At 61.8% G+C, this 56,769-nt stretch carries 57 protein-coding genes and 3 pseudogenes (1 of these 60 cut by a window edge); 26 read left to right on the top strand and 34 right to left on the bottom strand.

The window, feature by feature from the left end:
* The 6 genes from SO139_RS08240 to SO139_RS08215 all read left to right on the top strand — a co-directional run.
* Nucleotides 1-1,487, top strand: partial view of a glycosyltransferase family 4 protein gene (locus SO139_RS08240; protein ID WP_498539923.1) — the 3' portion only. It extends 133 nt beyond the left edge of the window; the window shows 1,487 of its 1,620 coding nt (coding positions 134-1,620); its start codon lies off the left edge, out of view; it ends in the stop codon at nt 1,485-1,487.
* Nucleotides 1,484-2,362 carry a glycosyltransferase family 2 protein gene (locus SO139_RS08235; RefSeq protein ID WP_498539922.1) on the top strand — a complete coding sequence of 293 codons (879 nt, stop codon included), beginning with the start codon at nt 1,484-1,486 and terminating at the stop codon, nt 2,360-2,362. Before SO139_RS08240 ends, SO139_RS08235 begins: the two co-directional genes overlap by 4 nt.
* Nucleotides 2,363-2,476: 114 nt before the next feature.
* On the top strand, nt 2,477-3,568 hold the full coding sequence (gmd, locus tag SO139_RS08230) for a GDP-mannose 4,6-dehydratase (protein WP_498539921.1): 1,092 nt from the start codon (nt 2,477-2,479) through the stop codon (nt 3,566-3,568).
* Between the two features lie 137 nt (nt 3,569-3,705).
* On the top strand, nt 3,706-4,848 hold the full coding sequence (locus tag SO139_RS08225; protein ID WP_498539920.1) for a glycosyltransferase: 1,143 nt from the start codon (nt 3,706-3,708) through the stop codon (nt 4,846-4,848).
* Between the two features lie 493 nt (nt 4,849-5,341).
* The gene (locus SO139_RS08220; RefSeq protein WP_498539919.1) at nt 5,342-6,193 is read left to right on the top strand and encodes an ABC transporter permease; all 852 of its coding nucleotides are present in this window, start codon (nt 5,342-5,344) and stop codon (nt 6,191-6,193) included.
* Nucleotides 6,194-6,198: 5 nt separating this feature from the next.
* Nucleotides 6,199-6,981, top strand: a complete 783-nt coding sequence (locus SO139_RS08215) for an ABC transporter ATP-binding protein (protein ID WP_498539918.1) — start codon at nt 6,199-6,201, stop codon at nt 6,979-6,981.
* A gap of 33 nt (nt 6,982-7,014) precedes the next feature.
* Here the strand turns inward: SO139_RS08215 and SO139_RS08210 are convergent, their stop codons facing one another.
* A complete protein-coding gene (locus SO139_RS08210; RefSeq protein ID WP_498539917.1) occupies nt 7,015-7,563 on the bottom strand; it encodes an NUDIX hydrolase in 549 nt (182 codons plus the stop codon).
* Nucleotides 7,564-7,646: 83 nt separating this feature from the next.
* The gene (locus tag SO139_RS08205; RefSeq protein ID WP_498539916.1) at nt 7,647-8,489 is read right to left on the bottom strand and encodes an NAD-dependent epimerase/dehydratase family protein; all 843 of its coding nucleotides are present in this window, start codon (nt 8,487-8,489) and stop codon (nt 7,647-7,649) included.
* Nucleotides 8,490-8,917: 428 nt separating this feature from the next.
* On the opposite strand from SO139_RS08205, the gene SO139_RS08200 reads away from it, so the two are divergent.
* The 9 genes and pseudogenes from SO139_RS08200 to SO139_RS08160 all read left to right on the top strand — a co-directional run.
* A complete protein-coding gene (locus SO139_RS08200; protein WP_498539915.1) occupies nt 8,918-9,148 on the top strand; it encodes a hypothetical protein in 231 nt (76 codons plus the stop codon).
* 20 nt (nt 9,149-9,168) lie between these two features.
* Nucleotides 9,169-10,821 carry a hypothetical protein gene (locus SO139_RS08195; RefSeq protein WP_498539914.1) on the top strand — a complete coding sequence of 551 codons (1,653 nt, stop codon included), beginning with the start codon at nt 9,169-9,171 and terminating at the stop codon, nt 10,819-10,821.
* Nucleotides 10,822-11,124: 303 nt separating this feature from the next.
* On the top strand, nt 11,125-11,610 hold the full coding sequence (locus SO139_RS08190; protein WP_498539913.1) for an IS66 family transposase: 486 nt from the start codon (nt 11,125-11,127) through the stop codon (nt 11,608-11,610).
* A 46-nt stretch (nt 11,611-11,656) separates the two neighbouring features.
* Complete coding sequence (tnpA, locus tag SO139_RS08185) at nt 11,657-12,037, top strand: IS66-like element accessory protein TnpA (RefSeq protein WP_498539912.1); 381 nt, start codon at nt 11,657-11,659, stop codon at nt 12,035-12,037.
* Nucleotides 12,034-12,381 (top strand): IS66 family insertion sequence element accessory protein TnpB, encoded by a 348-nt coding sequence (gene tnpB / locus SO139_RS08180; RefSeq protein ID WP_063676405.1) that lies wholly within the window; start codon nt 12,034-12,036, stop codon nt 12,379-12,381. The genes tnpA and tnpB overlap by 4 nt, the downstream gene beginning before the upstream one ends.
* A 68-nt stretch (nt 12,382-12,449) precedes the next feature.
* Nucleotides 12,450-14,099 (top strand): IS66 family transposase, encoded by a 1,650-nt coding sequence (gene tnpC / locus SO139_RS08175; protein ID WP_498539911.1) that lies wholly within the window; start codon nt 12,450-12,452, stop codon nt 14,097-14,099.
* Nucleotides 14,096-14,335: a hypothetical protein gene (locus tag SO139_RS08170; protein ID WP_474797404.1), complete on the top strand. Its 240-nt coding sequence runs from the start codon at nt 14,096-14,098 to the stop codon at nt 14,333-14,335. The genes tnpC and SO139_RS08170 overlap by 4 nt, the downstream gene beginning before the upstream one ends.
* 27 nt (nt 14,336-14,362) lie before the next feature.
* Nucleotides 14,363-14,623: pseudogene (locus SO139_RS08165) on the top strand (IS66 family transposase); the annotation flags it as partial.
* Nucleotides 14,595-14,893: pseudogene (locus SO139_RS08160) on the top strand (CoA transferase); the annotation flags it as partial. The pseudogenes SO139_RS08165 and SO139_RS08160, both read left to right, overlap by 29 nt.
* 34 nt (nt 14,894-14,927) lie before the next feature.
* Here SO139_RS08160 and SO139_RS08155 read toward each other — a convergent pair.
* The 10 genes from SO139_RS08155 to SO139_RS08110 all read right to left on the bottom strand — a co-directional run bounded on the left by SO139_RS08155 (nt 14,928) and on the right by SO139_RS08110 (nt 23,292).
* A complete protein-coding gene (locus SO139_RS08155) occupies nt 14,928-15,452 on the bottom strand; it encodes a hypothetical protein (protein ID WP_498539910.1) in 525 nt (174 codons plus the stop codon).
* A 183-nt stretch (nt 15,453-15,635) separates the two neighbouring features.
* The gene (gene gspM, locus SO139_RS08150) at nt 15,636-16,202 is read right to left on the bottom strand and encodes a type II secretion system protein GspM (RefSeq protein ID WP_498539909.1); all 567 of its coding nucleotides are present in this window, start codon (nt 16,200-16,202) and stop codon (nt 15,636-15,638) included.
* Entirely contained in the window at nt 16,199-17,248 is a 1,050-nt protein-coding gene (locus tag SO139_RS08145) for a PilN domain-containing protein (protein WP_498539908.1), read from the bottom strand. The genes gspM and SO139_RS08145 overlap by 4 nt, the downstream gene beginning before the upstream one ends.
* Nucleotide 17,249: 1 nt before the next feature.
* The gene (locus tag SO139_RS08140; protein WP_498539907.1) at nt 17,250-18,170 is read right to left on the bottom strand and encodes a type II secretion system minor pseudopilin; all 921 of its coding nucleotides are present in this window, start codon (nt 18,168-18,170) and stop codon (nt 17,250-17,252) included.
* Entirely contained in the window at nt 18,167-18,868 is a 702-nt protein-coding gene (locus SO139_RS08135) for a hypothetical protein (RefSeq protein ID WP_498539906.1), read from the bottom strand. Before SO139_RS08135 ends, SO139_RS08140 begins: the two co-directional genes overlap by 4 nt.
* Nucleotides 18,865-19,326: a prepilin-type N-terminal cleavage/methylation domain-containing protein gene (locus SO139_RS08130; RefSeq protein ID WP_498539943.1), complete on the bottom strand. Its 462-nt coding sequence runs from the start codon at nt 19,324-19,326 to the stop codon at nt 18,865-18,867. The genes SO139_RS08135 and SO139_RS08130 overlap by 4 nt, the downstream gene beginning before the upstream one ends.
* Before the next feature lie 16 nt (nt 19,327-19,342).
* A complete protein-coding gene (locus tag SO139_RS08125; protein ID WP_498539905.1) occupies nt 19,343-19,837 on the bottom strand; it encodes a prepilin-type N-terminal cleavage/methylation domain-containing protein in 495 nt (164 codons plus the stop codon).
* A complete protein-coding gene (gspG, locus tag SO139_RS08120) occupies nt 19,800-20,258 on the bottom strand; it encodes a type II secretion system major pseudopilin GspG (protein WP_449379017.1) in 459 nt (152 codons plus the stop codon). Before gspG ends, SO139_RS08125 begins: the two co-directional genes overlap by 38 nt.
* A 129-nt stretch (nt 20,259-20,387) precedes the next feature.
* Nucleotides 20,388-21,599, bottom strand: coding sequence for a type II secretion system F family protein (locus SO139_RS08115; protein WP_498539904.1), 1,212 nt, complete (start codon nt 21,597-21,599; stop codon nt 20,388-20,390).
* A 4-nt stretch (nt 21,600-21,603) separates the two neighbouring features.
* Complete coding sequence (locus SO139_RS08110) at nt 21,604-23,292, bottom strand: GspE/PulE family protein (RefSeq protein ID WP_498539903.1); 1,689 nt, start codon at nt 23,290-23,292, stop codon at nt 21,604-21,606.
* A 234-nt stretch (nt 23,293-23,526) separates the two neighbouring features.
* Between SO139_RS08110 and gspD the strand changes: the two genes are divergently transcribed.
* Both gspD and SO139_RS08100 read left to right on the top strand, forming a co-directional pair.
* Complete coding sequence (gene gspD / locus SO139_RS08105) at nt 23,527-25,812, top strand: type II secretion system secretin GspD (protein ID WP_498539902.1); 2,286 nt, start codon at nt 23,527-23,529, stop codon at nt 25,810-25,812.
* A gap of 5 nt (nt 25,813-25,817) precedes the next feature.
* On the top strand, nt 25,818-26,414 hold the full coding sequence (locus SO139_RS08100) for a prepilin peptidase (protein WP_498539901.1): 597 nt from the start codon (nt 25,818-25,820) through the stop codon (nt 26,412-26,414).
* Here the strand turns inward: SO139_RS08100 and SO139_RS08095 are convergent.
* Nucleotides 26,411-26,881: a tetratricopeptide repeat protein gene (locus tag SO139_RS08095; protein ID WP_498539900.1), complete on the bottom strand. Its 471-nt coding sequence runs from the start codon at nt 26,879-26,881 to the stop codon at nt 26,411-26,413. The two genes, SO139_RS08100 and SO139_RS08095, sit on opposite strands and share 4 nt — an antisense overlap.
* A gap of 665 nt (nt 26,882-27,546) precedes the next feature.
* Between SO139_RS08095 and SO139_RS08090 the strand changes: the two genes are divergently transcribed.
* Both SO139_RS08090 and SO139_RS08085 read left to right on the top strand, forming a co-directional pair.
* Nucleotides 27,547-28,509 (top strand): UDP-glucuronic acid decarboxylase family protein, encoded by a 963-nt coding sequence (locus SO139_RS08090; RefSeq protein WP_498539899.1) that lies wholly within the window; start codon nt 27,547-27,549, stop codon nt 28,507-28,509.
* 111 nt (nt 28,510-28,620) lie between these two features.
* Nucleotides 28,621-29,814 (top strand): CaiB/BaiF CoA transferase family protein, encoded by a 1,194-nt coding sequence (locus SO139_RS08085; RefSeq protein WP_498539898.1) that lies wholly within the window; start codon nt 28,621-28,623, stop codon nt 29,812-29,814.
* A 167-nt stretch (nt 29,815-29,981) separates the two neighbouring features.
* On the opposite strand, the gene SO139_RS08080 is transcribed toward SO139_RS08085, so the two are convergent.
* From SO139_RS08080 to SO139_RS08060, 5 genes are all read right to left on the bottom strand, one after another.
* Nucleotides 29,982-31,499, bottom strand: coding sequence for a tripartite tricarboxylate transporter permease (locus SO139_RS08080; protein WP_449380169.1), 1,518 nt, complete (start codon nt 31,497-31,499; stop codon nt 29,982-29,984).
* 10 nt (nt 31,500-31,509) lie between these two features.
* Nucleotides 31,510-32,052, bottom strand: a complete 543-nt coding sequence (locus tag SO139_RS08075) for a tripartite tricarboxylate transporter TctB family protein (RefSeq protein WP_498539897.1) — start codon at nt 32,050-32,052, stop codon at nt 31,510-31,512.
* Between the two features lie 170 nt (nt 32,053-32,222).
* Nucleotides 32,223-33,209, bottom strand: a complete 987-nt coding sequence (locus tag SO139_RS08070; protein ID WP_498539896.1) for a tripartite tricarboxylate transporter substrate binding protein — start codon at nt 33,207-33,209, stop codon at nt 32,223-32,225.
* A gap of 139 nt (nt 33,210-33,348) precedes the next feature.
* On the bottom strand, nt 33,349-34,146 hold the full coding sequence (locus SO139_RS08065) for an enoyl-CoA hydratase/isomerase family protein (protein WP_449380166.1): 798 nt from the start codon (nt 34,144-34,146) through the stop codon (nt 33,349-33,351).
* Nucleotides 34,147-34,181: 35 nt separating this feature from the next.
* Nucleotides 34,182-35,381, bottom strand: a complete 1,200-nt coding sequence (locus SO139_RS08060) for a pyridoxal-phosphate-dependent aminotransferase family protein (protein ID WP_449380165.1) — start codon at nt 35,379-35,381, stop codon at nt 34,182-34,184.
* 180 nt (nt 35,382-35,561) lie between these two features.
* On the opposite strand from SO139_RS08060, the gene SO139_RS08055 reads away from it, so the two are divergent.
* Together SO139_RS08055 and SO139_RS08050 are read left to right on the top strand one after the other, a co-directional pair.
* Nucleotides 35,562-38,570 (top strand): FAD-binding and (Fe-S)-binding domain-containing protein, encoded by a 3,009-nt coding sequence (locus SO139_RS08055; protein WP_498539895.1) that lies wholly within the window; start codon nt 35,562-35,564, stop codon nt 38,568-38,570.
* Nucleotides 38,563-38,991 carry a GlcG/HbpS family heme-binding protein gene (locus SO139_RS08050; protein ID WP_498539894.1) on the top strand — a complete coding sequence of 143 codons (429 nt, stop codon included), beginning with the start codon at nt 38,563-38,565 and terminating at the stop codon, nt 38,989-38,991. Before SO139_RS08055 ends, SO139_RS08050 begins: the two co-directional genes overlap by 8 nt.
* Before the next feature lie 42 nt (nt 38,992-39,033).
* Here the strand turns inward: SO139_RS08050 and SO139_RS08045 are convergent, their stop codons facing one another.
* From SO139_RS08045 to SO139_RS07990, 12 genes are all read right to left on the bottom strand, one after another.
* A complete protein-coding gene (locus tag SO139_RS08045; protein WP_498539893.1) occupies nt 39,034-39,276 on the bottom strand; it encodes a DUF2274 domain-containing protein in 243 nt (80 codons plus the stop codon).
* Nucleotides 39,277-39,280: 4 nt separating this feature from the next.
* Nucleotides 39,281-40,480 (bottom strand): TraB/TrbI/VirB10 family type IV secretion system protein, encoded by a 1,200-nt coding sequence (locus SO139_RS08040; protein WP_498539892.1) that lies wholly within the window; start codon nt 40,478-40,480, stop codon nt 39,281-39,283.
* Entirely contained in the window at nt 40,477-41,451 is a 975-nt protein-coding gene (trbG, locus tag SO139_RS08035; RefSeq protein ID WP_498539891.1) for a P-type conjugative transfer protein TrbG, read from the bottom strand. Before trbG ends, SO139_RS08040 begins: the two co-directional genes overlap by 4 nt.
* Nucleotides 41,448-42,128, bottom strand: a complete 681-nt coding sequence (trbF, locus tag SO139_RS08030; RefSeq protein ID WP_498539890.1) for a conjugal transfer protein TrbF — start codon at nt 42,126-42,128, stop codon at nt 41,448-41,450. The genes trbG and trbF overlap by 4 nt, the downstream gene beginning before the upstream one ends.
* Nucleotides 42,129-42,177: 49 nt before the next feature.
* The gene (gene trbL, locus SO139_RS08025) at nt 42,178-43,395 is read right to left on the bottom strand and encodes a P-type conjugative transfer protein TrbL (RefSeq protein ID WP_498539889.1); all 1,218 of its coding nucleotides are present in this window, start codon (nt 43,393-43,395) and stop codon (nt 42,178-42,180) included.
* Nucleotides 43,392-43,775, bottom strand: coding sequence for a putative entry exclusion protein TrbK-alt (gene trbK-alt / locus SO139_RS08020; RefSeq protein ID WP_449380157.1), 384 nt, complete (start codon nt 43,773-43,775; stop codon nt 43,392-43,394). The genes trbL and trbK-alt overlap by 4 nt, the downstream gene beginning before the upstream one ends.
* Nucleotides 43,772-44,509, bottom strand: a complete 738-nt coding sequence (trbJ, locus tag SO139_RS08015) for a P-type conjugative transfer protein TrbJ (RefSeq protein ID WP_498539942.1) — start codon at nt 44,507-44,509, stop codon at nt 43,772-43,774. Before trbJ ends, trbK-alt begins: the two co-directional genes overlap by 4 nt.
* The gene (gene trbE, locus SO139_RS08010) at nt 44,506-46,947 is read right to left on the bottom strand and encodes a conjugal transfer protein TrbE (RefSeq protein ID WP_498539888.1); all 2,442 of its coding nucleotides are present in this window, start codon (nt 46,945-46,947) and stop codon (nt 44,506-44,508) included. Before trbE ends, trbJ begins: the two co-directional genes overlap by 4 nt.
* An 8-nt stretch (nt 46,948-46,955) precedes the next feature.
* Nucleotides 46,956-47,219: a VirB3 family type IV secretion system protein gene (locus SO139_RS08005; RefSeq protein WP_498539887.1), complete on the bottom strand. Its 264-nt coding sequence runs from the start codon at nt 47,217-47,219 to the stop codon at nt 46,956-46,958.
* Nucleotides 47,219-47,545, bottom strand: coding sequence for a TrbC/VirB2 family type IV secretion system protein (locus tag SO139_RS08000; RefSeq protein WP_498539886.1), 327 nt, complete (start codon nt 47,543-47,545; stop codon nt 47,219-47,221). The genes SO139_RS08005 and SO139_RS08000 overlap by 1 nt, the downstream gene beginning before the upstream one ends.
* Complete coding sequence (gene trbB, locus SO139_RS07995) at nt 47,542-48,462, bottom strand: P-type conjugative transfer ATPase TrbB (RefSeq protein WP_498539885.1); 921 nt, start codon at nt 48,460-48,462, stop codon at nt 47,542-47,544. Before trbB ends, SO139_RS08000 begins: the two co-directional genes overlap by 4 nt.
* Nucleotides 48,463-48,700: 238 nt before the next feature.
* Entirely contained in the window at nt 48,701-48,913 is a 213-nt protein-coding gene (locus tag SO139_RS07990) for a hypothetical protein (RefSeq protein ID WP_498539884.1), read from the bottom strand.
* A 146-nt stretch (nt 48,914-49,059) separates the two neighbouring features.
* Here SO139_RS07990 and SO139_RS07985 point away from each other — a divergent pair.
* Together SO139_RS07985 and SO139_RS07980 are read left to right on the top strand one after the other, a co-directional pair.
* Nucleotides 49,060-49,326 (top strand): annotated as a pseudogene (locus tag SO139_RS07985) (ribbon-helix-helix domain-containing protein).
* A gap of 7 nt (nt 49,327-49,333) precedes the next feature.
* Nucleotides 49,334-49,681, top strand: a complete 348-nt coding sequence (locus tag SO139_RS07980; RefSeq protein ID WP_498539883.1) for a type II toxin-antitoxin system RelE/ParE family toxin — start codon at nt 49,334-49,336, stop codon at nt 49,679-49,681.
* A gap of 204 nt (nt 49,682-49,885) precedes the next feature.
* Here the strand turns inward: SO139_RS07980 and SO139_RS07975 are convergent, their stop codons facing one another.
* Nucleotides 49,886-50,119 carry a type II toxin-antitoxin system prevent-host-death family antitoxin gene (locus SO139_RS07975; protein WP_498539882.1) on the bottom strand — a complete coding sequence of 78 codons (234 nt, stop codon included), beginning with the start codon at nt 50,117-50,119 and terminating at the stop codon, nt 49,886-49,888.
* Nucleotides 50,120-50,130: 11 nt separating this feature from the next.
* Nucleotides 50,131-50,424 carry a type II toxin-antitoxin system RelE family toxin gene (locus tag SO139_RS07970; RefSeq protein WP_449380150.1) on the bottom strand — a complete coding sequence of 98 codons (294 nt, stop codon included), beginning with the start codon at nt 50,422-50,424 and terminating at the stop codon, nt 50,131-50,133.
* A 312-nt stretch (nt 50,425-50,736) separates the two neighbouring features.
* Between SO139_RS07970 and SO139_RS07965 the strand changes: the two genes are divergently transcribed.
* A complete protein-coding gene (locus tag SO139_RS07965) occupies nt 50,737-51,048 on the top strand; it encodes a type II toxin-antitoxin system HigB family toxin (RefSeq protein WP_498539881.1) in 312 nt (103 codons plus the stop codon).
* Nucleotides 51,033-51,431, top strand: a complete 399-nt coding sequence (locus tag SO139_RS07960) for a helix-turn-helix domain-containing protein (protein WP_449380148.1) — start codon at nt 51,033-51,035, stop codon at nt 51,429-51,431. The genes SO139_RS07965 and SO139_RS07960 overlap by 16 nt, the downstream gene beginning before the upstream one ends.
* Nucleotides 51,432-51,645: 214 nt before the next feature.
* On the opposite strand, the gene SO139_RS07955 is transcribed toward SO139_RS07960, so the two are convergent.
* A complete protein-coding gene (locus SO139_RS07955) occupies nt 51,646-52,635 on the bottom strand; it encodes a threonine dehydratase (RefSeq protein ID WP_498539880.1) in 990 nt (329 codons plus the stop codon).
* A 145-nt stretch (nt 52,636-52,780) separates the two neighbouring features.
* Here SO139_RS07955 and SO139_RS07950 point away from each other — a divergent pair, with 145 nt between their 5' ends.
* Nucleotides 52,781-53,683 carry a helix-turn-helix domain-containing protein gene (locus tag SO139_RS07950; protein WP_498539879.1) on the top strand — a complete coding sequence of 301 codons (903 nt, stop codon included), beginning with the start codon at nt 52,781-52,783 and terminating at the stop codon, nt 53,681-53,683.
* Between the two features lie 188 nt (nt 53,684-53,871).
* Here SO139_RS07950 and SO139_RS07945 read toward each other — a convergent pair.
* Nucleotides 53,872-56,769, bottom strand: a 2,898-nt coding sequence (locus tag SO139_RS07945; RefSeq protein ID WP_498539878.1) for an autotransporter outer membrane beta-barrel domain-containing protein, incomplete at its 5' end; no start/stop codon positions are given.

The raw sequence follows: 56,769 nt of genomic DNA, 5'->3' as shown, positions 1-56,769 counted from the left end.
ACGAAGAACTCGCAACCCTCGATAGCGCGAATGTCCGGCGTTTGATGATTCTCGACGCCGGCACGCCACCGGCTTTGCGGTCCCTCGGGACAAGAATATTTTCCCGCGTTTTGGCTCATTCGCCGGAGCGACTAAGACGCCTGGTTGGTCGACTTGGACATTCCTTGCTGACACTGTCAAAGCGCGGACGTTCGCGGTCCCTGTTGCGGGATCTCAATGTAGATTTGCTGTTTTGCCCGTTTACCGCACCAACCTATTTTGAGCCGAATGTTCCAACGGTCTGCGTCATCTACGATCTGCAGTATAAAGCCTATCCAGAATTCTTTACGGCGGAAGATGTCGCGCACCGTGACCGCACCTTCGCCGAGGCCGCACGCAGGTCCACCACACTGGTCGCCATTTCCGATTTCTCGCGAGATGCGGCAATCGCCGAAGGAAAGCTCGACCCGACCGACATCAAGACTATCCACCTGCACATTTCTCAGCACAGTCTGCGCAATGCGCCGCGGGATGATACAGTCCTAGACCGGCTCCAACTCGTAGCGGCGAAATATCTGATCTACCCTGCGAATTTCTGGAAGCACAAGAATCACGAGATGCTGCTGACGGCGTTCGGACTAGCGCGCCGCGCAGGGCTCGCCGACGATATTCGTCTCGTCTGCACGGGCGCGCCGGGTGCCCGGCAACAATGGCTAAAGCAGGCGGCGCGCCGCCTTGGGTTGGAAAACCATGTTCTGTTTCCGGGTTATCTCGCCAGCGCCGAACTTCTGGCGCTGATTACGAATAGTTGCGGAGTGATCTTTCCGTCACTCTACGAAGGTTTCGGCCTGCCCGTCGTCGAGGCCATGGCGACCGGTGTGCCCGTCGCATGTAGTGACGTCACTTCGCTGCCGGAAGTAGTGGGAGACGCAGCGATCCTGTTCAATCCGCGCGTCCCTGAAGACATCGCCAAAGCGATCCTCTCTCTCGCTCAAGATAAGGAGCTTGCCGCTCGGTTGGTGCAGGTTGGCAACTTACGCGCAACCGAATTCTCAAATTCACGACTAATGGCCCAACAATACTGGGAAATTTTTGAGCAGGCCAAACGTAAGGGAATCCGATCCAACATTCTATTGGGGGCGCATGAGGACGGCTGGGTGGGCCCAAACGTAAAGTTGCAGGTTGTGCCTTCAGAGCATGCGCGTACCCTAAGCGTCGAAATAACTCTTCCTAACTGGGCGCCGATCTCCAGGGTGACTGCGCGCGTCCGGCAAGATAGCAACACAAAGGGTGAGGTCACTGTACTGCGGGGTCACCATGGGGCCGTCTCAATTCAACTTCCTTTAGCGGGTGGATACTTTGACATCGATTTTTCTGTTTGCTTCGTTCCTGCGCTGACTGCGCTTGGCGACGATCAGCGGGAGCTTTCGGCTATGCTAACCAAATGTACGATCGCAAGCTCTGATGGTCAGAGCATGATGCTGTTTCCAGAAAAGATACTCACATGAAAGTTAGCGTCGTGACCCCTTCCTTCAATCAAGGGCAATTCATTCAGCGCACGCTCGAGAGCGTCGCCACACAGTCCGGCGCGGAGATCGAACATGTCGTATTCGATGGCGGAAGCACCGATGACACTATCGATGTGCTGAGGTGTTTCGGCCACGGCGTCAAATGGGTCTCGGAAAAAGACAGAGGACAGACTGACGCGGTCAACAAGGGAATCCGCGCCACCGACGGCGAAATCATCGGATGGCTGAATTCGGACGACGTCTATTACCCGGGCGCGATTGCGCACGTTGTCGCATTCTTCGAAACCCACCCGGACGTCGATGTGGTCTACGGCATGGCTGACCACATCGACCTCAGCGATTACGCCTTCGAGGCCTATCCTACCGAACCCTGGGACTTTCCACGCCTCATGGACACGTGTTTCATTTGTCAACCCGCAACATTCTTTCGTAGGCGCGTTGTCGATCAGCATGGTTTTCTCAATGAAAAGCTCCGTTTTTGTATGGACTATGAGTACTGGCTGAGATTGGCAAAGGTCGGTGTCCACTTCGCCTATGTGGAAGAGAAATTGGCCGGTTCGCGACTGTACGCTGAGAATAAGACGCTAGGATCTCGCGTTAAGGTGCATGCTGAAATCAATGACGTGCACAAAACGCTATTCGGCAAAGTGCCCGATCGCTGGTTATGGAATTATACTCATGCCGTCGTCGAAGAGAAACTCGATCGATCAGGATCACCGCGCAGGTTCGACCTGTACATGATGATCATAGTGATGAAGGCTGCCTTACATTGGAATGGCCGAATTGCGCCCGAGATGAGGACAAATCTTATCAACCTCTGGCGCCGGTTCCGAAACCGGTCTGACCGACATTGATTCGACCGTCGATCTATCCTAAAAGGCCGAAAAACGGACTTCCAGCTTCATCTCCACTTGAGCCACGCTTCCCGCCGGCGAAATGTCCTCGCCTGCAATAAGAGCCCTTCTCTCATGTCAAAAAAGACTGCATTGATCACCGGCACTACCGGTCAAGACGGCGCTTATCTCGCCGAATTGCTACTGACCAAGGGCTATTCGGTTCATGGCATCAAGCGCCGGACGTCGCTGATCAATACCGATCGAATTGATCATCTATACCATGACCCACACGAGAAGGGGTTTGATTTCACCCTGCATCATGGTGACCTTACGGATTCCTCGAGCCTAATTCGTATTGTAGAGGACGTGCAGCCGGATGAGATTTACAATCTGGCGGCCCAGAGCCACGTCGGCGTGTCTTTCGAAGAACCGGAGTACACAGCGAATTCCGACGCGCTTGGTCCGCTGCGCATTCTCGAAGCAATGCGTATTTTGGGAATGGAAAAGAAGGCGCGATTTTATCAAGCGTCCACGTCAGAACTTTACGGTCTCGTCCAAGAAATGCCACAAAAAGAAACCACCCCGTTCTATCCGCGCTCGCCTTACGCAGTCGCCAAGCTTTATGCCTACTGGATCACGGTAAACTATCGCGAGGCCTATGGCATCTATGCCTGCAACGGAATCTTGTTCAATCACGAATCTCCGTTGCGAGGAGAGACATTCGTCACACGCAAGATTACACGTGCTTTGGCACGTATTAAGCTTGGTCTTCAAGAACGCCTGTATCTTGGCAATCTCGGAGCGAAGCGTGATTGGGGCCACGCGCGAGATTACGTCGAGATGCAGTGGCTGATGCTGCAACAGGAAACGCCCGAGGACTACGTGATTGCGACCGGCGAGCAGCACTCGGTGCGCGATTTCATCGATCTTGCTGCCGAGGAGGTCGGCATCAAGATCCGCTGGGAGGGCGGCGGGGCGGACGAAAAAGGCTACAATAGCGAAACCGGCGAATGCATCATCACAATTGATCCGCGCTATTTTCGGCCGACGGAAGTCGAGACGCTGCTTGGGGATGCTTCTAAGGCCAGGCAGAAGCTTGGTTGGGCACCAAAGACCTCATTCCGCGATCTTGTAAGCGAGATGATGCGTGAAGACCTGAAACTTGCTGAACGCGACGAACTTATAAAGCGACACGGCTTTCAATCCTTCAACCGTCACGAATAATCGCAATACACCAAAGCAGAACATACGCTTCAAGAGAGTCGCAGCTCAAGGGCCGAACGAGCAACCTTCGAAATGTATGACCGGCATCCGCCGGCTCAATATTAGCCCACTGCAGAGAACGAATACGACCAACACCCTTGCGTATACTTCACGCCTACAAAGTCTATCGACCAGACATCGAGGGCGGCATACCCGCGGTGATGTCCAGTCTCGCGCATGCGTCGGATCCGAATGTTAGTCATTCAATTCTGACCGCGCGCCGCTTCGGCTTGGGACACCGATACCAACTAGAGGGCATCCCGGTCGAAGCAGTGGCATCGCTTGGCACGCTATTTTCGACGCCGCTCGCACCGAACTATATTCCTATGTTCTTAAGGCGCGTCCGATCGACCGATATTGTCATTCACCATGCCCCCTACCCATTGAACGATATAGCAATCCTGGTTGGCTTACCCAGAAACGTTGCACTTATCGTTTATTGGCACGCCGACATCATTGGCTACCCGTTTCTCAAACGGCTTGTCGCACCGCTTATCGGCCGCGTGCTAGCCCGAGCTGACAGAATAGTAGTATCGGGGCATCCGATGATCGAAAATTCGGAATTTCTAAAGCCTCACGCCGGGAAATGCACCGTTCTTCCATACGGCATGGATCTAGACTTTTGGCACACGTCGAATGCCGGGGAGCGCGCGGCCGTCGATGAGCTTCGGCGACAGCGACCGCGCCATATCGTGGCAGTGGGCCGTCTTGTCGCTTACAAGGGATACGATGTGCTGATCCGCGCAATGCGAACCATTGACGGTCACGCCACTATTGTCGGCGAAGGTCCATCGCTGGCAGAATTGCAGCAGTTGGCTAGCGTACATGGCGTTTCCGATCGAATCCATTTTGCAGGCCGCGTGACCCGCGACGAGATTCGGCAGATTTTCTATTCAGCGCAGGTTTTTGCATTTCCATCTGTCACCGAGGCCGAGGCGTTCGGAATTGTCCAAGTTGAGGCGATGGCCACAGGCTTACCCATTGTCAATACCAATTTAGCCACTACTGTTCCTCTAGTTGCACGACATGAGCTGGAAGCGTTGACTGTCCCTCCAAATGATCCGCAAGCTTTGTCACGGGCGCTAAATCGTATTCTTAACGAGCCCGCGCTGGCGAAAAGACTTGGCGCGGCGGGGCGAGAACGGGCCTTGAACGAATTCGATCAACTCGTTTTCCGGGCACGCATCGCCGATACCTATGAAGCCGCAGCGCGGACGCGAAGAGATCGCGCAGCTCGTTGAGCACAGGCTCCCGCGACATCCGTATGTATCCTTTCGATTCTATCCAGATCCTGCAGTGCCTTCCAGGCGAGCAAGTTCGTCTAGCCCTCGCCATCAGTACCTTGCCGCGATCTTGCAAGCTCGTCGCGGATCGCATCGACACAGGCCAATCGCCAGCGAACCTGTTGCTTGGCCGCGCCATCGGCCTCCCCCGACAACCTCGCTCTGTTTACACGCACGATCGCAGGTGTCGCCCCCTTGCAGCATTAGTTGGGCCCAAACGGAAATTGACACCCTCAAATCTCATTTGTTGCAACGGCAAATGCCGAGTCACTTGCTCAACCCTGTCGCGCCTAAACGTTGCGATGGCCGGTCCGTCGTGTCAAATTTGGTTAGCATCGCGCGATGGCCAGATTCAAAGCGGTTCCGCGGGACTGCAAGAGACGTTTCCTTCACCTCTAAAATAGGCTACCTACTCGCTCGCGAGGACACCACCTGTCGGATTATTCGATATATGACAACGGTTCGAGAAGACCCCCAAGAACGCTTGCGTTACCTTGTAACGCAGGGCGGCACCGGCTTCCCGCTCGCGCCGGCAATTTCAGACTTAAGAAACGGACTGGCTCTTTGGCCACTCTGGCTGCGGCTTGGCTGGAACGATATTCTGCAGCGCTATCGTCGTTCGATGTTGGGGCCATTTTGGCTAACCGCGAGCATGGCCATCATGGTCATATCGCTCGGCGTGCTTTACGCGGAATTGTTCAACACGACGATCCACGATTTCTTGCCCTATTTGTGTGTTGGCTTGCTGGTGTGGAATCTCATGTCCAGCTTTCTCACCGAGGGCGGCGCCCTTTTCACGGGCGCAGAATCCTACATCAAACAAATCAGATTGCCCTACTCTGTCTATGTTTTTCGATCGAGCTGGAGCAAATTGATTATCTTTACTCACAATCTTGTAATCTATTTTGGCATCGTGCTTTTTCTTCACGTTTGGCCAGGCACCGTAGCGCTGCTGGCCATTCCAGGTCTCTTGCTTGTCCTACTAAACGGGGCAGTCGCCACGCTTTTTATCGGCATGGTGTCCGCGCGGTTTCGGGACGTACCCCAGTTGATCAACTCGGTAGTTCAGATCGTGTTCTTCGCGACACCGATCATGTGGAAGCCAGAGTTGCTCCGGAGCCGGACTTTCATTGCCGACTTCAACCCGTTTTACCATTTACTGGAAATTGTGCGCGCGCCATTGCTCGGGAGCTTACCCTCGGCCAAGAACTATATTGCCGTTCTACTGATTACGCTGGTCAACGTCGTCGTCTTCGGCGCATTCTTTGTGCGGTTTCGATCGCGCATTTCCTACTGGGTCTAAGATCGATGGCAACCCGCTCAATCAATCACAAGAGCGAGCTATCGCTCGACAACGTCAGCGTATCCTTTCCAATCTACCATGGGGGCTCACGTTCGCTGAAGAAAAGCTTGCTGTTTCGTGGCTCCGGTGGACAGCTCGCGAGCGACGCCAGTCACCGTATTGTTGTTCAAGCTCTACGAAACGTATCGCTAAAATTTCGTACCGGCGATCGCGTCGCCCTAATCGGCAGCAACGGTGCAGGCAAGACGACGTTGTTACGAACGATGGCCGGCATTTATGAGCCGGTGACCGGGGTGGTAAAAAGTCTCGGTAGAATCTCACCCATGTTCGACATCAGCCTCGGGATCGATGGTGACATCAGCGGCTATGATAATATACGGTTGCGCGGATTGATCCTCGGCCTGTCGGCAAGCGAAATCGAAGACCGGATGAAGGATATCGTCGAATTTACCGAACTCGGTGACTATCTCGATATTCCGGTCCGCACCTATTCGTCGGGAATGATGTCTAGGCTGACGTTCGCAGTTGCCACCTGTTTCGCCCCCGAGATTGTTCTGATGGACGAGTGGATTGTCGCGGGCGATGCGACCTTTTTGGCGAAGGCGCAGCTACGGATCGAGACGTTCGTTAAACAGGCAGGTATCCTGGTCCTTGCATCCCACAGCAGCGAAATTTGCCGAAAATGGTGCAACAAAGCGGTCTGGATGGAACGCGGTGAAGTAAGATTGCACGGAGACATTGAGAGCGTTCTCGATGATTACCACAACGCGCGTGAAGTAACCGCTTGAGCAGATACTCTCATCTCCCATGAGTGCCTTCGCTCAAATACGGTTCAACGCCCTGCACAGCGCGCCGATATGAAGCAATTGACCAAAGTCTCCGGTGTCGATTGCCACCCTCAGTTGATCGAGTGTAATGAACTCAGTTCGAATTTCCTCCGATGCATCCGGCCGCGGAGTTTCAATAGACTGTACCCTACACGCAAATACATGAAAGCGGTTGGTGTGAGTTGCCGGGTTGGGGCTGAAATTCCCGCAGGCGCGCCATTGGCCGCCGCGAATACCGGTTTCCTCGAGCAACTCCCGCTTCGCAGCCTCGAGCGGAGCCTCCCCGGCTGCGACAACACCTCCCGGTAGCTCCATCATCACTCGGGCGGCTCCATGCCGATACTGCCAAACCACGCAAATTCGGTCATCGCGGTCGAAACATATGGAATGGGCCCAGTCCGGATAGCGCAGAACGTAATAGGGCGAGACGCTAACGCCACCAGGCGTCGCACAGTCGTCGGCCCGCAAATCGATCCAGCTGTCCCTGATGATGGTCGATGAACTGTTCACTGTCCAAGATCCGATCTCCGGCGATTTGATCATTCCCATCCTCAAGTTCATAATATCGAGCGCACCGTAGGTTTGTCGTACGTTCCAACGGGCTCCGGTCCGCATACGGACCAAGGTCACTTGAACTTCGGTTGAAACTCCCTCGGGGTCCAGCCGAAATCCTGTATCGCAGGAGTAGGATCAAAAGTCATGTCCTTCGCCATACGACTGCCCATGGCGGTGTTTGTATCGGAGATGAATGGCCCGGCCAGCACAAACGCAGCCCTCCACAATGGCCAAGGCACGGCGACGATGCGCCGCGGTCGGTGCAGTCCATCGAAAATACGGCCGACCATCTCATGATAGGTGATCGTATCTCGTCCTGGAATCGCATAGATCTTGTTGGCCGCGTTAGCACTGCTGGCCGCCGCAATCGCGCCAATCGCAAGATCCTCAGCATGCACCGGCTGACGCAAACCCGACCCGCGACCCGCCAGCGGTATGAAGCCAAGTCTGTCGATAAGCCGCGAAAGCCGTGTGATGTTGGCATCCCGACCCTCGTCATAGATGATGGTTGGACGCAACACTGTCCAATCGACATCAAGCCCCTCACACGCTAAGATTAATTGTTGCTCGCCCTCAGCCCATAACCGGACGCTCTCGCGCTCGGCGAGGATCTCAGAGTCTATTTTCGTGACGATGCTTGTCGATGTGAAGGCAACAACGCGCTTTAGCGACGCGCTTGAAAGGAATGGCAGCGCTTTGGCAAGAAGGCCCACATGCGCCGTGCAATAGAGGGTCTGGAATGGCGGAAGTTTCAGCCCCTCCGGCGCAGCTAAGTCTCCTTGGAACCATTCGACATCGCTCGTGCTCTTGCGCCCCGAACGTGATAGCGCAATCGGCCTCTCACCGGCGCGCACAAGTCGATCGACGATGTAACTGCCAACGATTCCGGTTGCACCTAAGACTACGCTCGTCATTAAACCGTCCCAAGCTTGTCCCTATAACATTATCATGTGGATCAGTCGTTTCCTAAGAGCGATTGTATCCACAGCAGAATTGGGGAGGTATAGCTCAGGCGAGGCCCGGGCCTCGACCCTAATCTAACTGGCGCTGCGAACAGCATCTCAGGACAAACTTGCGCGATGCAACGCGTGAGTGATGGAGCGTGCAATCCCAAAAATCAAGCAACCGGCTGTTCCACGGACCGATTTGATACCTGCCTTCGCCCCGGTAGCTTGATGCAGAAGAGCGGACGCCAGATTTTGCAATGGTTCATGTGCCAGAATCTCGCTCTAGCCGAAGGAAAATCCGCCGCTGCGTTGCCCCCCGGAGGCCCCATTGCTATCCTAGCTTCCGGTCAGCGATCCTATTGGCGTTCCATCGGCGAAAACAGATGACAACTACCATGAAAATCATCAACAGGCGGAAGAGAACAGCAGCAGAATTGATTGCTCTTATCAATCAACGCCAGGCGGACTGGTGGCCGGCCGAATTTCGACTGAGGATCGAAAGATCTGCCGAGCATGACTGGGTTGCCATTGTCGATTCATCCGCAGATCGGCGCTCTGATTTTGTCAGCAGTCTAGGCACCATTGTCGCGGATCTCAGGCTTCGCAATGCCTGGACAGGAGATTAAGTCAACTGGAAATAGATCGTTTGAGCTCAAGCAATGGGCCAATAGAGCGGCCTGCCCCATGGCTGGCCGTCGCCTTCGCGCTCGAAGCCGCAGTTTTTTACACCCATGTTCAACTTCGGGTAGCGCCATACTACCCGCAAGCGTATGATCAGCTTACGTATCTTTCGGCAACATTCAATTTCCTCGACGACCTGTCTCAGCGAGGTCTCACTGCTTTCAAGCAAGTATTCGTTTCGCCGCTACCGACCGGAATAACCTTTCCATTGCATGGGGCGTTTGCGGCGTTGGCTTTCGGAACAAGCCGGGCCGCATTGCTGACACCAAACCTGATTTATTTTCTGTTGGCTCAGTGGGTCATGTTTGCCACCATTCGAGGACCTCGCGGCGACACTGCGTCCGCGTGGATCGCGATCAGCATATTCGTGGGTTGCATATGCGTGTTCAAGACTGCAGGAGGCATCGCCGATTATAGGATCGATTTTGCTGCGATGTGCCTGTTTGGGATATTCGTCTGCGCACTAACATGGACCGAAGGTTTCGAGTTTCGGAGATACTGCGTGGCCGCCGGCTTTCTGGGCGGCGCGCTGGTTTTGATGCGATTCATAACTGCAGCGTATATTGGGCCGATTTTTCTCATACTTTGTTGCTACGTTATTTTTCTGTCGTGGCGCGGACCGCCTGGACCACGCATAAAGAACATTTCAATTTCCGGAGCCATCGTCGCTGCAATAAGTATTCCGGCACTTATGGCCGCCTCCCAACAAATCGGTACGTATTATGTCGCTGGCCATATCAAAGGTGACGAGCCCGCGATCAGGGCAACGGAGTTCGGAGTTTCGAGCCTAAGCGGATCTCTGCTGTTCTATCCGAAGGCTCTGATGGGTTATCAGATCGGGATCATTGGCGTCGTCGTCATCTCCGCGCTTATCGTCACCGCGCTCATCGACAGGTGGCGATCGCCCATCCTCAAGATCGACCGCCCTTTCGACGCGGTCGTTTTCTCAGTCTCCTTTATCGTCCCCATGGTCGTACTCACGGGCGACGTCTCGAAATCGCCCGTCGTGGTGGGAATCGTATTAGTTCCCCTATTGCTGCTGGTAACAACTGGGTGGCGTTCATTTGCAGTCCCTAACCTGGCGCCACGACTGCTCCGCGGCATCACCTATTTTGTCATGGCAAGTGGAGCCGTTGCGTTCCTTGTGAACGCTTCTGCGACTAGGTTCGGCCTGCCCCCCGCCGATCAGGCCGAAATTGAGCGATTGAACAAGGCTATTGCGACATCCATCGAAGGTTTAGATAGCCCAAGAGTCGCATTTGATCGTACCAATCCTTATCTGAACGATGCGACTGCAACTTTCTATTTTCGACAAATTTATGGGCGTGCAGCTCGACCTGTTTCTCAGAGTCTCGGCGGAATATTTGCCGTTCAGCGTGAAGACGCATTGGCCGCAGTTCAATCAAGCGACATTGTCGTACTGTCAGACAAATCGCTCAAACGAGGTCAATTTCCGTTCGAAAGGAACATAAGTCAGTACTGGGATGCTCTCGACGATTACGCCATCCACAACCTTACCCTGCTTTGTTCAGGCATGATTGCGAATATCCCATATCGTGTATTCGTGCGCCAACCTCGAGCGGGACAAGAGTGCGAGTCAGCCCATCCGGCAGACTGAACTGGGGCGCCCTATTAGGTAGCGCGCCTTTGGTCCGACCTGCAACAAGCCGGGCGTTCGCCTCAGCAGACAAGCCGCACCGAGCCCGAAGAGGGCGTGCCTCCAGATGCTCGATCACCCCAGCCCAGCTTGGCTACCTGCTGGAGGGCATCGACTGGCGGCTGCCGCAACATACCTGGCGACCTCAGGCGGCGGGCTGATCGCCGGGATTTGAATCGGTGGCCGGATCAGCGGTTCAGACAGAGATCGCGTCTTGTGATTCTCTGGTCGGCGATGGGCGCTCATGATTCTCTTCCCGACGATATGACCACGCTGCAGGCGATGCTGCGCGCCGAGCGAGCGGCCCGGTTGGCCGCGGAAGCCGAGGCCCAGGCGGGGGCATTGCTGATCGAGAAGCTCAAGCTCACGATCAAGAAGCTGCGGCACGAGCAGTTCGGACAGTCCTCCGAGCGAGGCGCATTGCTGGACCAGCTCGAGCTACAGCTCGCCGATCTGGAGGAGAACGCGGCGCAAGCTGAGACCACAGCGCAGATAGCAGCCGAGAAGATTGCGGTGCCATCGTTCGAGCGCCGCAAGCCAGCCCGGCGGCCGCTGCCGGAGCATTTGCCGCGGGAGCGCATTGTCTATCCGGTGCCTGCCACCTGCCCATGCTGCGGCGACGGCCGATTGCGCAAGATTGGCGAGGACGTGACCGAGGCGCTGGAGCTCGTTCCACGCCAGTGGAAGGTGGTCCGTATCCCTCCGGGGGCGGCCGCCTTGTGTAGTTTGAGAGGCGGCCCGAGGATTTGACCTTAAGTCTAGCTTTAAGGTCACGTGGCGAATGCAGGTCAATGTGTTGGGCGCCGAGCGTCGGCGGCGATGGAGTTACGACGAGAAGGTTCGCCTTGTCGAAGAGACGTTGCAGGCTGGCGAGACGGTCTGCGGCGTCGCGCGCCGGCACGGAGTGGCTCATAGCCTGCTGTTCACGTGGCGTCGACAAGCGCGCCAGGGTCGACTGGGCGGAGATCCCGTGCCAGCTCTCGTTCCTGTCGAGATCACGCCCATGGCGGCTTCAATCTCGAGCGACGCGCCACAACCGGTGTCTTCACCGCCTGCGCAGCGTGCAAGGGCTGGAATCATCGAGATCGAGCTTGGCGGCGGCTGTCGTATTCGCGTTGACCGGGACGTCGATGGCGAGGCGCTGCAGCGGGTTCTTGAGCTGCTGCGACGACGATGATTCCGATCCCGAGCGGCGTCAGGGTTTGGATCGCCACTGGCCACACCGACATGCGTCGCGGCATGCAAAGCTTGGCGCTTACGGTCCAGGAGAGCTTGAAGCGCGATCCCCATGCCGGCGATCTCTACATCTTCCGGGGTCGTCGCGGTGACCTGGTCAAGATTCTTTGGCACGATGGGCTGGGCATGTCGCTCTACGCCAAGCGCCTCGACCGTGGGAAGTTCATCTGGCCCGCGGCGTCGGCCGGCGCGGTATCGATCTCGGCGGCGCAGATGGCCTATATGCTCGAGGGCATCGACTGGCGGAATCCGCAACTGAGTTGGCGACCGCAAAGCGCGGGCTGAGAAGAAATCTGCGGTTGCCACCATTGTGGGGAGTCTCATCACGTCCAATCTGTGATTCACTGCGTCGCATGGATGCTGACCGCGACGCTGTTCCGGATGACGTTGCCGCCCTGAAGAAGGCGCTGGCGGTCGAGCGCGCCCAGGGTTTGGAGATCGCCGCCGAGCTCGCGGTCGCCCGCGCGAAAGCGTCGGAAGACGAGGCGCTGATTGCCCAGCAGAAGCTGCAGATCGCCAAGCTGAAGCATCAGATCTACGGCCAACGGTCAGAGCGTTCGGCGCGGCTGATCGAGCAGTTGGCGCTGACGTTCGAAGAGCTGGAAGCCGACGCCACCGAGGACGAACTGGCGGCGGAACGGGCCGTGGCCAAGACGACGACCGTGCGGGGATTTACGCGCAAGCGCGCCGAGCGCCAGACCTTCCCCGAGCACCTGCCACGGGAGCGGGTGGTGATCGATGGACCTACGGCTTGTGAATGCTGCGGCAGCAATCGCCTGCGCAAGCTCGGCGAGGACGTGACGCGGACGCTGGAAGTGGTGCCGCGCCAGTGGAAGGTGATCGAGACGATCCGGGAGAAGTTCTCCTGCCGCGATTGCGAGAAGATCAGCCAGGCGCCGGCGCCGTTCCATGCCATCGCCCGGGGATGGGCCGGCCCGAGCCTCCTGGCCATGATCATGTTCGAGAAGTTCGGCCAGCATCAGCCGCTCAACCGCCAGGCCGAACGCTACGCGCTGGAAGGCGTGTCGATCGCGCTGTCGACCATGGCGGATGCCGTTGGGGCGGTCTGTGCCTCGCTGGATCCCCTGCTGCGCCTGGTGGAAGCCCATGTCATGGCGGCCGAGCGCCTGCATGCCGATGACACGACCGTGCCGGTGCTGGCCAAGGGCAAGACCGACACGGGACGGTGCTGGATCTACGTTCGGGACGACCGGCCGTTTGGGGGCGCGGATCCACCGGCGGCGATGTTCTACTACTCACGCGACCGCAAGGGCGAACATCCCCAACTGCATCTGGCCCGATATGCCGGCATCCTGCAGGCCGACGCCTATGACGGGTACAACCAGCTCTATCTGGCGGGACGCCAGCCAGGGCCAATCCGGGAGGCCGCCTGCTGGTCGCATGGACGGCGCCCGTTCTTTGCCATGGCCGACATTGAAGAGAATGCCCGGCGCAAGGGCGCCGGAAAAAAGGAAATCCCGCTCTCTCCGATCGCGGTCGAGGTCGTGCGGCGGATCGATGCGCTGTTCGAGATCGAACGCTCCATCAACGGCAAGAGCGCCGAGGAGCGCCTGCAGGTGCGACAGACGCTGAGCCGGCCTCTGGTCGGGGACCTTCAGGCCTACATGCGCGAGCACCTCGCCAAACTGTCTCGCGGTCACGACCTGGCCAAGGCGTTCAACTACATCCTGAAGCGTTGGGCGAGCTTCACGCTGTTCCTGGACGATGGACGCGCATGTCTCTCCAACAATGCCGCCGAACGGGGCTTACGAGGCATCGCTCTTGGACGAAAATCCTGGCTGTTCTGCGGATCTGATCGCGGGGGGCAGCGCGCCGCGGCCATGTACAGCCTGATCGTCACGGCCAAAATGAACGGCGTCGATCCGCAAGCCTGGCTGGCCGATGTCCTTGCCCGCATCGCCGCCCACCCAGCTCATCGGCTCGACGAGCTTCTGCCATGGAATTGGACCCCGGCATCAACGTTCTCCGCTCAAGCCGCATGACCACGCACGTCAACAAAGTCCATCACGTCACCACGATTACCAAGGTCGCCAAAGACCTCGGCGAAGATGAAGATTGGCTGTGGGACATCGCCAACGAGATGGAGATCGAGGACGGTGCGATCTGGGTCTATGGCGTCGGAGAACACGGCGTACAGGCGTTCACCGACTTCGGAATCGAAAACCTGATCGAGCTGATCAGATTCTACAAGGAAAACCCCGGACTGCTGAAGCGGTGATCCTGTGGCCTACGCCGAATGGATACGGTGGTCCAGCACGTACGCGAGAAGCTCGTCTGCCGAGCCTGCGAAGCGATCACCCAGCCGCCGGCTCCCTCGCATCCGATTGCGCGCGGGCGTGCAGGGCCCAAGCTGCTGGCCCATGTCCTGTTCGCCAAATATGGCCTGCACCTGCCGCTTCATCGTCAGAGCGACGTCTACCAGCGTGAAGGCATCGATCTCGACGTATCGACGCTCGCGGACTGGGTAGGTGCCTCCTGTGCCCTGCGGGCCGATCTATTCGATCGACCAGATGTTCGACGGTGCAAGTCAGGCATCTCGGCGTCGCACAGGACGTGCCGAACCCGGAGGACCGCCACATCCGCCTGGTCGTCCAGCCCGTCACACTGTCCCGCAGCGGAGCACGATGATGGCACGGCCGCCGAATTCGGCGAGCAGTGCGACGAGGTACTTGAAGAGTTCGGCTTCGACGCGGACGAGATCAGCGCGCTGAAGAAGACCAAGGATATTTTGAGCGATGCGCCATCTTCACAGAAGCAGCTAATCGGCCTCCTCTAAACAAGCGTCGCATTCATCGCGACGGAGTGCATATTTAGCGCTGGACAGATGGAGATCGCGGTAACGAAGGCCCCTCCGGTCGCTGGAGCCCGATCACCTCGCTGCGGCTACCCTGCTTGAACGTCACCTCCCGCGGTTGAACGGAGCTCAATGCCCAGCCCGCGCGCGATTCGCCCTGGCGCATCCGGATCACTCTCTGGTCGGTGCGGTCCATGAGGATGGCGATGGCGTCACCCTCGCCGACCACGGCGCCGACCAGGACAAGCGGCGGCGGGGCCTCTGCCGCCTTCGGGGGTGCCGGTGGGGCGGTCACTTCCACCGGCGATGCCGCCACCGAGCGCAGCGGCGGCCGGCGCCTGGCCGAGAAGATCGGGCGTTCCTCAGTCGCGGTCAGCGCCGACAGCGGGACTGCCCAGAGCGGATTACCGGGCGGGACCGGCTTACCCGCAGGCTGCGCCGGCTTCGCAATCGGCTGCACCGTGTCGACATCGATCGTATCGTTTGAGCTAGGGGCGCCAGCCTCGGGCAGGACGTCGATCAGCGAGGATGTGGCGGCCATAGTGCCTCCGACACCAATTGCGGGAACAGTCCACACGACGGCCCATCCGATTAATCTCAGCAATTTGGCCATGATCATTCCCTGCGACCGGCGCGAGAGCAGCCGTAGTGCAAACTAGTTCCGTCAAGCTTCGCCATCAAGCGTCTCGAATCTACAAGACCGGAATCGGCTGCTTTGTGCCGGCTACTTCCCGGCCTGCCACTGGCCGGAAACGCCGAGGATCACCCTGACGCGGCCGGTGCCGGCGTCGTTCAGGGTCGTCGTCTGCGGCACCTGAACATCGAGCTGGTCGACGAACAGGAACGGCATGCCGGCTTCGAGATCGTAGAGCAGCTTCTGCAAGCTGGTCTGCTCCAGTTCGCAACTGACGACGAGGCCGACGAGACCATCCTTGGCCTGCGCGCCGGAGACGTCGACCTGCGACGACTGGACCGTGCCGCCGACATTGGTCACCGCCGACGCGACGCGCTGCAGCAAATTGGCGCCCGCGACCGTCACGGTCGGCCCTTCCAGGAAAGGCGTGCCCGGATGGTCGGCCGACGATGCGGCCTTTCCACCGGCGCCGGTCTTGCGGCCGTGCAACTGGTCGAGCAGATCGGAGGTCTGCACCAGTGCCTGGCGATGGGCAAAGACGTCGGCGACCGAGAGCACCGTGATGAGCAAAAGACCGCCGGTCATAGCGGCGTAGAGCGTCACCGCGATCAACGGCGAGGTGGTCAGGGCGCGCGTGACGGTGCTTTGGGCGCTCATGGCACGTTCCTGGGCTCGACCTGTGCCTCGATATGGAAGCGCTCTCCGGGGTCCGAAGGCGCGCGCGTGGTCGGGGCGTAGAACGTCGCGCGGGTGAAATGCTGGGATTGCTCGATCAGCGGAATCAGCGACGGCGCGTCATGCGTGACGCCGGCGATCTGCAGCTTGTTGCCCGCGAGATGCAACTCAGTGACATAAGTGTGGTCCGGCAGCACGCGGCTGAGCGACTCCAGCACGATCACGCTCGCCGCACTCTCGTATTTGCGCCGCTCGAGAAGCGCCAGCGGCGAACGTTCGCCGCCGTCGGTGCCCCTGCGCAGCGCGGCGCGGCGCTGGGTGATCTGGCGCTCGAGCTCGCTCTCCTGCGCGCTGAGGCTGTCGGCCAGATAGCTTGCAAGAACAGAGGCGAGGACCGCCGCGACGGCGGCGACGCCGAGCGTGACCTGGAGCATTCGGCTCAGGCGAGCCCGGTCGATGGCGCCGCGGGATTTCTGCTCGAACACCTTGATCCGGCCCTGCGCCGGCTCGGCCAAATCGGTCCAGATCGCGATTGCAGAGGGATGGAAGTCGGACACCGCGTCGACATAGCCCATCGCAAGCTTGCGCGGCGCTGCGGCGATCACGGTGGTGATGGCCTCGCTGCCGCTTGCCGACGGCGCGCCGCAGCCGAATATGGCATCGCCAGCGCTCCACGGCGTCAGTCGGTCGATTTGCGCCCGCACGATGCCGTCAAGGAAATCGGCAGCGCGGGCCGGCAATTCGAGCGGGCGGAACAGGAAACGTGTTGGCCGCAACACGATTTCGATGCGGCTTCCGCGAAGCACCGGCGCCAGATTGGCCGCGGCGAACTCGCCATCGCGAAAGGCGATCCCGGCCGGAACATTGTCCGGCTTGTTGGCAGCCTCGAGCGCAAACTCTCCGGTCTCGCTCTCGACCAGCCGGACGAGGCGCGGCGACACCATGCGCTCGAAGCCGGCGACGATGGTCGCAGCGACCGTGCCGGTCCAGGCGTCGAGGATCGCGCGTGTCGATTGCAACAGATTCATCTCACAGAGGCTTTCCGGCGGAGCCGTCCAGGTCGTTGTGCCACGACAATACACGATAGGGTTCGTCGGTACCCTCGAGAAGCAGAATGACGATTTCGGCCGAGCTGCGCCGGCGCGCCGCCGACTCGACTGCGACGGTCAGCCGGTAGGCTTTGGAGCCATCCAGCGTGGCGCTATCGGAGCCGGCAACACCAAGCAGGGCGCGCGGATCGACATTGGGATCAGCCCGGTCCCTCAAGAGCCGCTGCAACGCCTCTGGCGTCATGCCCGGCAGCGCCGCCAGCACCTGGGGCGCGGCATCGAGAAGATTCACGGTCCGCATGTTGCTGAAGACGGTGACGAAGGGCAGCATGCGTTCGACCACCGCGGACGGGATACCGCGCACCAGCCAGAGCTCTTCGACATGCGGAAATGGCGCATGCCGCGGCAGGTAGGCCGAGCCTAGCGTGCGGTAGTAGGAATTCTCCGGATCGTCGTTGCCCGCTTCGGTCGATGCCCGCCAAGCGAGGATCCGGTCGGCGTAGCTCGCTGCGTCCGTCTCACTGATCCCAAGCCCGATCATTAATCCTGCGAGCAGCCCTTTCGGCGCGGCATTGAGGTCGATGCGCGCGGCTTCGGAACGGAACGTGACGGACACCCGTCCCGCACCGATGCGGGCATTGAACGTTCCGCTGGTCGGGTGCGCCTCGGCTTTTGCCGTCAACTGATAGGCGGCGAGCTCGACGCCCGCGCTCACCAGGGCATCGGCCTGGACATGATCGGTGTTGCCAGCCACCGTGACGGCGGTGTTGGTCACGTAGGTCAGGTAGATCAGGACGAGCGCCGCCAGCGCCGCCAGCATCCAGAGCACCGCGACGACGATGAAGCCGCCGGCTTCCCCAGCCGCGCTCAGGCGGCTGCGCGTGGTCGCCGTGAGTGTCACAGCTGCTCCTGTTTCTGCGCGGGCTCCGGCCTTGCAAGCGCGGTGGCGCATGTCGCGGGATTCTTGGCGCGCGCGCATTCGGCCGGTGTAGTGATGTGCGGCATCACCGCGCCTGAAACCGCCAACACCTGGCCGGTCGAACTGTCACGCACTGTAGCGCGAATGCGCTCGGGCAGCTGCGGCTGGTCGCGCCAGGTCGGCTGCCAGACTTGATCCGGCCCGGAATAGGAGAAGCTCACGCGGAACGGCGCGCGCAGCAACACCACCTGATCGACGAAACGGATCTGGCCGTCGGACGGCATCGGCGCGAACGGCGCGCGCTCACGCACCAGCGCGAGCCCCTGCGCATCGGCCTTCTCGATCAGCCGCACGATCTCGAGCCCCGGGCGCACGTTGGGACCAAGCGCCGTGCGTACGAAGGTCACCGCCAGCTCGGAACCCTCGAACAGCGGGGTCCTGCTGTCGGCATTCATCGGGAGCAGCTCGGCGACCGACAGATCCGCGACGATACGATCAAGCCCGGTGGCAACGCGCTCGGCCCGTTGCACCCGCGCGATGCCGCGATTCCAGTTCGGCAGCCACTGCGCGGTGACCGTCGCAAGCGCAGCGAGGATGACGGTCATCAACAACGTCGCCAACAACACTTCGAGCAGCGTGAACCCCGCCTCCTCGGCCAATGCGCGGCGCAGCGCCTTCATTGTGCGGCCCTCGGCACCAGCTTCACGGTGGCGACCTGGAACGTGCTGCCGTCGGCACGCTGCAGCCTGAGAGTGACCGATAGCGGCACGAAACGGTCGGTCGCGGGATCGCCGCCCGGCACGTTCATCGGCGCCACGTCCATGCGCCAGCGGCTGCCGGCGAGCTCCCCGCTCTGCCGTCCCGGCTTGATCAGCGCACGCGGCGGCAATTGCGCCAGCAGCGTCTCCGCCGTTCCGGCCAGCGCCAGGCGCTGATCGATCGAGCGGGTCCCCTGCACCGTCGTGGCGATGACTGTCCCGATCGTACCGAGCACGGCCGCGATGATCGCAAGTGCAACCAGCGCCTCGATCAAAGTGAAGCCGGCTTCGCCTCTAGAGCCGTTTCCGTTCCGGTTGAATCGGAACGGGGTTCCAGATTCCTGTTTTGACGCGTTTTCTTCACGCGAACCGGTGTCCACTTCGCTGGAAAACGCTTTATAGCAGCTTCTGCGCGACAATCTCGACGCCTCCAGTCAGCCAGTTCACGCGCACCTCGTAGCCCATGCCGGGCCGTGCCAGCGCGATCACGCCGCCGCACGACATACCCGACGGGAAGAAATCGATCGTTCGCCCACCGGCACGGTCGGCGCAGCGTGCAGCCAGCATGGCCTGTACCGTCACGTCGTTCGGCAGGCGGAGAACCCGCCCGGTGACGCCGGAACGGATCGCGCGAGCCTCGGCATCAACCTGCGTCGCCACCCTGACCTGACGACGCAGCGCCGTGCCGCGATCGGCCTTCAATAGGGCCGCGGTCGCGACCGCATAACTCTCCAGCTTGGCCCGCGTCGTCGTGCGCGGGATCGCCGGCAGGATGATCGCCGCGAGCAGGCCAATGATGGCGAGCACGCACAGGATCTCGATCAGCGCGAAGCCACGCGCATCGAGCGCGGTCTCAGCGCGCGCCGCTGGCAATGTCGGCTGCCGTTCCACTGCCGCCTTCCTGACCGTCCGATCCGAGCGAGATGATGTCATAGGGCGCGCGCTCGCCTGGCGCGCGGTAGACATAGCCGTGTCCCCAGGGGTCGTTCGGCACGACGCCGCCACGCAAATACGGCCCGTTCCAGCCTGGCACATTGTTGCTGCGCGCCAGCGCGGCAAGACCCTCGTTGGTCGAGGGATAACGACCGAGGTCGAGGTAATAGAGGTCGAGCGCACTGGAGAAGCTCTCGATCTGGATCTTGGCCGCCTTCGCCTTGGACTCGCCGAGATAGTTCAGCACCCGCGGACCGACCAGCGCCATGATCAGCCCGATGATGGTGATGACGACGAGGATCTCGACCAGCGTGAAGCCAGCCTCCCCTCGGCGCGCGCGCCGCCCGCGCTTTGCGAGCGCGACAGAATTTCTGGTCACTTCAACCCCTCCGTATCCGACTTGAAGCGCGATGAGATCATCGCACTTCAAGTTGTTGTTTGCGCATGATCTTTCGGAAAACCGCTTCGCACTTCGCGCTAACGCCGCCCTTCGGGTCCGGATCATGCTCTAACCGACAATTTGACTGACCGACATCAACGCTGTCATGACAGACACGATCAGACCGCCGACCACCACCGAAATCACGATGATTGCGGCAGGGCCCGCGATGCCGACGGCGCGATCGAGCGTGCGCTGCAGCTTGGCCTCGTAGAAATCGGCGACGCGGCCGGACAACATCGGCAACTGCCCGGTCTCGTCGCCGAGCCTGAGCATGCGCACCGCCATTGCCGGCAGCGCGTCGGTCTCGGCGAGTGCATCGGACAGTTTCGCGCCGTGACGGACGCGGTCCGCGGCCTCGCTCCATACGGTCGAGGGGCCCGCGGTCGCCATCATGTCGATGAGGATACGCAGTGTCGTCGTCAGATTGACGCCACTGCCGAGCAGCACGCCGAGGTTCCGGCAGAACAGCGCGGTGCGATACGAGCTCACGATACCGCGGATCGCCGGCAGCCGCGTGATCGTGTTCGCGATCCCTCTGCGAATGCGCTCCTGCCGCAACACCAGCCACAGGACCGCGATCGTCGCCGCGAGTCCCGCCAGGACGGCATCGGAGTTGCTATGCATGAAGGTCGACATGTTCAGGAAGACCAGGAGCATCGGGTCGACCTTGGCGCCGAAATCCTGCAACACGCTCGCGAACTGCGGCAGCACGAAGGTGAGGAAGAACAAGAGGACGCAGGCGGCCGCGCCCAGCACGAAGACCGGATAGCGCATGGCATCACTGAGCTTGCGCTTCAGGGCCTCGGTTCGAGTCCGCTCGTTGGCCAGCACCTCGAGCACCTGGTCGAGCGAACCCGATGCCTCGCCCACCCGAACGAGCGCGACATAGATCGGCGGGAACAAGGTGCCGTGCCGGAGCAGCGCCTCGGCGAAGCTCTCCCCGGCGAGCACGCGTGAACGGATGTCGGCGACCACGGGCCGCAGCCGTCCGAGATCGCGATCGGCTGCGAGCAGCTCCAGGCCGTCGTTGATGCGGGCGCCCGCGCGAAGCAGCAGCCCAAGGTCAGCGGTGAAGATCGTGATGTCCGCGGCCTTGGGCTTGTTGAGGACGCTGAAGGCGCTGCGGGCCGAACTGCCGTCCTCCAGCGTGACGTTGTCGACCAGCACGAGGCCGAGCCGCTCGATCCGCTGCGCGACGTCGCCGGGTGCTGGCGCGGCGATGGCGCCGGAGACCAGCTCGCCATTGGCATTGAGCGCGCGGTAGCGATAGTTCGGCATCGGATCAGCGGACCGTCGTGACGCGGAAGACCTCGGGCACGGTCGTGAGCCCGGCGCGGCATTTTGCGACCGCATCCTCCAGCATCGTTGTCATGCCGCCCTGCATCGCGACGGCGTCGATGGAGTGGGAATCGGTCTGTGGCCCGATCAGGCGGCGCACGTCGTCAGACATTTCCAGGATCTCGAACACGCCATTGCGGCCGCGATAGCCGGTGCCGCCGCAGCGTTCGCAACCGCCGGCCTCGTGCACGACCTCGTCCGCCCTGAAGCCGATCACGGCAAAGCGCGGATCCCTGGCAAGATCCGCCTCGGTCAGCGCGTGCGGCACCTTGCAGCGGTCGCACAACACGCGCACGAGCCGTTGCGCCACCACCGCGCGCAGCGTCGACTTCAGCAAGAATCCTTCGATGCCGAGATCGATCAGGCGCGGCACGGCAGCAGCCGCCGTCTCGGTGTGCAGCGTCGTCAGCACGAGGTGGCCGGTGAGCGCCGCATGAATCGCGATATGCGCGGTCTCGGCGTCACGGATTTCGCCGACCATGATCACATCGGGGTCCTGACGGACGAAGGCACGCATGGCGGAGGCAAACGTCAGCCCGACCGACGGCTTGACCTGCGACTGGTTGATGCCGGCAATCTCGTATTCGACGGGATCCTCGATGGTGAGGATCTTGCGCGTCGGCTCGTTGAGGATCGACAGCATGGTGGCAAGAGTCGTCGTCTTGCCGCTGCCGGTCGGCCCAGTCACCACGATCATGCCGTGCGGCAGGGCCAGCAGTCGCGTCATCACCGATTCATCACGCGCGGCAAGACCGAGCTTGCTCATCTCGAGCAGACCGCGATCACGCGGCAACAGACGAATGACGGCGCTCTCGCCATGTTGCGTCGGCATGGTCGCGACGCGGACGTCGATCTCGGAGCGGCCGACGCGCACGCGCGCGGCACCGTCCTGCGGCAGCCGTCGCTCGGCGATGTTGAGGCCGGCCAGAATCTTCACGCGCGAGATCAGCGCCTGTGGTGGAATACCCTGCGAGGAGGGCAGCGCGCGCAAGAGACCGTCGACGCGCAGGCGAAGCACGAGCCCGGCGCGGAACGGCTCGATGTGAATGTCGCTCGCGCGCAATTCCACGGCGCGCTCCAGGAGATCGTTGAGCGCGCGTACCACAGGCGCGCCGCTGGCGAGATCGCGCAGGCTCTCGATGTCGTCGTCGGATTGCTGCGCCACGCCCTTGATGGTGTCATCCGCACTCGCGTCGTCCGCGTCCGCACGCTGGTCGAGAACTGTCGTAATATCTTCATATGAAGCCACTACGATATCGACCGGTGCGCCAAACACGATTTCGGCAGCACGAATGGCTGCAGCATCCGACGGATCGGCGATCGCCAGTCGATAGCCGTCATTGGGTGAACGGAACGGAAAGATTGTGGTCTCGCGCAGGAAGCGGCGCGAAAAACCGTCCAGGCACGGTGTCGTCGTCAGAAGCTGCGGAAGGCTTAGCCGGGTCAGACCAAAATAGTCAGAGACCTCGTCGGCGAATTCCGCTGCAGAGAGATCGGTCGCCTCCCACAATTCACGCAGCGGACGCGTCAACGCCGGATTGGTCGACGTCTCGACTCGAGCGCGCGCCCGTGGCGGCAATGAATGTTTTTCGAGAAGATGCTGCCGGAAGCTATCTGCGGATAGATCTCGCATCGCAGTCACAGCTTGCCTTGTTAGGTGAAAGCACGGCTCGCGCACGTGACGGAAGGCGTTTGCCCTTGACTTGCTACGTAGCAAAAACATATTCGTGGCGCAAATTGTTGCGCGTGCTGATCATGAAGATCGGATGCGTTTCCAGTCACTCCTGCTGTTGGTAGGCGTCCTTTGTTTAAAGTGGTCCAACCGCTTTCGCGCCTCTGCTCAGCGTTGCCTGGAACTGTCATCCTTTTGTCATCTGCGTTCCTGCTGACGGCGTGTATCGTCACTGCCGATCAATCGATCGAGGGCAACCCCAGGGACCCGCGCGCGCAGGATCTCACCGACAAGATCCGTTCGCTCGATCTCGAGCCTCGTCAACCCGCCGACACGGGAGCGAGCGGTGTTGCGCAGACGAAATCCTCCAGGCCTGCGATCTATCTCAGCGACGGCTCGACGCCGGAAGGCGGAGCGCTTGCCGAGCGCGACGATCGCGGCGGCAGCGGCTACGATCTGAATTTCGAGAACGCACCGGTCGCAACCGTCGCCAAGGTCATCCTCGGTGACGTCCTCAACGTCGGCTACACGATCGATCCGCGCGTGCAGGGCACCATCACCCTAGCCTCGGTGCGCCCGGTTCCAAAGGCCGATGCGCTCTATGTGCTGGAGAATGCGCTTCGCATGTCCGGCGTTGCGCTGGTGCATGATCGCGGTGCGAGCTTTCGCCTCATCCCCGCGCCGGAAGCAGGCCCCGGCGGCATCGATCGCTCGGTTTCGGCCGAGGCTGGTCAGGGCATCAGCATCGTGCCGCTGCGCTATGTCTCGGCGCAGAACATCTTCAAGCTGCTCGACGCGTTCGGCGTGAAGGCGTCGACCATGCGTCCCGACAATACGCGCAACACGCTGATCGTCACCGGCAGCGGCACGGATCGCGCGGCGGCGATCGACACCATTCTCTCCTTCGACGCCGACTGGATGCGGGGCCAATCGGTCGGCATCATCCCGGTGCGCAACTCCTCGCCCGAGCCGGTCATCAGCGAGATGGAGAAGATCATGGATTCGGGCGAAGGCGGCCTGAGCCAGAGCATGATCAAGTTCCAGCCGATCACGCGCCTCAACTCCATCCTCGTCGTCAGCCAGAAGCCGGAATATCTCAAGCGCGCGCAGGTGTGGATCGCGCGGCTCGATCGCTCCGACACCGACGGCGTGAACATGAAGGCCTACCCGCTTCGCTACGGCAACGCGAAGGTCGTGGTCGCGCTGTTGAACGACATGCTTTTCAGCCAGAACGGGACGAGCAGCTCTTCGCTCGACAATTCGTCGAGCCAGATTTCGCCGGGCTCCGGCATTTCGATGTCCGCGTCCGGTCCTGGCACCAATCCGGTGGCCTCACTGAGTGCACTTCCGACGGCCGCCGCTGGGGCGGCGACCCCCGTCACTGGTCCGGCGGGCTCCTCGCTCGGCGCCCGTCCGGCACTCGCGGCCAGCAGCACGCAAGGCCAGGACAACAACTCCGGCTCGCTGCTCGGCTCCGGCTCGAAGCCGGCCGCCAGCGCCGTCCTGCAAAACGTGAGGATCACTGCCGACGTCACCAACAACGCCGTGCTGGTCTATGCCAACCAGGAATCCCAACGCGTCGTCGAGCAGACCATCCGGCAGATCGACCGGCCGCAGCGCCAGATCGCGATCGAGGCGACGATCGCCGAGGTGACTCTGAACAATCAGCTGAACTATGGCGTGCAGTTCTTCCTGGCGAGCCAGAAAGGCTCGATCTCGAACACCATCTCCGGCATCAGCAACAGCGCCACGATCGGCAGTAACATCGAAGGGCAGACCAACGCCGTCAACGCCGCCGCCGGCGCGCTGCTCGGGCGCGCGCTGCCCGGCTTCAATTTTCTGATTGGCTCGGAAAACTCACCGCGCGTCGTGCTCGATGCGCTGCATAACGTCACCGACGTCAAGGTGCTGTCCAATCCGTCGCTGGTCGTGCTGGACAATCAGACGGCGACTTTGCAGGTCGGCGACCAGGTGCCGTTCTCCACGGGCACCGCAACCGTGCTGACCGCGAACAACACAGTGGTCAATACCATCGACTACAAGAACACCGGCATCATCCTGCGTGTGCTGCCGCGGTCCAACGCCAACGGCAACGTGGTACTGGACATCGAACAGGAAATCTCGAGCGTGGCGTCCGGCAGCACGACGCTGACGCCGACGATCTCGCAGCGCCGGGTCAAGAGCTCGATCGCGGTGACGAGCGGCCAGACCGTGCTGCTCGCCGGCCTGATCAGCGAGACCGAGAACAAGCAGCGCCAGGGCCTTCCGATCCTCGATCAGATTCCCGGCATGGGCGATGCCTTTTCGCACCAGACCAACGCGCGTGCCCGCACCGAGCTGATCCTGTTCATCCGGCCGACCGTCATCAAGGACGGCGTCGATGCGCACATCATCGCCGAGGAGATGCGAACCAAGATGAACAGCCGTCTGGTCGGCACCAGCGACCCGGTCGTAGTCGTCCCGCCAAAGACGGCGCGCTGAAGGACGTGACCGGAGGGCTTGCGAACGGTCCACGCGGCCTGCGGCTCCTCATCAGCCTGACGCTGTGCGCGGCCGTGATCGTGAGCCTCCTCACCGCGCCCGGCGGCGAAGGTCTCTGCGGCGCGTATCTTGCCATCCTGATGCTGGCGATCGCAGCGACCGACGCGCGACGCTATATCATTCCCAACGAGCTGACGGCCGCGGGCTTCGCCCTCGCGCTGCTGCGCGCTGGAGTGCTTCCGCCCGAGGCCGGGGCCAGCGCCGTATTCTGGGCAGGCATTCGTGCCGCTATCGTGGCACTGCCGCTCCTGCTCCTGATGCTGCTCTACCGGCGCTGGCGTGGCCGGGACGGGCTTGGGCTCGGCGACGTCAAGCTCGCCGCCATCGCCGGTGGCTGGCTCGACGTCACCACGGTGGTCGTAGTGATCGAACTGGCGGCGCTATCCGCCATCGCAGCCTATGCTGCCAATGCTGCGCTGAAAAAGAAACCGATGCGCGCGACCGCGTACCTGCCGTTCGGCCTGTTCTTCGCGCCGGCGATCTGGATCGGCTGGCTCGGCCAAAACTGGCTAGCCGATCAGCTGGCGCTCTGGCCCGGCTAGCGCTCGCGGCTCGGGGCCCATTCCAGGGCCCGCAGACGGGCCTCGGCGATCTCCCCGCGCGTCATCTTGGTGGTGACGGCATCGCGGATCCGGGCGCGCGCGTCGCGCGCCTGTGGCGGTGCGGCAGCGGTCGACAGGTTGAGCCATTTGGACGCTTCGATGATGTTCCGCGGCACGCCGAGCCCGCGGTCATAGAGCAGCCCAAGGGAGTATTGTGCGAGGCTGTCGCCCTGCTCGGCTGCCCGCCGGTACCACATCGCCGCTTCCGCATAATTCTGCGGCACGCCACGGCCGGTCTCGAACAAGTAGCCGAGATAGGACTGAGCGGCCGCGTGACCGCGCTCGGCCAGCGGAATGAAAGTGCGCGAGGCCGCGACATAATCCTGACGCTTGAACGCGGAGACACCTTGACCAAGCGATTGGGCCTGGGCGAGGCCGGCCGGAACCAGCAGCAGTGCAGTGGCCACGAGAGCCCATTTTGCCGCTACTCGTAGGCCAACTGACCGGAGGCGATGATCTGCGGGCTCAAGGCTCCGATCGCTCATGCGGACGATCCCCATTTCACCGTTCCCCTGCGTTCAATTATCTAAGTAATCCGAGGCCACGACAGAATCTATAGCGCCAGCATCGGCCTCGGGAATGCAATAGCTGAATTCCGGATCAGGCAGGCCGGGATAGTTCCGCGACCATACCGGCCCTGCCGCTCCTTACGCGCCGCGTCCGGTCCGGCGCCACCCGCGTACGCCGGCTCGCGGACGGAGCGCCGGCGTCTTCAAGATCGAGGCCATCACCGCGGTTAGCGGACGCGAGCAGCCCGTTTGGCCGCCGCATGGGTCGGACTTCCAAAGTCTGCACGAGCTCGAAGGGTGAAGGACAGCGGCGCATCAATTTCTTCAAGCATTTCGCCGCCGGGGCCAACGTTGTGGTCGAGAGCTTTCGCCATCGACGCAAAGAAAACGCCTGGCGCCCAGTTCGAAAAACCGGCGCGCAGATTGAGCTGCGCCGAATTTTACCACCGTGGCGTAAAGGTGTTAGCGATCCTACCTGCGGCCCTAACACTCTAGCTGCCTTCCGCCTTCGGAGCCTGTAAAGTGACCCTAGGCTGCCCCCGACGAGCAACCGGGAACCGATCATGCCGATTGAAAACTACAAGAACAGCCGCATCCTCGTGACCGGGGGCGCCGGCTTCATCGGATCGCATCTCTGCGAGCGGCTGCTCAAGACGGGCGCCGAGGTGGTCTCGGTGGACAATTATTTCACCGGCAGCCGGCGCAACATCGCCCATCTGATCGCAAACCCGCTGTTCGAGGCGGTCAGGCACGATGTCACCTTCCCGCTCTATATCGAGGTCGACGCGATCTTCAATTTGGCCTGCCCGGCCTCGCCGATCTACTACCAGCGCGACCCCGTGCAGACCACCAAGACCTCCGTGCACGGTGCCATCAACATGCTGGGGCTCGCCAAGCGGCTCAAGGCGCGGATCTTCCAGGCCTCGACTAGCGAGGTCTACGGCGATCCCCTGATCCACCCGCAGATGGAGGACTATTGGGGCAACGTCAACCCGATTGGGATCCGCTCTTGCTACGACGAAGGCAAGCGCTGCGCCGAGACGCTGTTCTTTGACTACTGGCGCCAGCACGGCCTGCCGATCAAGGTCGCGCGCATCTTCAACACCTATGGCCCGCGCATGCAACCGAAGGACGGGCGCGTGGTGTCGTCGTTCATCGTCCAAGCGCTCAGGGGCGAGCCGATCACGGTGTTCGGCGATGGCGGGCAGACCCGGGCGTTCTGCTATGTCGACGATCTCGTCGAAGCCATCACCCGTTTGATGATGACCGAAGAGGCCGTGACCGGCCCGATCAACCTCGGCAACAATTCGGAGTTCACCATCCGCGAACTCGCCGAGAAGGTCATCAAGCTCACGGGCTCGCGCTCACAGCTGATCTTCAAGCCGCTGCCGCAGGACGACCCGCGACAGCGCCAGCCCGACCTGACCAAGGCAAAGGCCCTCCTAGATTGGCAGCCGAAGGTCGCGCTGGATGACGGCTTGAAGGAGACGATAGCTTATTTCAAACATACGCTCGAGCTCGCCTGATCGCACGCCTCTTGGTCGCTGTCGCTCGCAAGGCAGTCCGTATCTAAGCACACTTGCTGGGCGATCTTTCGACGCTATGGTGGGACTGCAATCAGACTTGGAGTCCGCTTTATGCCCTTCCCGCATGCCTCACAGGCCCTGTCGCGCTTTACCGTGCTCGATCTGACCCGCGTTCGGTCCGGTCCCACTTGCGTGCGACAGCTCGCGGACTGGGGCGCCAACGTCATCAAGATCGACGCCCTCACCGAGGATGCCGGCGGTGAGCAGCCGGGTGGACCGCGGCACGGGGCGGACTTCCAGAATCTGCATCGCAACAAGCGGGCGATGACGCTCAATCTGAAGGACCCGAGGGGGCTCGAGGTGTTCAAGCGCCTCGCCGCCAAGGCCGACGTCGTGGTCGAGAACTTCCGCCCCGACGTAAAGAAGAAGCTCGGCATCGACTATGAGAGCCTGCGCGCGATCAACCCGCGCCTGGTTTATGGCAGCATCTCCGGCTTCGGCCAGGATGGCCCTTACCACAAGCGGCCGGGTTTCGATCAAATCGCGCAGGGCATGGGCGGGCTGATGTCGATCACGGGGGCGCCGGGCGGCGGTCCGATGCGGGTGGGTATTCCCGTCGCCGATCTCACCGCCGGGCTGTTCTGTGCCATCGGCATTCTCACCGCGCTGCTCGAGCGCGACGTCTCCGGCGAGGGCCAGTGGGTGCAGACCTCGCTGTTGCAGGCGCAGATCTTCATGCTCGACTTCCAGGCCGCGCGCTGGCTGATGGAGAAGGAAGTCGCCAAACAGGCAGGCAACAATCATCCGACCAGCATTCCGACCGGCGTATTCAAGACCTCCGACGGCTACATCAACATCGCCACAACCGGCGGGCGGATCTGGGAGCGCTGCGCACAGGCGATCGGCGCGCCCGAGCTCGTCGGCAATCCGGACTACGCGACGGCGCCCGCGCGCTCGAAGAATCGCGATGCGCTCAACGCCGAGATCGAGACGCGTACGGTGGCGAAATCAACCGAGACTTGGGTCAGGGAGCTCAATGAGGCTGGCGTGCCCTGCGGGCCGATCTATTCGATCGACCAGATGTTCGACGACGCGCAGGTCAGACATCTCGGCATCGTCCAAGACGTGCCGAACGCGGAGAACCGTCACATCCGCCTGGTCGGCCAGCCCGTCACGCTGTCGCGTACGCCGAGCACGATGGTGGCCCGGCCGCCGGAATTCGGCGAGCAGACAAGCGAGGTGCTCGCCGAGTTCGGCTTCGATGCCGCCGAGATTACCGAGCTCAGGGATGCCAAGGTGGTGTAGGTTTTCCTAAGCCGACACCTAAAGCGCGATGAGATTGGGATGAATCATCATCGCGCTTTGGGTTGTTGTTTGCGCATGATCTCCGCGCAAACGCGTTCCGCGTTTGTCGCGGGGGAAAACCGCGTCGCACTTTGCGCTAACGCGGCCCTACGGGTCCGGATCATGCTTTAGCCCGAGGCAGGGCTCGGTCGCGGCGCCCGCCGGATGCGGCTGAACAGGGAATCGATCAGCGGCCAGAACAGCAGTAGGATCGCCAGCGTCGTAATCGAGCCAACGAGCCCGTTCGACCAGAACACCCTGAGGTCGCCACTTGAGCCGATCATCGACAGGCGGAAGGCGTCCTCGGCGCGGTTGCCGAGCACGAGCGCCAGCGTGAAGGGCGCCAAGGGAATGCTGATCTTCTTGAAGACGTAGCCGACGACGCCGAAGCCCAGCATCAGCCAGATGTCGAACATCGCGTTCTGGATGGCGTAGGCGCCGATTGCGCAGGACACCACGATCATCGGCGCGACCGCGGCGAAGGGCACACGCAAGATCGATGCAAAGATCGGCACAGTGGTCAGCACCAGCACGAGGCCGACGACATTACCGAGATACATCGAGGCGATCAGCCCCCAGACGAAATCCTTGTGCTCGACGAACAGAAGCGGGCCCGGATTGAGGCCCCACACCATCAACCCGCCGAGCAGGATGGCCGCCGTTCCCGAACCGGGGATTCCGAGCGCGAGCATCGGCAGCAGCGCCGAGGTGCCGGAGGCGTGCGCGGCAGTTTCCGGCGCGAACACGCCCTCGATGCGGCCCTTGCCAAAGCTTTGAGGGTCTTTAGCGAAGCGCTTGGCGAGATTGTAGCCCATGAAGGACGCTGCAATCGCGCCGCCGGGCGTGATGCCGAGCCAGCAGCCGATGAAGGAGGAGCGTAGCAGCGTCACCCAGTATTTCGGCAGGTCCTTCCATACGCTCAACACGACACGCAGCGAGATGCTTGCGGCGTGTCCCCGCAGCGCCAGCCGCTCCTCCATCGTCAGAAGGATCTCGCTAATGCCGAACAGGCCGATGACGGCGACGAGGAAGTTGATGCCGCGGAGCAGTTCGGCGGAGCCGAACGTCATGCGCAACTGGCCCGACACGGTGTCCATCCCGATGCCGGCGAGCAAAAGGCCGAGCGACATCGAGATGACGGTCTTGTGCTTGGCCTCGCGGCCGAGACCGACGAACGAGCAGAATGTCAGGAGGTACACCGCGAAGAACTCGGGTGGGCCGAATTTGAGCGCGAAGGACGAGATCAGCGGTGCGAGGAAGGTGATCAGCAGCACCGCGACCAGCGAGCCGATGAAGGAGGAGGTGAACGCCGCCGTGAGCGCCTCCGCCGCCCTGCCCTGCTGCGCCATCGGGTAGCCGTCGAAGGTGGTCGCCACCGACCACGCTTCGCCGGGAATGTTGAACAGGATCGAGGTGATGGCACCGCCGAAAAGCGCGCCCCAATAGATGCAGGACAACATCACAATGGCCGAGGTCGGATCCATCGTGAAGGTCAGCGGCAACAGGATGGCGACGCCGTTGGGGCCGCCGAGCCCTGGCAGCACGCCGACGAAGATGCCGAGCACGAGCCCGACCATCATCAGGACCAGCGTCTTCCAGCTCAGCAGGACGGCAAAGCCGTGGACGAGGAGACCGAACGCTTCCATTGTTGGCGCCCTAAAAACCGAAGGCCGCTTCGAGCGGTCCCTTCGGCATGATGACGTCGAAGGCGATGTCGAAGGTGACGAACATGATTGCCGTGAACACAAGAGCGGTGAGCAGCGACTTCCACAGCGCAATCTTGCCGATCAGCCGCATGAAGCCCAAGATCAGGAGAAAGCTCGCGACATAGAGCCCAAGGAACTGCGTCACAAGGCAGAACAGAAGCGTCGGCACGAACACCGCGATTACGCGGCCCGCCTGCGCGCGGGTGACGAAAGGCTCGCTCCCCGCGCGCCGCGCGAGCAGCGCCGCGACGAGGCCATAGAGACTTCCGCCGGCGAGGATGACGCACAGATAGAACGGGAAGTAACCGGGCTCGGGTCCGGTCGCATCCCAGGAGATGCCGGTGCGCCAGTTGTCGTAGCCGAGCGTGATCGCGAGTGCGAGCAGAAGCAGCGAGACGACGATCTCGATCGTTCGCGAACTGACGACTCTCGGCGAGTCATCTTCAGGCGCGGTCGGATCGTCGACAACGATTTCAAGATCGGTTTGAGGCATGGCTCCGCCAGATCAAATTGCGCTGTCATCATCCGCGAAAGCGGATGATCCAGTACTCCGTACAGAAGCCGTATTCGTTGAGCTCTGTGCAACACTGGATGCCCCGCCGGAGCCTGTCATCGGGCTCGCCGAAGGCGAGACCCGGTGGCGAGGCATGACATCGAAGGTGGTCACTTCGCAACGAAACCCGCTTCCGTCATCAGCGACTTGTTCAGCGCGTCGTCCTCCTCGAGAAACTGCACCATGTCCTTGCCGGTGAGGAAGATCGGCTTGAGCGCCTGCTTCTCCATGTAATCCCTATATTCCGGGGTCTGCGTCACCTTCTGGAACAGGTCGACGTAGAAGGCCTGCTGCTCTGCCGTGACCTTGCCGGGCAAGAACATCACGCGCAGCATCAGGTACTGAATGTCCAGCCCCTCCTCCTTGCAGGTCGGGATGTCGTGCCAGGACTGCGTCTCCGTCACCTTGGTGGTGTAGGAGATGCGCTCCTTGTCGAATACGCAGAGCGCCCGCACCTGACCTGCGCGCCAGACTTCGAGATTCTCGCTTGGGTTGTTGACGTTGGATTCGGTGTGGTTGCCGACGAGCTGGGTCGCGGCCTCGCCACCCGATTTGTAGGGCAGATAGGAGAATTTCGCGCCGGTCTTCTGCTCGAGGAAGACGGTCAGCACGTGATCCTCGCGCTTGGAGCCGGTGCCGCCCATCTTGAACGGGGAGCTTGCGGCCTTCGCGGCCTCGATGAACTCCTTCACCGATTTCGGCCCCCCCGCGTTGTCCCACAGCACAAACTGATCGAGCGCGATCACCGAGACTGGCGTCAGCTCGCGCCAGTTGAACGGAATCTTCGCCGACAGCGGCAGCATGTAGATCAGCGAGTAGGCGATCAGGACCTTGTTCGGATCGCCCTCGCTGGACTTCATGTACATCAGGGCTTCGGCGCCGGAGGCACCGCCCTTGAGCGACACCACCATCGGCTGCTTCATCAGATTGTTCTTCTGGATCGCGGCTTGCATCATGCGCGCCATCTGGTCGGAGGCACCGCCCGCACCGGCTGCGACCACGATCTCGACCGGCTTGGTCGGCTCCCAGCCGGCGAAGGCCGGCGCACTCAACAACAGGGCCGCCGCAGCTCCGACGGCCTTCACTGGAATTCGCACGAGTCTCGTCCCCTGGTTCTTATTGGCTTTGTAATGCCGGGAATTATCGGCGTATTGTGCGGAGGAATGCTGACGAGTTCAAGCAGGCGGGCATTCGGCAGCATATGACTTTCGGCTGATGAAGGCGCGCGGGAGCGCCCTACTTGCCCTTCCAGTTCGGCGTGCGCTTGTTGAGGAAGGCATCCATGCCTTCGCGAAAATCTTCGCTCATATAGGCCTTGAGGATCAGATCCTCGCCTTCTTCACGCGAGAGCGTGCGGCGGATACGGCGCACCGCCTCCTTGGTGGCTTCCAGCGTGAGCGGCGCGTGGCTCGCGACGAGCTTGGCGGTCTCGTCGGCGCGGCGCTGAAGCGTCTCGACGTCGGGCACGACCTCGTTGAGCAGGCCGAGCGCCAGGGCCTCGGGCGCCTCGACGAGACGCGCCTTGAAGATCAGGTCCTTGGTGCGGGCAGGTCCCACCAGCGAGACGACGCGGCTGATGTTCGACATCGACAGGCAGTTGCCGAGTGTGCGCGCGATCGGAAAGCCGATGCGGGTGGATTCGGTGCCGATGCGGATATCGCAGCACGCGGCAATGCCGGCACCGCCACCGGTGCAGGCCCCCGCGATCGCCGCGATGACGGGGACGCGGCACTGCTCCAGCGTGCCGAGCACGCGATCGATCCGCGCCTCGTAGTCCAGCGCATCCTGCGCGGTCTTGAAGGCACGGAACTGCGAGATGTCAGTACCCGAGGCGAACGCCTTGTCGCCGGCGCCGGTCAGGATCAGCGCCTTGATCGAACGATCGGCGTTGATGGCCTGGCAGATCTCCGCCATGCGCTCGTACATGGCGAAGGTCAGCGCGTTGCGCGCCTGCGGTCGGTTGAAGGTGATGCGCGCGATGCCGTCCGTGACGGAGTAGAGCAGGTCTTCACTGGCTGTCACGGGTGCGTTCATCGCGCGCTCTCTTTCTTCAGTTCACTCAGGTTAGTTCAGGCGACTTGAGCCTTGGTCATCGGCACCACGTCGCGCCCCTTGAGGACGTCCATGGCCGCCAGCACGCCGCCGCTCCGATGCGGGACCTGCGCAAGATCCAGGCCCATCTCAACGCCGGACAGCGTGCCCATCAGCATCAGATCGTTGAAATGGCCGATATGGCCGATGCGGAACACCCTGCCCTTCACCTTGTTCAGGCCGGTGCCGAGCGACATGTCAAAGTTCTCGAGCACCACTTTGCGGAAATTGTCGGCGTCATGGCCCTCGGGCATGCGCACGCCCGTGAGCGCCGGCGAATGCGCGTTGGGATCGGCGCACTGCGTCTCCAGGCCCCAGACCTTGATCGCTGCGCGCGTCGCGGCGCTATGGCGCTTGTGGCGGGTCCAGACGTTCTCGAGCCCCTCCTCCTCCAGCATCTTGACGGCCTCGCGCAGGCCGAAGAGCAGGTTGGTCGCGGGCGTATAGGGGAAGGTGCCGGCCTTGTTGAAGGCGATCACCTCCTGCCAGTCCCAATAGGAACGCATGCCGGGATTGCTTTTCGCTACGGCCAGCGCCTTTTCGGAGACCGCGTTGAAGCCAAGGCCCGGTGGCAGCATCAGGCCCTTCTGGGAGCCGGCAACCGAGACGTCGATGCCCCAGGCATCGTGCTCATATTCCATCGAGCCGAGGCCCGAGATGGTATCGACCATCAGCAGCGCCGGATGCTTCACGCGGTCGAGGATCTTGCGCACCTCCGCGGGCGGCGTCACGCAGCCGGTCGAGGTCTCGTTGTGCACGACGCAGACCGCCTTGATCTTGTGCTGCTTGTCGGCGGACAGGCGCTGTTCGATCTCGGCCAGATCGGCGCCATGGCGCCAGTCGCTCGGGATGAAATCGACGTCGAGCTTGAACTTGTCGGCGATGCCACGCCACAACACGGCGAACTGGCCGGTCTCGCACATCAAGACCTTGTCGCCGGGCGAGAGCACATTGACCATCGCCGCTTCCCAGGCCCCGGTTCCGGAGGAGGGATAGATGATCACGGGCTGCTTGGTGCGGAAAACCCGCTGCATCGCGGCCAGGACGGCAAAACCGATCTCGGCGAACTCCGGACCGCGGTGGTCCAGTGTCGGCATGTCCATGGCCCGCAGCACCCGGTCGGGCACGTTGGTCGGTCCTGGAATCTGGAGAAAATGCCTTCCAGTATGCACGGTCATAGGCGTCCTTCCCGGTCTTGAGAGTCTTCCGAGGGGTCTCGGCGAGCCGCTCGAATATCACTATTCGCCGGGCTTGTCCCCCGCCTGAGGAGGCCCGTCAATGCGCAAGAAGCAGGGCTCGCCTTGCCAAGCCGGCAGAGCCTAGGCAAGACGTCACCGGCGAAAGAGCGAGAGCGGATCATGGCGGCTGACGTGGCCGAAAAATCGAGAAAATCGGCGCAAAACGGCGGCCTGGCTGCGCGCCTGGCCCGTGAAACCACGGGTGAGGTCCTATTCGATACCTTCAGCCGCGGCCGCTACGCGACGGATGCCTCTTTCTATCAGATCATGCCCCTCGGCGTGGTTGTGCCGCGCAGCATGGACGAGGCGCTGCGGGCGCTGGCCGTTGCCCGCGACGAGGGCCTGAAGGTCACCCCGCGCGGCGGCGGCACATCGCAATGCGGCCAGACCGTCAATGACGGCCTTGTCATCGATGTCTCAAAACACCTGAACCGGATCCTCTCGCTGAATGTCGAGAACCGGACTTGCGTGGTCGAGCCCGGCATCGTGCTCGACGATCTCAACCGCCAGCTCAAAAAGCACGGCCTGTGGTTCCCGGTCGACGTCTCCACGGCGTCACGCGCCACCATTGGCGGCATGGCCGGCAACAATTCCTGCGGCGGGCGCTCGCTGCGCTACGGCACCATGCGCGACAACACGCTGTCGATGGAAGCAACCCTTGCCGACGGCACGATGGCTGGCTTCGGCGAGGTCCCGCGCGATCTCAGCAATGTGAATGCCGGCGACAGTGCGCTGGCGCTATTCCGCGACATGCTCACGCTCGGCGCGCGCGAGGCCGACGAGATCGCGGACAGGTTTCCGAAGGTGCAGCGCCGCGTCGGTGGCTACAATCTCGATGCGCTCACTCCGCGTAATGCGCCCAACAACATGGCGCATCTTTTGGTCGGTTCCGAAGGCACCCTCGCCTTCACCACGAAGGTCGAGCTGAAGCTGTGGCCCGTCATCCACAACAAGGCGCTCGGCGTCTGCCATTTCGGCAGCTTCTACGAGGCGATGGATGCGGCCCAGCACCTCGTCAAGCTCAAGCCGATCGCGGTCGAGCTCGTCGACCGCACCATGATCGCGCTGGGCCGCGACATTGCGATGTTTCGCCCCATCATCGGCGCCGCCATCAAGGGCGATCCGGATGCGGTGCTGGTGGTGGAATTCGCCGAAGAGGATCAGGCGGACAATCTCGCACGCCTGAAGCAGCTCGCCGAGCTGATGGGCGATCTCGGCTTCGGCTGGAATAACGACAAGCGCAAATGGGGCGGCGTGGTTGATATCACCGAGCCCGCCTTGCAAAGCGGCATCGCCGATTTCCGCGCTGCCGGCCTCAACGTCATGATGTCGATGAAGCAGGAGGGCAAGCCGGTCTCCTTTGTCGAGGACTGCGCCGTGCCGCTGCCGCACCTCGCCAACTATACCGCGCGGCTGAACGAGGTGTTCGCCAGGCACGGCACCAGCGGCACGATGTACGCGCACGCCTCCGAAGGCTGCCTTCATGTGCGCCCGGTGCTGAACCTGAAGCTGGAGAAGGACGTGAAGGCGATGCGCGCCATCGCCGAAGAGGCCTTCGCGATGGTGCGCGAGTACAAGGGCTCGCATTCCGGCGAGCACGGCGACGGCATCGTGCGCTCGGAGTTTCACGAAACGATGTTCGGAGAGCGTCTCGTTGCGGATTTCAAGGAGGTGAAACAGCGGTTCGATCCCGATGGCGTCCTCAATCCCGGCAAGATCGTCGACGCGCCGAAGATGGACGACCGCTCGTTGTTCCGCTACCGGCCGGACTATCGCGTCACTGATTTGAAGACGAAGCTCGACTGGTCCGCTTATCCCGGCGCCGCCGGCGGCTTCCAGGGCGCGGTCGAGATGTGCAACAACAACGGCGCCTGCCGGAAGCTCGAGGGCGGCGTGATGTGCCCGTCCTACCGCGCAACGCGCAACGAGAAGGACGTCACCCGTGGCCGCGCCAACACGCTGCGGCTCGCGATCTCCAGACAGCTCGGCCCCGATGCGCTGTCCTCCGACGAGATGATGGAGACGTTGAAACTCTGTGTCTCCTGCAAGGCCTGCCGCCATGAATGCCCGACCGGCGTCGACATGGCGAAGATGAAGATCGAGGTGCTCGCCGCGCGCGTTGCCTCTCGCGGTCTGACGCTGCGCGACCGACTGGTTGGCTATCTGCCCCGTTATGCCAACCTCGCCTCGCGTTTCGCCCTGCTCACGAACCTGCGCAACCGCAGCGCGCTTCTGCGAAAGCTGTTCGAACGCTTTGCCGGCATCAGCGCGCGCCGCGCGCTGCCTGCCTTCCGCAGCGATGTGTTTGCACCGCCTGCGGAAGCGGTTGGACCTGTGGATGGCCGCGAGGTCGTGCTGTTCGCCGACACGTTCAATCGGATCTATGAGCGGGAAAACCTCGACGCGGCGCTGCGGGTGCTTGTCGCAGGCGGCTATCGCGTGCATCTGACAAAGCTCGTCAGCGGCACCCGGCCGCTGTGCTGCGGCCGCACGTTCCTGTCCGCGGGCCTCGTCGAGGAAGCGAAGGCCGAGCTCGACCGTCTCGTTGCGAGTTTTACCCCGTTTGCCGCGCGGGGCGTGCCGATCATCGGGCTCGAGCCGAGCTGCCTCCTGACGCTGCGCGACGAGCTGTTGTCGCTGCGCAAGGACGACGACGCCAAGGCTGTCAGCGCCCACGCCCTCACCTTCGAGGAGTTTCTGGTGCGCGAGGCGGAAGCCGGTCGTCTGCAACTGCCGCTCGGCACGATCGCCGAGAAGGCGCTCTTGCATGGCCATTGCCACCAAAAATCCTTTGGCGCCTTCAAGCCGGTCGAGCAGGTGCTGCGCCTCGTTCCCGGCCTGAAGGTTGAGACCATCGAGTCGAGCTGCTGCGGCATGGCCGGCGCCTTTGGCTATGGCGCGGACACATACGATGCCTCGATCGAGATGGCCGAGCTGTCGCTGCTGCCGGCCGTGCGGCGCGCGGACCAGGCAACGCTGGTGGTCGCCGACGGCACCTCATGCCGGCACCAGATCCACGACGGCAGTGCGCGCGACGCCCTGCATGTCGCGCGCGTGCTCGCCATGAGCCTCGATGGCGCCAACGCAAATCCGACAACGTCATCACACAAGGACACTCCACATGGCTGAACTCACCCTCGACACCGCCCGCAAGATTCTCGATGCCGCCGTCGCGAAGGCCGCGGAGCTGAAGCTGAAGCCGCTTGTCATCACGATCCTGGATGCGCGCGGCGTCCTCAAGCTCGCGGCTGCGCAGGACGGCACCAGCCTGATGCGCGCCGAGATCGCCCACGGCAAGGCCTATGGCGCACTCGCAATGGGCATGGGATCGCGCGCCCTGTTCCAGCGCGCCCAGGAGCAGGCCTATTTCATCGACGCAGTGAACACCATCGCCAAGGGCGCGCTGGTCCCGGTCCCCGGCGGCGTGCTGATCCACGACGGAGGCACCTTGCTCGGTGCGGTCGGCGTCTCCGGCGACACCTCGGACAACGACGAAGCCTGCGCGGTCGCCGGCATCGAAGCGGCCCGACTGAAGGCGAATGCGGGATAACGCGCGTCAACCCAGGCTGACAGACCGTAGATCGAGCGAGCGTTATCCCTCACGTTGCTTGGCAAGCTGATTAGTGCGACGAAGCCTTGCAAAAGCCCGGTCTGTCGCCATGAAACGCGTCAGCATTGGAGCGATCAGCTTCGCTGGATCGCTGATCGATTGTCCGCTTTCTCGGCTCAACGCCTCAGCGTAGGCGACAAGGTCCCGATGAACATTTGCCGGCAGCTCATGCGTAACCTTGACAGACCTGTTTTCAACGAGAGCGCCGATTTTGAGTTTCGCCATGCTACTATCCCCTATACGGTTCAAGCACGAGGTCCCGGTTGACGATAACCCTCACCGGAAATCCCGGCCGGATCGTCAGCGTCGGTTGGATGTTAAGATTGCGCCGAACAAGCTGTTGACCGGCCTGGTTGACGGAGTCTCCTGCCCCGCGCCGCAATGCCTGGATGAGTGCGCTGTTAGTATAGTTGTTGACGTCGCTTCCCGAATTCACTTCGGTCCCAACCGCTAGCAGGGTTGAGAGCGCAGCCGCGCCCAACGATTCCTTCCAGTGATTGTCGACTTGATCCTCAAGGCCAGAATACCCCGCAGCGTCGGCTCCCGGCTGCCGTTCCAGCACAATCGACCGGCCGTTCGGCATGATCAACCTAGTCCAGACCAGAAGGAGGCGCGACTGCCCAAATGCGATCTGGCTATCGTAAGTACCTATTAGCCGTGCCCCCTGCGGAATGAGCCGAGTTCGCCCGGTAGGACTATCATATACCGCTTCGGTCACCTGCGCCGTGATTTGACCAGGGAGATCGGAGCGAATCCCCGTCAGCAGCGCACCAGGAATGACTGTCCCTGCTTGGACGACAAAAGGCGATGCGGGTTTGACCAGACGATCAGGGCTCGTGGTGCGTCGATCGATCGCCGCATTCACGAAGGTAAGCTTTCGGTCCTGGCCATTCTGTGCGAACGCTTCGTCGGACGATGTCGTCCCACTCGCAGGAGCATCATTCGACGCTGTTGTTGCAGAAAACGGCCGGACATTCGTGGGGGCGAACAGCTTGCTCGTGCGCGCCGCTTCACTTTCTTGATTCACGCGCTGTTGCTCGGCATCAACCGCCAATGGACCAGTCTGCGCCTGCGCGGCAACGATCGGTCGACCCAAATCGCCGGGCAAAGGCGGTCCGAGCGGCGGCACCTCTTTCGGGATGCCGGTGTAGTCCTTCGGCAGGCCGGCAAGCTGGTCAGCGACATTATGATGATCGGTCGAATACAGCTCCTCCGAAGTGGGAGCGTGCTTCTTGCTGGATTGCAGCGCCAAGAACATGGCTCCCGAGATCGCGACGAGGAGTAGTGCGGAGCCTGCGATCAACACCCTACGCGAGAGCCGCGTTACGCGTGGCCGCTCTGGGTGCAACTGGAACGCTTTCGAAGCGTCGTCCTGCGCCTGCGACGGAACATTATTCTGGTTCGTAGGACCGCCACTTGTGCCGCTCATAACGGCCTCCCATCGCCTCTGACGATCCGCACCTTCTGCTGGTTCTCACCTCCTAGCCTCAATTCAGCGGCTGCGAACAGCCGATCGACAATCAGCAGGCTTCCGAAAGCACGATAATTGACAAGCTCGGTCTTCCCGTCCTGCGCGATGACGAAAAGGGGTGGCATCTCACCCTGCCCGATGCCTGGCGCGAACTCGATGTAAACCTTGCGTCCGTCGTCGTAGGCGTTGATCGGACGCCAGGGCGGGTTGTCGCCCTCGATGGCGTAGCGATAGCGGCGCTGGGTTGGATCGGGGATGAGTGGCGTCGACGGCACGCCCCGGCCACGCGCGCGATCTTCGGGATAGAACCAGGTCACTGAAGGCATGTACGGCTTTTCGCGGGAACGCAGCTCGAGCAGATAGGTGCGCCGATCGGTGTTGACGACGAGATTGGTCGAGACTTCCGGCCGGGTCGGCTTGACCATAATGTGGACGCGGCGGGTATCCCCATTGCCGCTCTCGGTGTCGCCGACGACCCATCGCACGGTATCGCCGGCAGCGACAGGTCCCGAACCGATCAATTGTTCGCCCGGCTCGAGCGCTATGTCGGTAATCTGTCCGGGTGCGGCATAGATCTGGTAGAGGGCGCCCGGGCTATAGGGAAACACCTGCACTGCGTTGAAATACGCCGCCTTGCGGGGCTGAACACGAGCCGCGTCGTTGGCGCTCTCGATCCTTTCGATCGGCTCCTTGGCTTCTTTCTGCTTGCCGCCATGTGCCGGGGTCCAGGAGGGCGGCACGTGTAGCGGTCGCGGCCGGTCGTCGCTCACCGCCGGCGGATCGGGGAGCGGCGGGAGATCGCTGTCGTAGCTGATCTGCGGAGGTTTGAAGGTGGTGCATCCGCCGAGCGCCGCGACCGAAATCAAAAGGGCCGACGCCAAGCTCCGTGGCAATTTTCCCGAGGTATGAGAAATGGAGGGCATGCTCATCCGAGCTCCTTCGACCAGTTGATGGCGTTGACGTAGATGCCGAGTGGATTCTTACGCAGGCGATCGACGTCGCGAGGCGGCTCCAAGACGATCGTGAGAATTGCGCTCCACCGCTCCGTAGCGGCCATCTGGCCATTCTCGTAACGTCGTTCGATCCAGGCTAAACGGAAGCTATCGGGTGAGGCCCTGATGACGCTGGAAACCTCGACGGCCACCTGGCTCTTCCCGACCTTGGCGAAGGGGTCGTTGTTGCGCGCGTAGTCATTGAGGGCTGCAGCGCCGCGGTCCGTCGTGAAGTCGTAGGCGCGGAGCCAATCTTCGCGCAGCACGATCGCGTCCATGGGAAGGCCGCGAACATGTTCGATAAACCGAGATAGATGAAAGGCGATCTGGGGATCGCTGGGTTGGTAGGAAGCATCTGCGGGTGCGACGGCTCTCACTTCGCCGAGATGATCCACTTCGACCACCCAGGGGGTGATGGTGCCCCGTGCTGATTCCCAAGCAAGCGCAGTGGCGAAGCCGGCGGATAGGAACAGAGAGCCGAATGCCATCAGACGCCAGTTTCTGGCCTGGACTCGTGCCGAGCCGATGCGGTCATCCCAGACCTGAGCTGCGCGTTGATAGGGGGTGACCGGAGCAGGCGTGCGGCAATAGTGGACGGCTGATCGTTTGAACATACTTTACCTCAGGAGATGATTGGGAACGGCAGGTGGTTGAGCGCAGGCACTAGCTCCCGCCCTGTGAGAGATCGACAGACGCACCACCTCCGCCGTGGTCGCCAGCGCGTACCGCCCGCGTGGCGCTTGAGGCTCCATGACTGATCGTTTGCGTCCGTTTCATACGGCGAACCCACGCGGGCGCTCTTTCGGGCGACGCGGACTCGCCACCACCCGCGCTGCCGCTCGGTCCACCGGAATGGACGGCAGCGGAGCGTAGGGGGCTGGCTGAAGCCGACGTAGTTGCGCCCGTGGCGCTGGACGAACTTCCTGCACGGAAGGCGCTCAAGGTAGCGCCCGAGATGGCGCGGCCTCCCCCTACGGCACCTCCGGCCAGCGCTGCGCCACCGGCTGCGAGCGCGGCTCCGGCCGCAACCACACCACCGGCCGCTAGGCCAGTGCCGACAGCGCTACCTGCGCCGAGCTGTGGTCCCCCAGAAACGATCCCGTTGGCGATGCCGGGGCCGAAGATGCCGAGACCAAGCAGTGAGAGCGCCCCCAACACCAGCGCCATCGCACTCTCAATGGTCGGCTGGTTGCCGCCGAATCCGGCCGTGAACTGCGCAAAAAGCGTCGAGCCGATGCCGACGATCACGGCCAGCACCAAAACCTTGACGCCGGAAGAAATCACGTTGCCGAGTACCCGCTCTGCAGCGAATGCCGTCTTCCCAAACAGACCGAAGGGAATCAGCACAAAGCCTGCGAGCGTCGTCAGCTTGAACTCGATCAGGGTGACGAAGAGCTGGATCGCCAGGATGAAAAAAGCGAGCAGCACCACGATCCAGGCGAACAACAGAACGGCGATCTGGACGAAATTCTCGAAGAAGCTGACGTAGCCCATCAGGCTGGAAATGGACTCCAGGATCGGCCTCCCAGCGTCGAGACCCACCTGCGCAATCCGGCCGGGACGCAAGAATTCCGCTGACGACAGGCTCGTGCCGGAGGCCTTTAGGCCCAGGCCCGCAAAGCTTTCGAACACGATCCGCGCGAGGCTGTTCCAGTTGCCGATAAGATAAGCAAAGACGCCGACGAACAGGGTCTTCTTGACGAGACGAGCGACGATGTCCTCATCGCCGCCCCAGGACCAGAACAGCCCAGCCAGTGCGATGTCGATCGCCGCGAGCGTGGTCGCGAGATAGGCAACCTCACCGCCTAGCAGCCCAAATCCGGAATCGATGTAGCGAGTGAAGGTTTCCAGGAACTGGTCGATGACACCGGTGCTGTTCATCGCTCATTTCCTCCGGATGTCGGCATGGAGGGGTAGCCAGACGGCAAACGGCTTTCATCCTTCGGTGATGGTGGAATCGGGCCATTAGCTGACGCTCCATCAACCCCTTGACGTGCATTACCCTCCCTCTGGCTCAGAAATTGGCGCCGTTTCTCGGCCCACACCTTGCGGCATTCGAGCAACTGGTCTTTCTGCTCGTAGTTGACGGTACGGCACTGCGCGAGCTTGGAGGCGAGAGGATCGATTTCTTGGGTAGCCGATGCAGCAGCCGCGGTCTGATCCGCGCCGCCGCGCAACTGGATTGCGCAGGCACCGACCGCCACGGCGAGGAGCAGCACGGCTACGCCGATCGGAATGCGCTTGAACCTATCTGTCATCATCGGTGAAACATCTGCACGGTTGTGGGCTGATAGCTTTGGCCTGAGTTAAGGAAGCGGCGGAGCTGCTCTCTCCCCTGATCCTGTGCGACGGTGCGCTGCGCAGACTCCAAGCTCTGAGCTCGTCCCTGTGCGGCAACGACGGCGGTGAGATCGGCGAGTTGCTGGGCCTGCAATCCGAGGAGTTGGTTACCTGCCTGATTTGCCTGCAGTGCGCCGGTCGCACCTTGGCTCGCTGTCACGAGCGCCGACATCTGGGTTCGGTTGGTGTCGAGATTGCCGACGACGGTGGCCTGCACCCGCATCGCGTCCTGCAAGCCCGCGACCGCGTTCTGCCAGCGTGCCTGTGCATTGGCCACCAGGGCCTGGTCCGACGAACTTGACGACGTCGGCGCATAGGTCGTCGAGAACGCCCGATCGATTTGCTGGATATCGTAGGCAATGCGCTGAGCCTGCCCGAGCAATTGCTGCGTCCGCAGGATCGACTGCTCGAGCTGCAGCAGGGAGGAGAACGGCAGTGTCGCCAGATTCTTTGCCTGGTTGATCAGCATCTGCGCCTGATTTTGCAGTGACGTGATCTGGTTGTTGATCTGCTGCAGGCTACGCGCGGCAGTCAGCACGTTCTGCGCGTAGTTGTTGGGATCGAACACGATCCATTGCGCCGACGTCGGCTTGGGGCTTCCGGCAAGAACGACAGCGATGGCGCCCGCCGCTGCAGCACGACGGAGGAAACTCATGAGGAGGCCTCCAGGTTGGCGAGATGTGGAATGAGATCGCAGGCCCATCCGATGTCTCGGGCTCTAAGCCAGCCAGAGACAAAATTCTCGCCGCTCTCTTCGACCAGCACCTTCTCGATCAGCGCCTGGTCGGCTTTCGAGGAGGCGGCCGCAAACGCCAAGGCGACCTCACCAAGGCCAAGTTCAAACAGACGGTTGCCGCGACGCGACTGGCAGTAGTAGTCCCGCTTCGGTATCGCACGGGCGAGAATCTCGATCTGACGGTCGTTCAGCCCAAAGCGGCGATAGATCGCCGTGATCTGTGGTTCGATGGCGCGATCGTTGGGGAGCAGGATCCGGGTCGGACAACTCTCGATGATGGCAGGTGCGATGGCCGAGCCGTCGATGTCGGCCAGCGATTGAGTTGCGAAAATGACGGAAGCATTCTTCTTGCGCAGTGTCTTCAGCCACTCGCGAAGTTTGCCGGCAAAGTCGGCGTCGTCGAGTGCAAGCCAGCCCTCATCGATGATGAGCAGGGTCGGCCGGCCATCGAAACGATCCTCGATCCGATGAAACAGGTATGACAGAACGGCGGGCGCTACTCCCGTACCGATCAATCCGTCGGTTTCGAAGACCTGGACCGAGGATTCGCCCAATCGCTCACTTTCGGCATCGAGCAACCGGTCATAGGGACCGCCCAGGCAATAGGGCTGGAGCGCCCGCTTCAATGGATTCGACTGCAAGAGGACGGAAAGACCGGTGAGGGTTCGTTCCGGAAGCGGCGCTGAAGCCAGCGACGTCAGGGCCGACCAGACATGGTCCTTGACCTCGGGTGTGACCTCGATCCGTTCGCGGGTCAGGATCGAGGTGATCCATTCGGCAGCCCAGCCGCGCTCAGCGACGTCGTCAATTCTCGCGAGCGGCTGGAGGGAGACAAACTGGGAGACCTCTCCGGCAACGGAGCCGCCAAGATCATGCCAGTCGCCACCCATGGCGATGGCGGCCGCCCGGATCGATCCACCGAAATCGAAAGCGAAGATCTGGGAACTCGGATAGCGCTGAAACTGCAGCGCCATCAGCGCCAGTAGCACCGACTTGCCGGCGCCCGTCGGGCCGACGACCAGGGTGTGCCCGACATCGCCGACGTGGAGAGAGAATCGAAACGGGGTCGATCCCTCCGTCTTGCCGAAGAACAGAGCCGGCGCTTTGAAGTGATGGTCCCTCGCCTCCCCCGCCCATACAGCTGAGAGCGGAATCATATGCGCAAGGTTCAGGGTCGAGACCGGGGGCTGACGGACGTTGGCATAGACGTGCCCCGGCAAGCTGCCGAGCCATGCCTCGACCGCATTCACCGTCTCAATCATGCAGGTGAAATCACGCCCCTGGATCACCTTCTCGACGAGGCGCAGCTTTTCGTCGGCGGCGCGGGCATCCCTGTCCCAGACGGTGACCGTCGCGGTGACAAAGGCCTCACCGATCTGGTCCGTTCCCAGTTCCTGGAGCGCGGCGTCAGCATCGATCGCCTTATTATGCGCATCTGTGTCGAGAAGCGCGGAAGCCTCGTTGGTCATCACCTCCTTGAGAATCGCGCCAATCGACTTCCGCTTGGCGAACCATTGGCGACGAATTTTGGTGAGGAGTTTTGTCGCATCCGTCTTGTCGAGCATGATCGCCCGGGTCGACCAACGATACGCGAAGGCGAGACGGTTGAGGTCGTCGAGGATCCCCGGTGTGGTCGCGGTCGGGAATCCCACGACGGTCAGAACGCGCACGTGGGCTTCGCCCAGCATCGGCTCAAGGCCGCCGGTCAGGGGTTGATCGGCGAGCAACGCATCGAGATACATGGGAATCTCTGGCACACGGACCCGATGCCGCTTGTTCGAAACGGTGGAATGCAGATAGGTCAGCGTTGCCTCATCATCGAGCCAGGCACATTCCGGCATAAATCCTTCAATGAGCTGGAGTACGCGGTTGGTCCGGTCGACAAACCCGCTCAGGACCTCGCGCGCGTCGGCGCCGACGGTGCGGCTGCTATTCTCATAGAGGAGCCGCTCTGCCATCGCCGCGCCTTCCTCGGGCGGCAGGTAGAGGAACGTCAGGTAGTAGCTCGAGTCATAGTGGGCGCCAGCTTCCTCGAACTGGGCTCGCCGCTCTGCGTCGACCAGGGCAGAGGCGACGTCGGGAAACGTGCTCTGCGGATAGGCACCCGCGGAATGCCGCTGTGCCTCGACAAAGACGGCCCATCCAGACCCAAGGCGGCGGAGCGCGTTGTTCAGACGACCGGCGACCGCGACGAGTTCGGCCGGCACAGCGCTGTCGAGATCCGGTCCCCGAAATTTTGCGGTCCGCTGGAACGAACCGTCCTTGTTCAGAACAATCCCCTCATCGACGAGCGCCGCCCAGGGAAGAAAGTCAGCTAGGCGCGTCGTTGAACGTCGGTATTCGGCAAGATTCATCATGGGAGGACTCAGAGGCTGAGATGACCGGGAATACGGACGTGCCGGCGCACGACCTCGACGAAGGCGGGATCACGCTTGGTGGCCCAGACGGCGACCATGTGGCCGACGAACCAGAGGAGAAGACCTGCCAGCCAAAGGCGCAGGCCGAGGCCAAGCGCTGCGGCCAAGGTGCTATTGACGATGGCGACTGATCGCGGTGCGCCGCCCATCAGGATCGGCTCGGTCAGAGCCCGGTGCACGGGCGCGATAAATCCTGTGACGTGCCCATCCATCAGATCACCACGCCGCCGCCGAATGAGAAGAACGACAGGAAGAAGCTCGAGGCGGCAAAGGCGATCGACAGGCCGAACACGATCTGGACCAAACGTCGGAAACCGCCCGACGTGTCGCCGAATGCCAGCGACAGCCCGGTCACAATGATGATGATGACGGCGATGATCTTGGCGACGGGACCCTCGACCGATTGCAGAATCTGGTTGAGCGGTTGCTCCCACGGCATGTTGGAGCCCGCGGCCCACGCGGGAACGGCCATCAGGCAGTACCAGGTGAATGCCTCAATCGAAAGGATGATCCTTCCGCGAAACGAATGATAACTCATGGCTGATCTCCCATTGGTGAAAGGCTGTAGTCGCCGGAGGGTCCGAGCTCGGTTACGCGGGCCAGTTCTGCAAGCCTGCGATCGGCCCCACGGCCGACGAGCACGGCGATGACGTTGATGGTTTCGGCGATGAGCGCCCGCGGCACCGTGACGACAGCTTCCTGGATGAGCTGCTCGAGCCGGCGCAGCGCACCGAGAGCAGTGCCGGCATGGATGGTGCCGATTCCTCCAGGATGCCCGGTACCCCAAGCTTTCAGCAGGTCGAGCGCTTCCGCACCCCGGACCTCCCCGATCGGAATACGGTCAGGCCGCAGCCGTAGCGACGAGCGGACGAGATCGGAGAGCGAGATCACACCATCCCGTGTACGCAGGGCCACCAGGTTCGGTGCCTTGCATTGAAGCTCTCGCGTATCTTCGATGAGTACGACGCGATCGGCGGTCTTGGCGACTTCTGCAAGCAGCGCATTTGTCAGCGTCGTCTTGCCGGTCGAGGTGCCGCCGGCGACCAATATATTCTCGCGACTGGTGACGGCCGTGCGTAGCGCGTCGGCCTGATCCGATGTGATAATCCCAGCGGCAACGTAGTCACCGAGCGAGAACACGGCCACCGCTGGCTTGCGGATCGCGAATGCGGGGGCGGTGACAACCGGCGGCAACAGGCCCTCGAACCGTTCACCGGTTTCGGGCAATTCGGCGGAGACGCGCGGCGCCCCGGCGTGAACTTCCTGCCCCACGTGATGGGCAACCAACCGGACGATGCGTTCTCCGTCGGAAGCGGACAGTGTTTCGCCGCTCTCCATCAGACCGTGAGATAGCCGGTCGATCCACAACCGGCCATCGGGGTTGAGCATCACTTCAACGATCGACGGATCTTCCAGAAAGCGTGCGATGGCGGGACCAAGTGCGGTGCGCAGCATTCGCACCCCACGCGAGATTGCCTCCGGCCGAAGAGAATGGATTGGCACGTCGTCCCCCAATGACTGAGGACAAATCGAACGCCGCCCTCAGATGGGGATCATTAGAAAGAGCAACAGCACGATCGGCACAACGAGCGGCTGACCGCGTTCGTAGCCTGGCGCAGAGAAAGAAAGTTTGGGCAAGATGCCTGAGAGCGAGCCTGAACTTGCGCCTCAGCCAAACAGCTCGACACTCCAGTTAGCGGCCTTGGTGAGAATAAAATCGCGAACTCGTCATTGAAATTGCACCATAATTTTCAGAGCGCCCGCGGGACAAGGAACTGGTTGGACGGCCCATGGTGGGCTTGAAGATCATGCGCGCCAACAGCGCGACTGCGATCGGCGCGAGCAGCATCGGCAGCAGCGCGACACGAAACAGCTGCTCGCCAGTCACGCTCGCATTCAGCGCCAAGGCCGAACCCGATCGCTTGTCGGCAATCCCACCGCGATGAACGCTTCAGCGGTTGCCAAGGGTACGCGCCAACATTCGGGTTGAGGCGATGCGTATGCATAATATGCCATACGGGCCTCGCTTTCGAATATCCCGGGGGGATGCCGTTGCCCACCAGAAATGTCGTGCTGACTGAGCGTCAGGAGGAACTCCTTGAGGCCCCGTCAAGTCTAGCCGCTACCAGAACGCCAGCGAAGTGCTGCGCGATGGGTTGGGGCTGGTGGAACAACGCGAGGCGGAGGATACAAGCAAGCTGAAAGCTCTGCGGGCAGCGGCCCGCGCCGGCGTCGCGGCGTTGGACCGGGGGGATTTCAAGGAATTCGGAAATATCGAGGAGCCTCTCGGAGAAGGTCATCTCCCGAACTGCCGAATAGAGCCGTCATGGCCCAGCAGAGATGGCGCGTTCGTCTCGGCCCTGCCGCGGAAGTCGACTTTGCCAACATCCTCAAGTGGACCACCGAGAATTCTGGCGCGCGACAAGTTCGCGTCTATAGGGACGCCCTTGTTCAAGCGCTTGCCAACGGTCCCAATGTGCGGGCTCCAGGGCCCGGGACGAGATCATGGCAGGCCTTCGCACGCTTTATGTTGCCCGGCCTGGCCGTCGCGGACGTCATTTCCTGGACCTATCGGGACGCCCCGAACAGCACGATCGAAATCGTCCGCATCGTCCACGACGGAATGGACCTTCGGCTCCACGTCCCATCTGTCCCCGACGAGAGCACCGAATAGAGCTGCAGCATCGTAGAGAACGCCAGCGCACCTCTGCAGGCGCCAGCGAGCTCTGGCGTAGAATTGTAAGTGGCGCGCTATGGCCGATGAAGTTGGGCACTATTGTTCGCCGTAGCACTACGATGCCGTGCGCGAGTCCACGCCATCGTATCCGACACCTTGCCTATCTTTGCGCGCGCACTGCGACGGGATATGCGCGTGTCACTACTCGCTTTCAATGTCCTCGAGCCTGGTCCCGCGTCCCGCGCGCAGGCTGTTTCGCGCCTGCTCGATACGACGCAGGAAGCGCGGGTCGTGTTCGAGGCGGTACTCGAACCAGTCCTCCTCTGATTCGAAGCCGATCAGTACACCGGCCGGCTTACCATGGCGCGTGATGACGATCTCCTGCGTTTCAGCTTCTCGAAGAAAGCGAGACAGGTCGTCCTTGATCTCGGACAAAGGAACTTCCTTCACTCCGGATTTCCGAATTGTGTGAGCCATGACTCGGCCTCCGATTTGGGCACTATCGCCAAGACCTCTACGCTCGTGCGGGACACGTCGTAGAACACCCGAACTTCGTCTACCCGCAATCGAAACTGTGGACGGAGCAATCCTCGCAATCGCTTGATGCGGCTGCGGCTCGTTTTTTCGGGCTCGTGCCTCAGATGTGTTTCGAGCGCGGCCCGAACGATCGTCCGAACACTCGCCGTCAGCGCCTTGAGGTCTTCGACAGCTTCGGGAGCGAGGACGATCTCGAATGGCATTCTGGCCAGATTATAGCCAGATTTGCACAGGTGTCAAACGAGCAATTGGGCCTGCCTCAAGCGAACTCTAGCGTACCAACGGCTAGGCAGAGGATGCTGTTGAGTGCTCTGGCGGGAAATGGCGCGCCACGGCCGATGAAGATGGGCACTACTGCTTCGCTGTGGCGCTATGATGTACCCGCCATGGCTCGCTGCCTCCGCCGGCCGCACGATCAAAGCTCGTCTCGGTTCAACGATTTCGGAGCAAGGTAGGCCATTATCATGGCAGGTCGGGGGTTGTCACCAAATTGGTGACATGATACAGATTCACCCATGCAGGTGATCGCCCTTCGCACTCTGAGAGAATTTTGGGCGCGTCACCCACATGCCGAAGGCCCAATTCGGGCGTGGTTCGCGATTGCCGCCAAGGCGCACTGGGCCGACCCCGCCGAAATAAGGCGGCGGTTCGGCAGCACCGTCGATTTCGTGGGCGACAACCGAGTCATCTTCGATCTCGGCGGGAACAAATATCGGCTGATCGTTCACGTGTCATATGCCTTCGGCCGCGTGCTCGTGAAGTTCATCGGCACTCATTCAGAATACGACCGCATCGATCCGGAGACCGTATCATGGCGAAAAAATTGATCCGTCCGATTCGCTCCGAAGCCGACTATGACGCGGCGCTCAGCGAGATCGAACGGTACTTCGAAAACGAACCCAAGCCGGGTACGCCCGAAGCAGACCGATTCGATCTCCTCGCACTTATCATCGAGGACTACGAGCGCAAGCGCTGGCCGATCGAACCACCCGACACGATCGACGCGATTCGTTACCGCATGGAGACGAGCGGCTATACCCAGGCCGATCTTGGCCGCCTGCTCGGCTCGCGCCAGCGCGCATCCGACGTTCTGACCAGGAAGCGTCCTCTCACGATGCGAATGGCCTGGAAACTGCATCGCGAGTGGGACATTCCTGCGGAAGCCCTGATCGCACCACCGCGAATGCGCGGGCGAAGGTCGGCGGCGTAGAGGCGGAAAGGCCCGCGCAGGATCGGCGCTTATCGTCAGCTGTAGCGTGCTCTGGCGTAAATGGCGCGCCACGGCCGATGAAGATGCGCACTATTGCTTCGCCGTCGCGCTATGAAGCAGCGACCGGCCGAGCGCTACAACTGCCAACACTGCGACGGCTTACGATTTCCCGCTGTGTCCGCCGGGCTTGCCGCGGAGGCCAATGCTGGCGCATTCAGCCGACCTTTGGCGTCTCACCGGCTAAGATCCGCCGGTAGACCGACGCATCGATATTGCCGCCGGACAAAATCACGGCGACCTTCTTTCCGGCCATGCGGGCGCGCTCCTGCATGAGCCCGGCAAGCGGGGCGGCGCCCGCGCCTTCGGCAACGTTGTGCGTATCCTGGAAATAGGAACGTGCCGCATCGGCGATGTCGTCCTCGCCAAGCTGCAAGATTCGGGCTGCGCCCTGCTTGATGATGGCCACCGCCTCCTGACGCGGGTCGCGTGTTGCCACGCCGTCGGCGAAGGTTAGCGCCGAGCCCGTCGAAACCGGCTTCCCGGCCGCGAACGACAGGGCCATTGCCGGGGCGCTGCGCACTACGACGCCGACGATTTCAGTCTTGAGGCCGAGCAAGTCGCGAGCTGTGATCAGCCCACAGATACCGGAGCCCATCCCAATCGGGACATAGACCGTGTCAAGGTCAGCGACGGCGCGAAACAGTTCGAGCGCGTACGTTGCGACCCCCTTGACCTGATCTCGATTGAACGGTGTGATAAAATGCAGGCTCTGCTCGCACGCGACCCGGTTGCATTCTGCAAGCGCCTCGTCAAAATCTCTGCCGAATTCGACGACGGTGGCACCAAAGGCGCGCATGGCGGCATTCTGGTCTGTTGAGTTGCCCCGCGGCACGTAGATTGTCGCCGAAATGCCTGCCCGAGAGGCTGAGAATGCGATAGATTGACCATGATTGCCGCGCGTGGCCGAAATGACCCCTGTCACTTTTGTCGATGAGCGCTTCAGATTGTCCATGTAGACGATGCCGCCGCGTACCTTGAAAGCGGAAGTCGGCGTGTGATTCTCGTGCTTTACCCACACCTCGCAACCGGTCCGCTTGGCGAGAAGCGGCCAAGCGTATTGCGGGGTGGGCGGTAGCGTACGATGCACGAGTTGAGCCGCGGCTTCCAATTCACCGAGAGCAAAGAGCGGGTCGGACACAGCCATCGAAAACCTCCGAGGAAACCTATAAGAATGTTAGCTCGGTTGATTTCGGCCCGCTTTCACGTGCTTGACCTGTAATGGCGTGTGGGTCGCAAAGTAATCTTTCAGTCGTTGCGGCGGTGAGCGCTTCGAGCTACGGCAAGTTCTAATGTCGGAACAGAAACCAAGCACGGTGGCTGCTCTGCATCGCTCAACCCTGCACTGTGAGGGCCCGGGCTTTGCGGTGACGGTGCTGCCGGCGTCGCCCTACGAGGTGAGTTACGTGTCCGATCGTCACGTGATTGGGTTCACGTTCGAGAGGCAGCGAGGCGTCGACGCCTTCGGTGGTGCGCGGCGGCGCCCCTTTGATGCGGAGCCTTGGCGGCTCGCCTTCACGCCAGCAGGCTGCGACGTCTTTTCGGCCTCGGACAAGGGCGGGGAGTACTTGGTACTAAGCTTTGCCCCGAAGGTATTTGCTCGATTTGCATCAGGGATTGAGACCTGCCGGCTAAGGCAGTTCACCAATGCGGCCGATCCCCGATTCACCCCGTTAGCGACTAGCCTGCGGCGGATGACGATGGTTGGTGCAGCAGCGCCATCTTTGGCGATGGAGAGCGTTGTAGCCGTTGCTGCCGAACGCGTCTCAGCGGTGCTCAATCCCGGTACTCAGAGAGGGTCCGCCGAATGTCGTTTGACTTCTCGACGCCTGAAGCGAATTCTCGATCATTTTGAGGCTCGACTCACGGAAGAAATCCGCCTCGCGGACCTTGCAAGCGATACCGGCCTCTCGGAATGCTATCTCGCCCGCACGTTCCGGGCTGCGACTGGCGTGACGCTGCACGCCGCGTTGGTGGAGCGGAGGATTGCACGAGCGCGTTCGTTGATCGAGGCGGCCTCACGCCGCGGCACCCGCCCAAGCCTCGCGGCGGTTGCAGCAGCTTGCGGATTCTCAAGCCACGCTCACATGACGACGATCTTCCGGCGCGTGCTTGGGGTCACTCCGAGCGAATGGACGCGAATTTTTGTAGGCACCTCAGTACTCGGATCGTCCGATCACAGCACCGCCGGCTGATGGTTGCAGGGCTGCCTGGACAACGGCGCGATCGGCGCCGCTGGGCTGCTGCAGCGTGCTCTGGCGTAGAATGGCGCGCCGGCCAAAACAAAATTACGAACTCATATATTATTGAGATTGCAGTATAATCTCGTTATGCGCCCCATGAGCTATTCATGCGCAGGTCGGCGATGCAATTCGACCACCCGCTACCATGTATATCGCACTATTCCTTTTCCGGCGTAGCTTCGGGTGACGTTGGAGAACTCGCCTTCGAAGGTCGCAGTGGCTGACCAGCCGTTGGTCCACTTCAGTTCGGCGGACGCCGTGGTCAGCGCCGAGTCGGACGCTTGCGCCGCGCCATTCACGACGAAGCTTGCGCCGGGCAATGCCTGGAAGGTCGCGGAGACGGCGCGGTCGGGATTGAAATCATGCGCCCACGCGGCCCGACCGCGCAGCGTCAGGATCGCATCGCCGATCGCAAATGATTTGTCGCCGCGCAAACCGAGCTCGCTGCGGCTGTCGGTGACGTCCCTCGCGCCATAGGCGAGCGCAAAGGTATTGGCGCCGGAGAGAATGCCTTCCGCATAGGCGGGCAGACCGAAGGTCGTGAACTGTGCGGCGGCATAGGGCGTCAGGCCGATGCCGCCCATCCACGGCGCGACGACGCGATAGCCGCCTTCGAGACGGCCCGAGAATGCGTTGGCGTTGAACTCCGCATGCAGGCGATCGATGCCGGCCACGGTCACGGTACGGTCGGTGGTGATGTCCTGCCAGCCATAGGCCAACGCTGCGGTGACGTAGGCCGCACCGACGGAGTGGCGCAAATAGGCGCCGGCCTGGAACAGCTCGGAACGTCCGCTGCCCAATCCATTGACGACAAAATTGGTGCCGCCGCCGGCCAGCGCAAAACCGGCAAGCGTATACGGCGAGATGCGATAGTCGGCACCAACAGCGGTACCGTAGATGCGGCTGCTGGCGGTGTTTGATCCGGCGGTGACGCTGCCATCGGTGGCCTGCGCGCCGCCATAACCTGCCGCCCACACGCTCCAGCGCTGCGCGAAGGCTGGCGCCGGTGCCTTTTGATAGATCGCAGCGTAGGCCTCGCGCTCCGCGCCGGTCTTACCTGAAACCGTGGAAGCGTCTTCCGCGAATTGGGATGCGCCGTTCGAGGACGAAACCGGATCGCCACGTTCGCCCATGAAGGGATCGGTCATCACGCCTATGAACTGGGTCATCGCGTTGAAGGTGGCCTGCTGTGAGCCCGTAGCGGATTGACCGGACGCTTGCGTCAGGCCCCCTGCGGACAGAGCGCTGTACACCATCGGAATGCCGCCGGTGCTGTTGAAGTAGTTGGTGAGCGCGGTGCCGACGTTCTGCGCATTGCCGTTGAGGCCAGTCGGGATGGCGAAGTTCAGCAGCAGATTGAGATAGGCATGGGTCGAATCGTAGCTCAGCGTTGCGTGGAAGTTCGCCGGCAGGTTGGTATTCGCGACCGAATTGAACGTGCCGCTAACGCCGCCCGCGGCGGTCAGGATGGTGTACTGCTTCGCGACATAGCTGCCATTGGCATAAACCGCATTCACGCTGGCATTGCCGAGCGCCGCCGTGCCCGACACGTTAGCGAACGAGGCCGTCGATGGATTGATCTGCACCAGATAGATCGCCCCGGAAGCGAGCGCAAGGCTTCCGCTCACCGTGGTCGAGGTGCCCGCCACACCGGTGCCGGGCGCGAAGGTGCCACCGCTGGCGACCGAGAGGTTGGCCACGGTGCCGCTGCCGGTCAGCGCGCCACCCGTGATCGTGACCAGGCCATCGATCATGCCGGTGTTGTTGGTGACCCCGGCGGTATTGGTGAGGCCTCCGCTCAGCGTTCCCGCATTGTTGGTCGTGCCGCTGTTGGTCAGGAGGCCCGACACCGTTGCGCCGGCACTGTTGTTGAAGGTGCCGGCATTGTTGACCGTGCCGGTCCAGGTCAGATTGTTGGTGATGGTCCCGGTGTTGGAAACGACGTTGCCGGTCCAAATCGAATTGTTGGTGATGCCGCCGGTATTGGTGGCGACGTTGGCGGCATAGGTGCCGTTGTTGCTCACGACGCCCGCATTGTTGAGATCGTCGGTCACGCTGCCACCGGCGGCGACCGTGATCGATCCGCCGACGCTGTTGGTGATGCCGCCGATGGTCGCGATCAATTGCCCACCATTGGCGACGGTGATGACGCCGCTATTGGTCAGCAATCCCTGCAACGTGTAGCTGCCGGTGGCGCCGATCGCAAACGTCGCGCCGTTGGCATTGGCGAGCGTCGAATCGCTGGTCACCGTACCGCCGACATTGAATGTGCCGCCGGCGAGGTTGATGATCGCGCCATTGATGGCACCGCCATTGGCGTTGACGGTCGCACTATTGGTGAGACCGCCCCTGATGGTGCCTGACGTCGTCAGCGTGCCGCCGGTCACGGTGGCGCCGCCGTTGAGCTGGCCGGCATTGGTAGTCGCGCCGGCGGTATTGGTAAGCAGGCCGGATACCGTGCCGCTGGCATTGTTGTTGAAGGTCGCGGCGTTGTTCAGCACGCCGGTGATGGTCGCGTTGTTGTTGACGGTGCCGGTGCCGGAAATCGCCACCGTTCCGGCAATCAGATTGTTGTTGGTGAGTGTGCCGGCGGTCACTGTCGCGCCGCCGTTGAGCTGGCCGGCATTGGTCGTCGTGCCCGCGGTGTTGGTGACCAGGCCGGATACCGTGCCGTTCGTATTGTTGCTGAATGTCGCGGCATTGTTGACCAGGCCGGTGATGGTCGCGCTGTTGTCGACCGTGCCGGTGCCGGAGATGTCGACGGTACCGGCAATCAGGTTGTTGTTGGTGAGTACGCCGCCGCTCACGATCACGCCAGCGTTGAGCTGGCCAGCATTGGTCGTCGTGCCAGCGGTGTTGGCGAGCAAGCCGGATACCGTGCCGCCGGCGTTGTTGTTGAACGTCGCCGCATTGACCACGCTGGTGATGGTCGCGTTGTTGTCGACGGTGCCGGTGCCGGAAATCGCCACCGTTCCGGCAATCAGATTGTTGTTGACGACCGAGCCGCCGGTCACTGTCGCGCCGCCGTTGAGCTGGCC

This window comes from Bradyrhizobium sp. UFLA05-89, assembly GCF_059803475.1.
Note: the sequence above shows the minus strand (reverse complement) of the source record. Positions and strands in the feature narration are given on the sequence as shown.

Bases quoted from the DNA above. Each gene is read 5' to 3' on its own strand.
- SO139_RS08145 (WP_498539908.1), bottom strand. From the start codon at position 17,248: ATGAATCTGTTGCAATCGACACGCGCGATCCTCGACGCCTGGACCGGC.
- SO139_RS08060 (WP_449380165.1), bottom strand. From the start codon at position 35,381: ATGACCGTGCATACTGGAAGGCATTTTCTCCAGATTCCAGGACCGACC.
- SO139_RS07980 (WP_498539883.1), top strand. From the start codon at position 49,334: ATGGCCCAGCAGAGATGGCGCGTTCGTCTCGGCCCTGCCGCGGAAGTC.
- SO139_RS08110 (WP_498539903.1), bottom strand. From the start codon at position 23,292: ATGCGAGATCTATCCGCAGATAGCTTCCGGCAGCATCTTCTCGAAAAA.
- SO139_RS08055 (WP_498539895.1), top strand. From the start codon at position 35,562: ATGGCGGCTGACGTGGCCGAAAAATCGAGAAAATCGGCGCAAAACGGC.
- SO139_RS07965 (WP_498539881.1), top strand. From the start codon at position 50,737: ATGCAGGTGATCGCCCTTCGCACTCTGAGAGAATTTTGGGCGCGTCAC.
- SO139_RS08215 (WP_498539918.1), top strand. From the start codon at position 6,199: ATGGCAACCCGCTCAATCAATCACAAGAGCGAGCTATCGCTCGACAAC.
- SO139_RS08045 (WP_498539893.1), bottom strand. From the start codon at position 39,276: ATGGCGAAACTCAAAATCGGCGCTCTCGTTGAAAACAGGTCTGTCAAG.
- SO139_RS08065 (WP_449380166.1), bottom strand. From the start codon at position 34,146: ATGAACGCACCCGTGACAGCCAGTGAAGACCTGCTCTACTCCGTCACG.
- SO139_RS08220 (WP_498539919.1), top strand. From the start codon at position 5,342: ATGACAACGGTTCGAGAAGACCCCCAAGAACGCTTGCGTTACCTTGTA.
- SO139_RS07955 (WP_498539880.1), bottom strand. From the start codon at position 52,635: ATGGCTGTGTCCGACCCGCTCTTTGCTCTCGGTGAATTGGAAGCCGCG.
- SO139_RS08190 (WP_498539913.1), top strand. From the start codon at position 11,125: ATGACCACGCTGCAGGCGATGCTGCGCGCCGAGCGAGCGGCCCGGTTG.
- SO139_RS08115 (WP_498539904.1), bottom strand. From the start codon at position 21,599: ATGCCGAACTATCGCTACCGCGCGCTCAATGCCAATGGCGAGCTGGTC.
- SO139_RS08005 (WP_498539887.1), bottom strand. From the start codon at position 47,219: ATGGATGGGCACGTCACAGGATTTATCGCGCCCGTGCACCGGGCTCTG.
- SO139_RS08135 (WP_498539906.1), bottom strand. From the start codon at position 18,868: ATGAAGGCGCTGCGCCGCGCATTGGCCGAGGAGGCGGGGTTCACGCTG.
- SO139_RS08050 (WP_498539894.1), top strand. From the start codon at position 38,563: ATGGCTGAACTCACCCTCGACACCGCCCGCAAGATTCTCGATGCCGCC.
- SO139_RS07950 (WP_498539879.1), top strand. From the start codon at position 52,781: ATGTCGGAACAGAAACCAAGCACGGTGGCTGCTCTGCATCGCTCAACC.
- SO139_RS08170 (WP_474797404.1), top strand. From the start codon at position 14,096: ATGACCACGCACGTCAACAAAGTCCATCACGTCACCACGATTACCAAG.
- SO139_RS08235 (WP_498539922.1), top strand. From the start codon at position 1,484: ATGAAAGTTAGCGTCGTGACCCCTTCCTTCAATCAAGGGCAATTCATT.
- SO139_RS08080 (WP_449380169.1), bottom strand. From the start codon at position 31,499: ATGGAAGCGTTCGGTCTCCTCGTCCACGGCTTTGCCGTCCTGCTGAGC.
- trbK-alt (WP_449380157.1), bottom strand. From the start codon at position 43,775: ATGATGACAGATAGGTTCAAGCGCATTCCGATCGGCGTAGCCGTGCTG.
- trbL (WP_498539889.1), bottom strand. From the start codon at position 43,395: ATGAACAGCACCGGTGTCATCGACCAGTTCCTGGAAACCTTCACTCGC.
- SO139_RS07970 (WP_449380150.1), bottom strand. From the start codon at position 50,424: ATGCCATTCGAGATCGTCCTCGCTCCCGAAGCTGTCGAAGACCTCAAG.
- SO139_RS08205 (WP_498539916.1), bottom strand. From the start codon at position 8,489: ATGACGAGCGTAGTCTTAGGTGCAACCGGAATCGTTGGCAGTTACATC.
- trbG (WP_498539891.1), bottom strand. From the start codon at position 41,451: ATGAGCATGCCCTCCATTTCTCATACCTCGGGAAAATTGCCACGGAGC.
- gspM (WP_498539909.1), bottom strand. From the start codon at position 16,202: ATGAGCGCCCAAAGCACCGTCACGCGCGCCCTGACCACCTCGCCGTTG.
- SO139_RS08090 (WP_498539899.1), top strand. From the start codon at position 27,547: ATGCCGATTGAAAACTACAAGAACAGCCGCATCCTCGTGACCGGGGGC.
- SO139_RS08040 (WP_498539892.1), bottom strand. From the start codon at position 40,480: ATGAGCGGCACAAGTGGCGGTCCTACGAACCAGAATAATGTTCCGTCG.
- tnpC (WP_498539911.1), top strand. From the start codon at position 12,450: ATGGATGCTGACCGCGACGCTGTTCCGGATGACGTTGCCGCCCTGAAG.
- SO139_RS08210 (WP_498539917.1), bottom strand. From the start codon at position 7,563: ATGATCAAATCGCCGGAGATCGGATCTTGGACAGTGAACAGTTCATCG.
- SO139_RS08000 (WP_498539886.1), bottom strand. From the start codon at position 47,545: ATGAGTTATCATTCGTTTCGCGGAAGGATCATCCTTTCGATTGAGGCA.
- trbF (WP_498539890.1), bottom strand. From the start codon at position 42,128: ATGTTCAAACGATCAGCCGTCCACTATTGCCGCACGCCTGCTCCGGTC.
- tnpB (WP_063676405.1), top strand. From the start codon at position 12,034: ATGATTCCGATCCCGAGCGGCGTCAGGGTTTGGATCGCCACTGGCCAC.
- SO139_RS08085 (WP_498539898.1), top strand. From the start codon at position 28,621: ATGCCCTTCCCGCATGCCTCACAGGCCCTGTCGCGCTTTACCGTGCTC.
- trbE (WP_498539888.1), bottom strand. From the start codon at position 46,947: ATGATGAATCTTGCCGAATACCGACGTTCAACGACGCGCCTAGCTGAC.
- SO139_RS08200 (WP_498539915.1), top strand. From the start codon at position 8,918: ATGAAAATCATCAACAGGCGGAAGAGAACAGCAGCAGAATTGATTGCT.
- SO139_RS07960 (WP_449380148.1), top strand. From the start codon at position 51,033: ATGGCGAAAAAATTGATCCGTCCGATTCGCTCCGAAGCCGACTATGAC.
- trbB (WP_498539885.1), bottom strand. From the start codon at position 48,462: ATGCTGCGCACCGCACTTGGTCCCGCCATCGCACGCTTTCTGGAAGAT.
- SO139_RS08155 (WP_498539910.1), bottom strand. From the start codon at position 15,452: ATGGCCGCCACATCCTCGCTGATCGACGTCCTGCCCGAGGCTGGCGCC.
- SO139_RS08075 (WP_498539897.1), bottom strand. From the start codon at position 32,052: ATGCCTCAAACCGATCTTGAAATCGTTGTCGACGATCCGACCGCGCCT.
- trbJ (WP_498539942.1), bottom strand. From the start codon at position 44,509: ATGAGTTTCCTCCGTCGTGCTGCAGCGGCGGGCGCCATCGCTGTCGTT.
- gmd (WP_498539921.1), top strand. From the start codon at position 2,477: ATGTCAAAAAAGACTGCATTGATCACCGGCACTACCGGTCAAGACGGC.